This window comes from Mangrovibacterium sp., assembly GCF_041596335.1.
GTDB lineage: Bacteria > Bacteroidota > Bacteroidia > Bacteroidales > Prolixibacteraceae > Mangrovibacterium.
This window is the reverse complement of sequence record NZ_JBFHIT010000021.1, coordinates 1-57671: the sequence shown is the minus strand read 5'-3', so window position 1 is coordinate 57671 and position 57671 is coordinate 1. Positions and strand designations below refer to the sequence as shown.

The following is a 57671-nucleotide window of genomic DNA, read 5'->3' as shown; positions in this document are numbered from 1 at the left end:
TGAAAAGCAATTGGTTGGAAGTAGAAGTGTTTTTAATAGTATCAACAGAAGATAACGCATAATATTAGTATGGCTCAGGAAGATGTTTTTAAGAAGCTTGTTGCTCATTGTAAGGAGTATGGCTACGTGTTTCAGTCGAGTGAAATTTACGACGGACTTGGAGCGGTTTACGATTACGGGCAGAATGGTGTAGAACTGAAAAATAACATTAAAAAGTATTGGTGGGACAGCATGGTGCTGTTGCACGAAAATGTGGTGGGAATTGATTCGGCCATTTTTATGCACCCAACCATCTGGAAGGCATCGGGCCATGTGGATGCTTTTAATGATCCGTTGATTGATAATAAGGACTCGAAAAAGCGCTATCGTGCTGATGTTCTGATTGAAGAACAGTTGGCTAAGTACGAGGAGAAAATGAATAAAGAGGTGGAGAAAGCCCAAAAGCGTTTTGGCGATTCCTTCGACGAACAGCAGTTTCGTGAAACTAATCCCCGCGTAATGGCCAATCAGGAAAAATGGGACAATCTCCACAAACGTTTTTCCGATGCTTTAAATGCCAGCGATCTGGCCGGACTAAAGCAGATTATCGAAGATGAAGGAATTGTTTGCCCGATCAGTGGAAGTCGTAACTGGACCGATGTGCGTCAGTTCAACCTGATGTTCTCGACCGAAATGGGTTCAACCGCCGACGGAGCTCAAAAAATATATCTGCGCCCTGAAACAGCGCAAGGCATTTTTGTGAACTACCTGAACGTTCAAAAGACTGGTCGCATGAAAATTCCGTTTGGCATTGCCCAGATTGGGAAAGCTTTCAGGAATGAGATTGTTGCCCGTCAGTTTATTTTCCGCATGCGGGAGTTTGAACAGATGGAGATGCAGTTTTTTGTAAAACCGGGAACAGAGTTGGATTGGTTCGACAAATGGAAGGAAATGCGAATCAATTGGCACCGTGCTCTGGGATTTGGTGACGAAAATTATCGTTTCCACATACACGAGAAATTGGCTCACTACGCCAACGCCGCAGTTGATGTGGAGTACAAATTCCCATTTGGTTTTAAAGAAGTTGAAGGAATTCACTCGCGGACCGATTTTGACTTGTCTCAGCATCAGCAGTTTTCCGGCAAGAAAATTCAGTATTTCGATCCTGAGCTTGGTGAGTCTTACGTGCCATACGTGGTTGAAACATCGATTGGTGTCGACCGGATGTTCCTGCAGGTTGTAGCCGCTTCGTATTGTGAAGAAGAAGTTGAGTCGTCAAACGGACAAAAAGACACGCGCGTGGTGATGAAGTTGCCAGCGGTATTGGCTCCGATAAAACTGGCCGTTATGCCCCTGATTAAGAAAGATGGACTGCCGGAGAAAGCCCGTGAAATTATTGATGACCTGAAATTTGATTTCAATTGTCAATATGACGAGAAAGACAGTATCGGCAAACGATACCGCCGTCAGGATGCAATTGGTACTCCTTTCTGTGTTACGGTTGACCACCAGACTTTGGAAGACCAGACCGTGACGATCCGGTATCGTGATACGATGCAACAAGATCGGATTGCGATTTCAGCCTTGCGTAGCATGTTGGCAGAGGAAATCAGTTTTAAAAAGCTTTTCGCTAAGTTGAAATAGGTTTAAATTGACATATTTTTCTAAAAAGCTCCCTTGTGGAGCTTTTTTTATGCCGTTTAGCGAATTGTTGCTTTCAAATCGTAAGTTCCTTTTATAGCGCCAGGTATTTAGCTCTGTTTTAAGTTTTTTTTAAAAAAAGATAAATTCGGGGTGGCCTTCTATGTGGCATTAAATGAGTGTGTTAGGATCGTTTGCCAACGTAGATATGCTAAACGACATATAGGTTACGGTTTATAACACAACGTTGAGTTTATTGATGTTTTTATGCGTTTATTGATTGATTTGCTGATAAAATACGTCCTAAAGTCAGAATTGCTTTCAAATTGAAAGTTGATGGTTGTTAACAATATAAAAGCATGCGTTTTGTCATCTTTTTGAGTCGTTGTTGACGCTACATTTGCTGCCGTTATCATAAACAATTTAAAAATAGATGACATGAAAGCAAATCAAATCATTTTTACAGTAATTTTTGTTCTGAGTTCAGTTTTAGGTGCTAATTTATATGCGTCCTCACTCGGAGCGTTCAATGATACGTTTAAAATCTCGGCCGATGCAACAGCTGTTTCAAGCAAAAACGTAGCCAAGTCGTGGAATATCGTTTATGGCGATTCAAATCGTCCGGTTCGGGTGTTTCTTAAACAAACTAAATCGGGAGATGAGTACATCGTTCGCTGTGGTTATTTCGAAGTGAAATATGTGAATGGTTCAAAAGGTTTTGGCGTTCGTGAAATTCACGGATCAGACCAAACGGTACCCGCCGATTTGAACTACAAAGTTTTAAATTCAATCAAGTTAAATAGTCAAAAGATCATTAGCGGAAGTAAAATTGAAGATGCGCAGGTATTAGAAATGATTGCCAGTTTCTTGCCTGAATTGGTCAACGACGAATTTAAAAATATCTTGAATTAATTATTAAACACATCAATTCTAGGCCGTCTTGTCCCCACAAGACGGCTTTTTTATTTTTTAGCTGATGCTTTCTTTTAAAAGCGGATGATAGTCACCTTTTAAGCCAATTGGTTTTGCATTCCTGATTTGGTGCGTTAAAATGATGCATGGTTTGGCAACTTCGGCCCTGAATCCCTTTCCGTTAAGAATGTGTTGGTACGAGATTGTATGCAGATTGGTGAAGCCCTCGCTGAATTCAATTTCATCGCCTTCAACCAAGATTGAGCGGTAAGTGCGCATACCCTTTAGTTTCACATTTGTTGGAATATCGTTGTAGTCGAGACTCAAATACCAGCGAACGCGCGCCTGCTTTAGTTGAAGAAAACCAGCAGCTTTGTTGTCGTCGTATGCGTGTACAATGCTGTTTTCAACTTCGCCGAAAATCCACGAGAGCATATCGAAAAAATGGATGCCAATATTTGTCGCAACGCCGCCCGAGCGGTTTTTATCACCTTTCCAGCTTTCGTAATACCACTTTCCGCGCGAGGTGATGTAGGTCAGGTCGATGTCGTAGATTTTATCTTTCGGGCCCGATTTAATTTTCTCTCGCAGTGCGATAATTGTTTCGTGTAAACGAAGTTGAAGGATGTTAAATACCTGTTTGCCACTTTGTTCCATCGCTTTTTCAACTGCTTCAAGTTCATCGGGAAAAAGCACGAGCGGTTTTTCGCAAATGGCGTCGGTGCCGGCGTGTAAGGCCGATTGAATATGTGCTGCGTGCAAATAGTTTGGAGAGCAAACGCTTGTGAAATCAAACTGATGTTCGCTCAGATACTCTTCAAACTTTTGGAAGTCGAGAAAAAATTCAGCCTCCGGAAAGAAGCTGTCCATCCGACCCATCACATCAAATTGATCAGTTGCGGCGGTTATTTGATTTCCTGTTTCTTTGATGGCACGCATATGTCGCTCGGCGATAAAACCAGCGGCGCCGATGAGGGCAAAATTTTTCATATTAAAGTTTGTATACTTTTTCGGAAGGTTCCGCAATTGCGTTTCTTAAATCAACAATCAGTTGAGCGTTTTTAATAATAAAGTCGGTGTCGAATGCATCATGATTGGTGCTGATAACAACACAGTCCATTTGTTGGAGTGCCTCAACGGTTAAATCAGAAGATGATAGTTTTAGTCCGTCCTCTGTTTCGATATTGGCTACAAATGGGTCGTGATAGAATAACTCACCACCTTTTTTAACAACTTCGTCAATCATTTTTAATGCCGGCGACTCACGCGAATCATCGATATTGGGTTTGTAGGCAACTCCTAAAAACATGATTTTGCTGCCGTTGATTGCTTTTTTGTGCCGGTTTAGTGCCGAAGTTATTTTTATTGTCATTCGGTGAGCCATCATGTTATTGATGTGTCCGGCGGTGTTGATCATGCTAAGGTCGAAACCAAACTTTTTAGCGATGTGCTCCAGGTAAAACGGATCGAGCGGAATGCAATGTCCGCCAATTCCGGGACCGGGGTAAAAAGCCTGAAAGCCATATGGTTTAGTCTTGGCGGCATCAATCACTTCCCAGATGTTGATATCCATTTTGCCACAGAGCAGCGCCAGTTCGTTTATCAGACTGATGTTGACGAGTCGGTACGTGTTTTCCAGAATTTTAACCATTTCGGCTACTCGTGGCGAACTCACCGTGTGGATAACGTCGATGGCTTTTTGATAAACGGCCTGGCCGATTTCCAGCCCGTCGTCGGTTAAAGCTCCCAGCACTTTGGGTGTATTTCTGGTGCCGAACTGTTTGTTGCCCGGATCGACCCGTTCCGGCGAAAAGGCCAGCCAAAAGTCATGGCCATGTTTCAACCCCGATTTTTCTTCCAGAATAGGTAGAATGAAATGTTCGGTTGTCGTGGGGTAGGTTGTACTTTCTAGACAAACAAAAGTTCCGGGTTTCATGTGTTGGCCAATGGCTTCGCACGATGCCTGTATGTAGCTCATGTCGGGCTTCTTGAAAATATCCAACGGCGTGGGAACACAGATCAAAATCGCGTCGCATTCGGCGAGTTTTTTGAAATTGGTTGTCGTCTTAAGCTTACCATTGGCAACAACTTGTTTCAAGTCGTCGTCTTTCACATCGGAAATGTAGTTTTGTCCGGCATTCACCATGGCGGCTTTTTCTTCCGATTTTTCGAATCCCAAAACCGAAATGCCTGCCGAGGCAAAGCTTACAGCAAGCGGCAAACCCACATACCCTAGTCCGATAACCCCGACCAGTTCGGACGATTGTGCCACTTTCAGCAAGAAATTTTCTTTTAAACTCATGATTCTATTCGTTCAAGTTGGTCGTTCACCAATTTATATTGTTCGCCGGTGTCCGGACATGTTAAGCTTTCGTTGAGTATGGCTCCCGATCGGCTGACCCATCCTTTTTGTGTTGCCGGAACCCCAACCATCAGCGCATAAGGCTTGACATTTTTTGTGATAACTGCGCCGGCGCCAATTAGTGCATATTCGCCAACGGTAACGCCGCATACCAAGGTGGCATTGGCTCCGATTGAAGCACCTTTTTTAACCCGTGTTTCGCGGTATTCCGTTTTACGTTCGACAAACGAACGCGGATTGACAACATTTGTGAAAACACAGCTGGGACCGCAAAAAACATCATCTTCAAGAATCACCGAGTCGTAAACGCTGACATTATTTTGGATTTTCACCCGCTTGCCAACCACGGCTTTTCCTCCGATATAAACATTTTGGCCAAGCACGCAGTCGTTCCCGATCCGGGCGCCACTCATTACGTGACAGAAGTGCCATATTTTTGTGCCGTCGCCAATGTTGGCACCTTCGTCAACAAAGGCTGATGGGTGTGTGAAATAATTAGGCTTCATGGGTGAAATAATCGGTTATCGTTTGCGCTACGTATCGAATTTCTTCTTCAGTTAAAAATGCGTGCATTGGCAGAGAAAGAACGGTGTCGGCTAAAAGAGACGATACTTCAAAGGTTTCGCCGGGATCAAAAAGATCGCCAAAAGCTTCCTGATAAGGTAGCGGAACAGGATAATGGACTGCCGTTGGAATTCCTTTTTCCTGCAAGTATTGCCGAACAGCATCCCGATCGGCCAGGCCAATTGTAAACTGCGCCCAAACACTTTCCCTGTTTTCGCAAACTTCAGGTAGAAGAAGCTCTGCAGGCAGTAGTTGTTGGTAGAGTTGAGCCCATTTTTTCCGGGCTGCAAGCTCCTCGTCCAGATGCTTCAGCTTAACCCGTAAAACAGCAGCTTGGATGGTATCCAGCCGTCCGTTTATGCCGATGACTTTGTGTTGATATCGCGCTACTTGTCCATGATTTCGAAGTACTCGTATCTTTTCGGCCAGATCGTCATTATTGGTGAAAATAGCACCTCCATCGCCATAGCACCCAAGCGGTTTTGCCGGAAAAAAACTGGTTGTAGCCAAATGGGTCATCGAGCAGGATTTCTTTCCGAAATAGCTCGCTCCAAACGACTGGGCGCCATCTTCAATCACCCACAAGCCATACTTTTTTGCCAAAGCGTTTATCGGGTCGAAGTCGGCACATTGGCCAAACATCGAGACCGGTAAAATTGCTTTGGTGCGAGCGGTTATTTTTTCTTCAATCCGATCCACCGCAATGTTGAAGTCGACTGCCGAGATGTCAACAAATACGGGAGTTCCGCTAAGCAGGCGGATCATGCTGGCTGTGGCGATAAAACTGAATGCCGGACAAATCACTTCTTCGCCCGGTTGCAGGTCAAGGGCCATCAGCGCAAGAAGCAAGGCGTCGGTCCCGGAGCTGCAGGTGAGGGCATGTTTCACCCCTACATAGTTGGCAAGCTCTTCTTCCAACAGACCAATTTCTTCGCCATGTATAAAAGCCGTTTTTTGAATCACCGACTGGATGGCCGGGTCTATCTCACTTTGATAGGCGTTGTATTGTTTTTTGAGGTCGCAAAATTCCATGCTGTTAACGAATAAGATTACAAAAATAACGGAATTCGTGAAAGATACCTGTTGACGGTCGGATTATTCAGAATGGGAATGGACTTTGGAGCCAGCTGTTCGAAAAAACAAAGCTTAATTGAATTGACTGAGGGAAGTTGCGAAACAATATTATTTTTGTTGGTTGGTTACCCAAAATGAAGAAAGTTTTAATTATCACCTACTATTGGCCTCCAAGCGGAGGTGCCGGTGTTCAGCGATGGCTGAAGTTTAGCAAGTACCTTCCGGAGTTTGGTGTTCAGCCTGTTGTTTTAACGGTTGATGCAGTACAGGCAAGTTATGCGCAAACCGACAGCAGTTTAGTGAAAGAAGTACCTGAATCGATCGAAGTTCATCGTACCGATACGTTCGAGCTGTATAACCTGTATAAGAAGTTGTCGGGTAAAAAGGAGATTCCTTATGGCGGCTTCGCCAATGAAGGGAAGGAAACCGGTATGCAGAAGCTGGCGAAGGCAATCAGGGGGAATTTTTTCATTCCCGATCCGCGAAAAGGTTGGAATCGATATGCCTATCGCAAGGCTGTTGAGTTGATTCGCGAAAATGGTATTGAAACGGTGATCACGACAAGTCCGCCACATTCGACCCAATTAATCGGTTTAAAACTGAAAAAGAAACTTGGAGTGCGGTGGATTGCCGATATGCGCGATCCATGGACGGATATTTATTATTATAAAGAGCTTTATCATACTGCCTTGGCCCGACGAATTGATCGGTTGTTGGAGTTGAAAGTGCTCCGAAATGCGGATCAAATTGTTACGGTGAGCGAAGATATGAAGCGCATTTTCAACGACAAGTTATCCGGAAGCGAGTCTGAATCGAAGTTTATGGTGATACCGAATGGTTACGATGAAGAAGACTTTGCGCAACACGTAGATGCCGAAAAAGAGAAGTATGTGATTACCTACACCGGAACCATTTCCGAAGCGTATGATATTGATGGGTTTTTGGAGGCGTTGGTTGCATTGCCATCTGACTTGCAGAACAGGCTTTTACTGCGTTTTGTTGGAAAGGTGCCGGCAACAATTACCGCTAAAGTCGAGCGTAAATGCCCTTCTCTTCAGACCGAATTGGTTGGCTATGTCGACCACCGAAAGTCGGTTAACTATCTGCTAAAATCATCAATGCAGCTTTTGGTTATTCCCAAAGTTGAAAACAATAAAGGCATTATCACCGGAAAGTTTTTCGAATACCTTGCATCGGGTAACCCGGTTTTGGCAATTGGTCCGGCTAACGGCGATTTAGATCAGTTGATTCGCGAAACGGGGTGTGGAAAGCTGTTTGAATACGACGATGTAGCTGCGATGCTGCAGTTTCTGACGTTGAGTATGTCGGGTGAGCAGATTGCAGCAAGCAAAGAAAAGGCGCAGGCTTATTCGAGGCGCGAGTTGACCAGGTTGTTAGTTGAAAAACTAATCCGCTAGCCGATGAATATCTTACTCATAACTCAATTGTTTCCTGCCGATTCTGCCGCCCGATATAGTTCGGGTGCTTTGCGCGAGTTTGCACTTGAATGGGAGAAAGCGGGTCATTGCGTTCAGGTAATTCGGCCTCATTTTGCCTACGAAAAAGAGCCTTTCCGGGAGAAGCCATTCATCATTGGGCGTAATATTCAGGTCGAATTTATTCAGCCTAAACGCGTTCCTCTGGTCAAATGGACCTTTTACAGCTACGCGAAATTGCGAAAGAAACTTCAGTTTGCACCCGATGTGGTGGTCTGCCACTTGTATAATTCTTATTTTACCTTTAGCGGCTTGGCGAGACAGTTGAAAGTCCCTTTTGTTATCGGTATTCATATGTCGGATATCAAAATCGCTAAGAACTGGTTTCACCGGTTTCATCAGCAAATGGTATTTCGTCAGGCCAGTGGTTTCGCCTGTCGTTCACAATCATACGAAAAGCAATTCAGTGAGATTTTCCCGTCTCATGCCGACAAAACATTTCTGGCTCAATCGGGTATTCCTCCCGACTATTTGAAAATGAAGACAACTTCCGAAGATTCTCCGATCACCCGGATTATCACCGTTAGTCGGTTGGAAAAAAGAAAGCAAATTGATCGGGTGATTCGCGCATTAAAGGAGCTGTCGGTTGAATCGGATTGGCATTACACCATTGTTGGTGAAGGTGGCGAGAAAGACGAGCTAAAGCGATTGACAAACGAGCTGGATTTGAATGAGCATGTTCATTTTGCAGGGGCGTTACCGAGAGCCGAGGTTATGGAGCAACTGCAACAACATGAGGTGTTTGTATTGCCTAGCTATCAGGAAACGTTTGGGTTGGTTTACCTTGAAGCGATGGCTGCCGGTTGCCTTGTAATTGGTTCGAGGAACGAAGGTATCGATGGGATTATTCAGGATGGGGAAAATGGGTTTTTATGTGATGCTGCCATTCAGGAATCTATTCAGGCAAAACTTATGGAGGCAATCAGTCTGGATGCCGATGGACGAAAGCGGATTCATCAACGGGCCGAGCAAACGATTGAAAACTTTACCTTGGAAAATAAGGCAAACGAATATCTAAATCACCTGAAAAAGCTGGTCGATCGAAGCTCGGCGGTTTCGTAGTGAATTGGCAGTTGGTAGGGAGGCTGTAGTTTTGAAGCTTCATGAAATAACGAATGATTTAAAAGCAAACAGAATGAATAAAGTGAAAGTATTTCGGTTTCAGAAAACAAAAGAATTTATGAGCCGATATGTGGACAAGAATTTGGAGATTCTCGATTTGGGAACGCCGAATAGCATGGCAGATTTCTTAAAAGAAGAAGGATTTCGTTTGACAAGTGCTTTTGGATTCGACTTCGATCTGGAACCTGATGAGATCAATAAATATGATTACGATGTGCTAACCGCCTTTGAAGTCATGGAACATTTGGTGAGCCCTTTCCCGTTGCTTCAAAAAACAAAAGCGAAAAAAGCGGTGGTCACCGTACCTCTGAAACTATGGTTTGCCAAAGCCTATCGCAATCCTGTCGATCCTTACGATCAGCATTATCACGAATTTGAAAGTTGGCAGCTTGATATGCTTTTAGAGAAAGCCGGCTGGAAAATTATCGCCCGGGAAAAGTGGGTTCCTCCTTTTACGCCAGGTGGAGTTCGTTCCATTCTTCGGGCCGTAACGCCTCGGTTTTATGCCGTTTATGCCGAACGAATTTAATCTGTTTTAGCTTTTTTTTTGATGCAGCGATCTGGCTTATTTCTTGGGGTGTTTGATTTTGGAAAACGCTAAATCGAGAACACTCTTAATTTCGGTTGAAACAGGTGCAAAATAGAAAAAGCACAGCGATGCCAGGCTGATTGCCGTTCCACGGATGGCAATATCCAGAACGAGCGAAAACTGCGGGATCAGGCTGATGGAATAGTACAGGAGAACATAAAAGAGCGGGATTGTCACAAATTTCAGATTGAAAGGTTGCATCTTAAATTTGCCGAACAGAAATAAGTATCGCATCAAATTGTTTAGGAACAATCCTCCGGCAATTGCCATTGCTGCCCCAACGATTCCCCAGATTGGGATGAGTAGAAATAACAAGCTGAGAACAATGACCAATAAAATGCCAACAAACCAAAAGGCAACCCGATAGTACTTCGAGAATGCGATGATTTGAGCATTCGCTCCGGTAAGCATGTCGAACAAATAGGCAATGCCAACAAAGAAAATTACCCATTTCGATTGCTGATAGTCGGGTCCGAGTATCTCCAGAATATTGTCAATGTTGGCCCAAATTCCCAAAAAGAGAAAGCCGCCAATGATAAATTGATTCAGACAACTTTTGTAGTAGATTCCGCGGATGCTATTCAGGTCATTTTTTGCCCAGGCATCCGCAATCAATGTTCCCGATATTTTCAGGAGTGGCCGCGAAGGGATAATCACAAGCGTGCCAAAATAAAAGGCAATGGTGTAAACACCGGTTTTGTCCAAATCCAACATCTGGTTGATGATAATTTTATCCAGGTTGAAAATAATCATCGATCCCAAGCCTGAGATAATCGAGAATAGTCCAACATCGACCATTTCCCGTCGAAACTCTTTGGTTACAAAACCATGGGGCAAGTTGAGGCTAAGCTCTTTTCGCTGTTGCAGGAGTACGGTGATAATTATTCCTTTCAAGCTAACAGCGATTGCAAAAGCCCAGATGAGTTGCGCTACAGACAGCCATCCCAGAGCAAACAAGAGCGTGGTGCCAAATAGCAGGAAACGCTGCAGAAATTCTTGGAGGAAGATTCCGGGTAGCGCATCGTAAAGAACTTTATTATAGGTGTCGAGCTGAATGAAAAGCATGGTGAAGAAGGTGATCGGAATCAGCAAATAAACGTGCTCTGAAAAAAGCCTGGACTTTTCCTGATTGTTTTCGATAATCCAAGGCGAGAACAAAAAGAAAAACACCAGGAAAAGACTAAATCCGATCAGGATAATGAGTAAGGCAATGGCCGAAAAACCATGGTGTTTGGTTCTCGGATCTCTGAAATGTGGGAAAAGGCGCGAGGTAATCCCCGGAAATCCCAACAGGCTAATTTGCCCGAATAGTGTCGAGTAGGAAATTAGCAAGCCAAACAATCCAACTAGCTCGGTGGTCAGGAACTTCGGGTATAAAAACGAAGTGGTCACAAAGGCAATAAGTACACCGATATAGGACCAGATGCTTCCTTTAATTGATTGCTTTATGATAATCCCCATTTTTGTCCGATTCCGTAATTATTTCTTTACTTTTGCTTCCATTGAAAAAAATGAAATCCACTTATTGAATGATGACAAAGATAAAAGGCAATCGCAATATTCTCGTTACAATCGCAATTATTCTCTTTTTCGTATTGCTGTCGTTGGTTTATTTCGCTCCTCAATTACAAGGTAAAAAGTTATTGGCTTCCGATCAGGTAAACTTTCAGGGGATGGCCAAAGAAATTGGCGACTACCGGGCCGAAACCGGCGAAGAGGCGCTCTGGACAAACAGTATGTTTGGAGGAATGCCCGCGTATCTTATTTCGGTTAAATTTAGTGGTGAGCTGTTGGGTAAAATACAGTCGGCGTTTTTCTCGGTGTTGCCAAGGCCTGCAGGATACCTGGCCTTGGGCTTTATTTGTTTCTTTGTCATGTGTATGTTACTGGGGGTAAATCCCTGGATTGCAGCGGCCGGAAGCATTATGTATGGGATGGCAACTTATTTCTTTGTTTTAACTCAGTCGGGGCATTTTACCAAAGTGCACACATTAATGTATATGCCTCTTGTGGTTGGAGGGGTGGTAAGCGCTCTTCGCGACAAACCGTTTGTTGGAGCGTTGGTTACCGCGGCAGGCCTTTCGTGGATGCTTAGTGCGAACCACCCGCAGATGACCTATTATGCCGGAATAATGGTGCTGATTATCGGGCTAACTTATTTAATATTCGCAATCCGGGAAAAAACGGTGCCACAATTCCTAAAAGCAACGGCCTTGTTGGTTGTGGCTTTGGTGTTGGCGGTTGGAACCAATTTCGGTCGTTTGTATACCGTTTATGAATATGGGCAATATTCAACGCGTGGAAAATCAGAGTTGAAAGTCGATGAGGAGAACCAAACAGCGGGACTTGATAAAAATTATATTCTGGATTACAGTTACGATCTGGGCGAAGCGATGACTGCCTTCATTCCACGTTTTAAAGGTGGAGGCATGAGCGAACCGCTGGGCGAGAAATCTGAAGTTTATTCCTTCCTCGAAAAAAATCAAGGGAAAACTGCCGCGAAACAAATGACCCAGGCGCTGCCTATGTACTGGGGGACTCAGCCTATTTCTGCAGCGCCATTCTACTACGGAGCTGTTGTTTTCTTCCTGTTCGTTTTTGGTTTATTTGTGGTGAAGGGGAAAGACAAATGGTGGATTTTGGCCGTGTTTGTCATTTCATTTCTGCTCTCGCTGGGTAAAAATTTCAACCTGTTGGCTCAGTTCATGATCGACTACTTTCCCGGCTACAATAAGTTCCGGGATGTGAAAAATATCATCGTCATTCAGCATTTTTCAATGGCGTTACTCGCAGTGCTGGCTATTCGCGAATTGGTTTTGGCGCGGCTGGTAAAAGCAGAGCTGTTGAAGTCGCTGAGGTATACCTGGTATATTCTGGGTGGACTTACTTTGTTGTTTGTCCTTCTGCCGGGTATTGCAGGTGATTTTCGAAGTCCGACGGATGCACGCCTGGCACAATCCGGATGGCCCGAGCAGTTGTTGAGCGCACTTCGCGATGATCGGCGTTCAATTTTGCGAATGGATGCTTTAAAGGCCTTTGTATTCGTGACTCTTTCAGCCGGGGTGATTTGGTTATACCTGCAGCAAAAAATAAAGGCTGGCTATGCCCTTGCTTTGTGGGTTGTTCTTCTGCTTGTCGACCTCTGGCCGGTGAATAAAAAATACATGAATGATTCCAGTTTTGTAGCCAATTCGAAAGTTGAGAAACCATATGTGCCAACAAAAGCGGATCAGGAAATCATAAAGGATACCGATCCGGATTTTAGGGTGTTGAATTTAACTGTGAGTCCGTTTCAGGATGCCTCAACTTCCTATTTTCACATGTCGCTGGGCGGATATCATGGCGCTAAAATGGAACGCTATCAGGAATTGTTCGATCACCAGTTGTATCCTGAAATGCGCCGATTGATAGGTGGTTTTCAGAACCCCGCTTCGCTCGACTCGGTGCTCGGCTCGCTTGATGTGATCAATATGCTAAACACCCGCTATTTTATTTATGACCCCAATAGTGCGCCTTTGCAGAACCACCACGCATTGGGCAATGCCTGGTTTGTCAACGATGTTAGATTGGTTGAAGATGCCAATGAGGAGATTGGGGCTTTAGCTGATTTCGACGCGGCAGATGAGGCGATCGTCGATGAGCGTTTCGCGGATCAACTTAAGGATGTTTCCCTGGGCACGGGCCGAAGTTCGCAGATCCGACTGCAGACGTATCAGCCCAACTATTTGAAATATAAGGCAACTGTTTCCGGTGGTTCTGGTTTGGCAGTGTTCTCCGAGATTTATTATCCCAAAGGCTGGAATGCTTATCTTGATGGACAAAAAGTGGAATATCTGCGGGCAAATTACGTTTTGCGCGCGATGGCTGTTCCTGAAGGAGAGCACGTGGTGGAGTTTAAGTTTGAGCCGACTTCCTATTTTGTCGGGAATAAAATATCAATGGCTAGTTCTTTCATCCTGATTCTGTTGGCTGCGGGGCTTATTTTTGTTGAATGGAAAAGAAAATCGAAGCATGAGCAAAAAACGTCCGACAAAGCTTAGGCGCCGGGTTACCCGATCATACCTGACGGCAACAATTAGCATTACCCTGATTTTGTTTTTAATCGGGCTCATGTCGTTGTTGGTGCTCAATGCCGGTCGCTTGTCAGACTATGTGAGGGAGCATGTTGGATTTACCCTGATTTTGCAAGACAATATTCGCGATGCGGAGATTCTTCGTTTGGAGAAAATGTTGCGTGCTACGCCTTTTGTAAAATCAACCCATTTTGTCAATAAAGAAGATGCAGCCGCCACTTTGGCGGAAGAGCTGGGGGAGGATTTTGTTGACTTTCTCGGCTTCAATCCGCTCTTTTCGTCGATCGATGTTAAGCTTTATGCCAACTATATGGAGCAGGATAGCCTTCTTGTTTTGGAGCAACGGTTTCTTGAGTATCCTCAAATTAAAGAGGTGTATTATCAGCGCGATTTAGTTCGGATTATTAACGGAAACGTTCGAAGGATTAGTTTCCTGCTTCTTGTTTTTGTGCTGTTGCTGCTTTTTATTTTCACCGCGTTAATCAACAACACCATTCGGATTTCGATCTATAGCCAGCGATTTGTCATTAATACGATGAAATTGGTTGGTGCAACCCGTTCTTTCATCCGGTGGCCATTTATTTTGAAGAGCGTTGCTTATGGCCTTATAGGTGGAATAATCGCAAACTTGACGATTCTTTTGTTAATTTATTCTTATCAAAAAGATTTTCAGTCAATTTTAGATTTTCATCAATTGCAAACGATAAGCCTAACATTTCTAATAGTTCTGGGCTTTGGAGCGCTTATTTCCGGTTTTTCAACTTATTTTGCAGTCAATAAATTTCTGCGACTGCAGTTTGATGAACTGTTTTATTAACTAAATTTGATTTCATTCAGTACAAGATTATGGCGAATACAGACAAACGTGAGACAAACGGGCAATTTGCCCTTGGGAAAGAAAATTATCGGCTTTTGCTGATTGGATTTGCAATTATTGTAATTGGATTCATTTTAATGGTCGGCGGGAAAAGTGAAGACCCGACAGTTTTCAATCCCGAAGTGTTTAGCTTCAGACGCATTACGCTGGCGCCAATTGTGGTTCTTTTCGGATTTCTGTTCGAGATTTACGCCATTATGAAAAAGCCTTCACAGAACTAGACAGAGGCTAATTAATTTCGAATATTATCAATAGGGGTGTCGCAAGCAGCCCTTTTTATTTTTCTTCCGCATGAATTTAATCCAAACAATTATAATCGCTTTTGTTGAGGGGCTAACCGAGTTTCTGCCGGTTTCGTCTACCGGACATATGATTATCGCCCAGAATATGTTGGGGGTCGAGAGCACCGAATTCGTGAAAGCATTTACGATCATCATTCAGTTGGGGGCAATCATGTCGGTCATTGTTTTGTATTGGGATCGCTTTTTTAAAATCAATGCCAACGCGATTTTTGATTTGGATGAGATGAAAGGAAAATCGGTGTTCCAAAAAATTGGAATCGCCGTAAAAAACCTGATTCGTAAATACGATTTCTATTGGAAGCTGTTTATTGCTTTTATTCCGGCTGCGATTATTGGTCTCACATTTATTAAGCAAATTGATAGTCTTCTGGAAGACGTTTTTGTGGTGGCGATAATGCTGGTGTTAGGGGGCATTTTAATGTTGTTTGTCGATCGGCTTTTTGCCCGGCATGACCCGGACCAGTCTATCAGTACGCGAAAAGCGTTTTTTATCGGTTTATCCCAATGCGTGGCTATGATTCCCGGAGTGTCGCGTTCGATGGCAACAATCGTTGGTGGAATGAGCCAGCGATTGACTCGAAAAACAGCTGCGGAGTTTTCGTTTTTCTTAGCCGTTCCCACCATGTTTGCTGCAACAGCGTATAAATTATTGGCTTTATTCCTTGAGCCCGGTGGCCTCGATATTATAAAAGAGAATCTGCTTGTATTGCTAATTGGTAATGTCGTGGCGTTTGTTGTTGCCATGTTGGCCATCAAATTCTTTATCGAATTTGTATCGCGCTACGGATTCATGGCTTTTGGCATCTATCGGATTGTTGTCGGAGGTATCATTATTGCCCTGTCTCTGGCTGGTTATAACCTCGAGTTCGTTTAGTGATTTCTCTTTGGTCGAACTGTCCTTTTTTTTGGTCGAAAGAAGCCCCCTCCGGCAGTGTATTCCCCCAAGTTATCCGTTTTTTGTATTGGGTTGAATGTTGCCTGATTACGTTTTTATGTGGATCAAAAAAGTGGATTGCCAGATCTGACAGTCGACTTTGATCGTCTGTTATTTCAACCTAAAAGCTTTTTGAATAGACAGCAAATGTAGCAAAGCGAGTAAAACTCATTTATTTTGCCGCTTATTGGCTGATTGTCGGCTTATTTGCTATTTTTGCAGGCTGAAAAATTTGACCGTGTCAAGTTTTTGATGATTTGATAATTAAAGAACACTTCATGGGCGGGGAACCCAAAAAATACGATTTTCAACAAGGCGAAATTTTATTGTTTGACAAGGAGTTGGAATGGACTTCTTTCGATTTGGTTAAAAAGGTGCGGAACCGATTGACCAAGGCAATAGGTGTGAAGAAGCTAAAAGTAGGTCATGCCGGAACTCTTGATCCCAAAGCATCAGGACTCATGATTTTATGTACCGGTAAGGCAACTAAAAAAATTGAGAGTCTGCAGGCTGAGGTTAAAGAGTACGTTGCAACAATGAAGCTCGGAGCTACTACGCCCTCGTTCGATTTGGAGACTGAAGAGGATGCTTTTTTTCCGACAGATCACATCAATCTGGCTGTTATTACACAAGCACTGGAAAATTTTATGGGAGAACAGTTACAGGTTCCACCATTATTTAGTGCTGTGAAGATTGACGGAAAACGGGCCTATGAGCATGCGCGAAAGGGAGAAGAAGTGAAACTAAACGCCAAGCTAATTCGTTTTTATGAGTTAGAGGTGTTAAGCTTTAATGGAGTCGAGCTAACCATTCGGGTGGTGTGCAGTAAAGGTACTTACATCCGATCGCTGGCACGCGATTTAGGGCAAGCACTGAATAGTGGTGCTTATTTAATCGGGTTGCGGCGGACTAAAATTGGTGACTACCAGGTAAGTGAGGCTATGACTATCGATTATTTTTTAGAAAATTTGAATCTTTTTGTAACAAATTAAGAAATGCCCCGTAGAAGGTAGCTCTGGTTTTAAGTGGACTCTTGTCGTCCCAAATCCAGCGTTATAACAATGAAAAATTCAGAAATCAGATACGTATGAAGTTATCCAAGTTTAAGTTTAAATTACCGGAAGAGTTAATCGCATTGCACCCGTCAAATAACCGTGATGAGTCTAGACTGATGGTGGTTGACCGGAAAACCAAAAAAATTGAACACAAATTATTTAAAGACGTTACCGATTATTTCGATGATCAGGATGTGATGGTCTTTAACGACACCAAAGTTTTTCCTGCCCGTTTGTACGGCAACAAAGAAAAGACCGGTGCTGAGATTGAAGTGTTTTTGCTTCGCGAGCTAAACCGCGAACAGCGTTTGTGGGATGTTCTGGTTGATCCGGCACGTAAAATCCGGATTGGTAATAAGCTGTATTTTGGAGAAGATGATTTGTTGGTTGCCGAAGTGATTGACAATACAACATCGAGAGGTCGGACGTTGCGTTTTCTGTTTGATGGCCCATACGATGAGTTCAAGCAAACCCTTTACAGTCTTGGTGAAACTCCGCTTCCTAAGTTTATTCAGCGCTCTGTGACGCCCGAAGATAAAGATCGTTACCAGACAATTTTTGCCAAACACGAGGGAGCAGTAGCTGCACCTACAGCCGGACTGCATTTTAGTCGCGAGCTGATGAAGCGTCTGGAAATTATCGGGGTAGATTTCTCGTTTGTTACCCTGCACGTTGGTCTCGGAAACTTCCGCAGTGTGGATGTAGAAGATCTGACCAAACATAAAATGGATTCGGAACAAATTTGGATTACTGATGAGGCCTGCGATATCGTAAATCGGGCAAAAACAAATAAAAGGAATGTTTGCGCTGTTGGAACAACTGTGATGCGGACACTGGAAAGTTCAGTGTCGACTCAGGGACATTTGAAACCATTTGAAGGATGGACAAATAAATTTATTTTCCCTCCGTATGAATTTAGTGTTGCTAACCGGATGATTACGAACTTCCACTTGCCTTTGTCGACCTTGTTGATGATGGTGGCCGCTTTTGGTGGATACGATCTGGTTATGGATGCCTATCAAAAGGCTATTAAAGAGGGTTACCGCTTCGGTACCTATGGCGATGCGATGTTGATTTTGTAAGAAAAAAATAGATATAGTGAAGGCTGTCTTTGTGGACGGCCTTTCTTTTTGGTGCCTATCGATGGCAACCGTATTGAATTATTATCTTTGCACGAAACAACAGAAATGACTACAGGACCTCGCGTAATAATCTATACTGATGGTGCAGCCAAAGGAAATCCTGGCCCGGGTGGCTACGGCGTTGTGTTAATGTCGGGTCAGCATCGGAAGGAGCTTTCCGAGGGTTTCGAACTCACAACGAATAACCGAATGGAGTTGCTGGCCGTTATCGTCGGACTGGAAACGCTTAAAGTTGAAAACAGTCAGGTGACAATCTATTCCGACTCAAAATATGTGGTTGACGCTGTCGAAAAACGATGGGTGTGGGATTGGGTGAAAAAACGCTTTAAAGGAAAGAAGAACGCAGATCTTTGGACGCGTTTCCTGTCAATCTACCCGAAACATCAGGTGCGTTTTGTCTGGGTGAAGGGACATGCCAATATCCCCGAAAATGAACGGTGTGACACTTTGGCTGTTGAGGCGGCGCTAGCTCCCGGCCTAAAGAAGGACTTCGGTTATTTGCAGGCACTCAAGGAGCAATAGCCCTTCTGTTTCTGGTTTTACACGAGAACTAATTTGTACATTTGCACCCCCAAAAAAGCAGAATAATCCATGAATACACTATATCAACTGGGAATTTCGTTGTACCGAATTATGGCAGGTTTGTTAGCGCCGTTTAATACGAAAGCCGCTCTTTTCCATCGTGGACAAAAAGAGGTTTTCAATTATCTTGGTGGATTTTTCCCGGGTAGTAATAAAGTGATCTGGGTTCATTGTGCCTCGTTGGGCGAGTTTGAGCAGGGGCGACCACTCATCGAATTGATGCGAAAACAGCATCCGGAGTATAAAGTGCTACTAACATTTTTCTCGCCTTCGGGCTACGAAGTTCGTAAAAATTACGAGCAGGCCGATTATATCTGCTATTTGCCGGTTGATACAAAAGCTAATGTGAAACGCTTTCTTGATTTGGTTAAGCCGGAGATGGCCTTTTTTGTAAAATACGAGTTTTGGAAGAACTACTTCGAAGAGCTTTCTGATCGGTCGGTGCCGGTTTATCTGGTTTCAGCTATTTTTCGACCCAGTCAGTTGTTCTTTAAAAAAGGACTGCGTGCAAACTGGTATCGAAAAGTATTACAGTCAGTTACTCACTTTTTTGTGCAGAATAAGCAATCCGGAGATCTGCTTGGTCAGTTCGGGTTTTCTAATTATACCATCACCGGCGATACGCGTTTCGACCGGGTGGCTGAAATTGCAGGCAGTAGAAAGGAATTGCCGCTCGTTGAGCAATTTAAAGGCGATGCACGCTTGCTGGTTGTCGGAAGTTCGTGGCAACCCGACGAAGAGCTTTTGGTAGAGTATATGACCGGGAACAAGCAAGTGAAAGTTGTTTTTGCGCCTCACGAGGTGAAGGACTCGAACATTAAACGATTAATGAATCTGATTCCGGGTGGTGCGATTCGGTATACACAGGCTGAAGGAGCCGATCTGGAAAAATCACGTGTTTTAATTGTTGACTGCATGGGCGTTTTGTCGAGTGTATACCGCTACGCGGATGTAGCATACATTGGCGGAGGATTCGGTGTTGGTATTCACAATACGCTCGAAGCGGCAATCTACAATATCCCTGTTTTGTTTGGCCCAAATTATCTCCGATTTCAGGAGGCTGTTGAGCTCGTAAACCGAGGTTTGGCTTTTCCGGTCGATCGACCTGAGGTTGTTCGGCTGAAGTTGGAGGAGTTAATGTCGCAGCCCGAACTGTTGTCTAAAATTGCCGATGGTTGCCGCCGGTTCATGGAGGAGAACCTGGGAGCTACGCAACAGATTATGCAAAAAGTTTTTAACAATTAGGTATTTCTTATACTTGATTTTGCTTCGTTTCTGGCGAGTTCAGATTACGGCGTAAAAGCTTCATTTCCTGCTAACTTTCGTTGGCTGTTGTTCGCAATAAAATTTGTTTTTGGTAAACAATTCTTAGTTATCAAAAGGGTAAGTGATAGTAGGACAGCTTGTTAACTAGTCAAAGTTGATAACTTTGTATCCTTTTTGAAAATAAAGTATTCTTTTTTTTTAAATCCTATGGTATATTGCATGTAGCAATTCCGAAGAGGAATAGGCTGGTTTCTCTCTTCTTAAACAACCAGTTACGAATTAACCGTTTTTAATTATTTTGGTGTATGGCTTTTAAAAATGTGGTAGCTACGCCTCAAGTGGGCAAAGAGACATTTTCTCAGGACGAAGCGTTTCAGGAAACCTTCAAGTATTTTAATAGCGATGATTTAGCCGCCCGGGTGTGGGTGAATAAATACGCGTTAAAAGATTCCTATGGAAATATCTACGAAAAAACACCGGACGATATGCATAAACGCTTGGCGAAAGAAATTGCCCGGGTGGAAAAAAAGTATGAAAATCCGATGGATGAGCAGCAAATTTATCAGCTGTTGAAAGACTTTAAGTTTATTGTTCCGCAAGGTGGTCCGATGACCGGTATCGGTAATGATTATCAGATTGCCTCCCTTTCCAATTGCTTTGTTGTTGGAAACGAAGGTAACTCTGATTCCTATGGAGGAATCATGAAAATCGACCAGGAGCAAGTGCAGTTAATGAAACGCCGTGGCGGTGTTGGGCACGATCTGTCTCATATTCGCCCTAAAGGTTCGCCTGTGAAGAACTCGGCATTGACATCAACCGGTATTGTTCCTTTTATGGAGCGCTACTCTAATTCAACACGCGAAGTAGCACAGGATGGTCGCCGCGGAGCATTAATGCTTTCTGTTTCAATTAAGCATCCGGATTCAGAAAAATTTATCGATGCCAAGCTTGAGCAAGGAAAAGTTACCGGAGCTAACGTGTCGGTAAAGATCCACGACGATTTTATGAAGTCGGTTGAGTCGGGTGTGCCATACACTCAGCAATATCCAATTGATGCAGCGACTCCGACCTACTCAAAAGAAATTAATGCCAATGGATTGTGGAGTAAAATAGTTCACAATGCATGGAAATCAGCCGAACCTGGAATCCTGTTCTGGGATACGATTATTAAAGAATCAGTACCGGATTGCTACGCCGATTTGGGATATAAAACCGTGTCGACAAACCCTTGTGGTGAAATTCCGCTTTGCCCCTACGATAGTTGTCGTTTGTTAGCATTGAACTTGTATTCATACGTCGAAAATCCTTTTACTAAGGAAGCAAAGTTCAACTTCGACTTGTTTAAGGAGCATGTTGCTTACGCCCAACGGATGATGGACGATATTATCGACTTGGAGTTGGAAAAAATTGATGCGATTATCGAAAAAGTAGATGCCGATCCGGAGGAAGACGAAATTAAATACACCGAACGTCGCTTGTGGGAAAAAATTCAAACCAAAGCTCGCGAAGGACGCCGCACCGGAGTTGGAATAACAGCAGAAGGCGATATGCTCGCGGCACTGGGATTGCGCTATGGAGCCGAAGAAGCAACAGATTTTAGCGAAGAGATTCATAAAACGCTGGCTATTGAGGCTTATCGTTCATCGGTTGGCATGGCCAAAGAAAGGGGAGCGTTCAAAATTTACGATTCTGAACGGGAGAAAAATAACCCAATGATTAATCGCATTCGCAAAGAAGATGAAGGTCTCTACCAGGATATGGTGAAATATGGCCGTCGGAATATTGCTCTGTTAACAATCGCACCAACGGGAACGACCAGTTTGATGACACAAACAACATCGGGAATTGAGCCCGTGTTTATGCCGGTTTACAAGCGCCGTCGTAAAGTAAATCCAAACGATAAAAATGTTCGTGTCGACTTTGTTGATGAGGTCGGTGACAGCTGGGAAGAATACATTGTATTCCATCATAAGTTCGTCACCTGGATGAAGGCGAACGGTATCGATACAACGAAAAACTACTCGGAAAAAGAGCTGGATGAAATCGTTAAACAGTCGCCGTATTATAAAGCAACTTCAAACGATGTCGATTGGCTTAACAAAGTTCGCATGCAGGGGCGTATTCAGAAATGGGTTGACCACTCCATAAGTGTTACAATTAACCTGCCTGCCGATGTTGAAGAAGAATTGGTTGGAAAGCTGTATTTCGAAGCATGGAGAAGCGGATGTAAAGGAGTGACGGTTTATCGTGACGGATCGCGTTCCGGTGTACTTATTTCGAATAAGAAGGCAGACAGTGCAGAGGATGGAAGCTCTTTCTTTCCGACTAAACGTCCGGAAGAGTTGGATGCTGAAGTAGTTCGTTTTCAGAATAATAAAGAGAAGTGGGTCGCTTTCATCGGTTTGATTGATGATCAGCCATACGAGATCTTTACCGGTTTGCAGGATGATGAAGATGGAATTTTGCTTCCTCGTTCGGTAACCGTTGGGAAAATTATTAAAAACCGCGATGAAGACGGAAACTCACGTTACGATTTTCAGTACGAAAACAAGCGGGGATACAAAACGACCATCGAAGGTTTATCCTACAAGTTTAATCCGGTGTTCTGGAACTATGCGAAATTGATTTCCGGTATCCTGCGTCATGGTATGCCAATTCACAAAGTAGTGAATACTGTAACCAGTTTACAATTGGATAATGATACCATTAATAGCTGGAAAGCAGGCGTTGCGCGGGCACTGAAGAAATACATTCCGAACGGTACAATTGCCGATGGCGCTACCTGCGGCGAATGTGGTTCGAAGAATGTAATCTATCAGGAAGGATGTTTAACATGTCCGGACTGTGGTTCATCGAAATGCGGATAATTCATTGAAGAAGATACCTATACAAAAAATGAGGCTGACCAATTGGTCAGCCTCATTTTTTATTATATCGACTATTTCTTAGTATTGTCAAATGGGCGACAAGCTAGTTGCCCATGTTAATTTGGCTGTTTATCTTGTCGTTTTTCGCTTGGTCGGGTAGTACCAGCGAGTAGATCATTGCTTCAACCTGGCGCAGATAATTTCGTTTGTCGAAGCGTGGCGCGTATACAAAGCCTTCCGCAACAATAATTCGGTTATTCGATGCATCCAGAACAGCAATGCTAACAAAAGGACCTCCCATAAAATCGTTTTCTACTCTCCAGAGTCCCCGCATTTCTGCAGCGTAATTGTTCTTGTACTGGAAAATATTTAGGGTTGGTTTAATTCGATGTTCCGTTGTCATGTAACTTCCTTTTGTCGGACCATCAATATAAATTTTCATCACCGAATCGCGCTTAGCCAGGAGATAAGAGCTCGTGAAAGTGCTATCCGATGTGTAAGGAAATGAATATACCGCGACACCTTGCATGATCTCAGGAGTGTCGTAGCGCATCCATGTAAAACCAGGGCCTTGGTTGGCTACTTTAAAGCCGACCGGTACCGTGAGTTTTACGTTGAGGTGTTTTCGCAATGGCTCTACAGCGCTTTTTTCGTCATAATTGGCATAGTTTCCGATCAGGCGCTCACGTTCTGCATTAAGCATGTATGCGACAATTTTGTCTGAATTTTCATTGAAAACCCGGATCAAGTCGTCGCCCGATTGAGCCGAAATGTTGACCACAGCTTGCGGCCAGGCCCAGATGTCCTTTTTAAATTCAACTTTAGCCGATTCAACAGTCGGTGATATGCGAACATTTAAGATGTTCCGACTGGTTTTAAAAATATCTGTAAAAGCCGCAGGCGGAACACTGATCAAATCAAAAATGGGTTCTTCCTGGGGAAGTGAAATTTGTGGTTGTGCCAGTGTTTTTCTGATCGCTTCGCCAATGTTGCTGTTCCAGCTTTCTTTGGGAATCACCACCACAAGTTCACCGGCTTTCCCGGTTACCTTTCTCCTCAATTTAGTATCGTCGCGACACGAACTAAGAACTAAGCTCAAACTAATGAATGCTAGAAAAATAAGGCTGATGCGTTTCATGATGCTGATTTTTCGGATGTGTATGGTCTTGTACAAAAATCTTACCAGAGTGCTTGCTGTAGATGAATATAATGTAAAAAAAATCCCGCCAGTTGATTGACGGGAGTCGCATATATCTGATCGTGCTTATTTGTTTTCTTTCGAGGTCTTCGAATCTGCATCGTCTTCGTCTTCCGAAGTCGCTTTTTTGAATTCTTTCATTCCTTTTCCGAGACCTTTCATAAGCTCCGGAATTTTCCGACCTCCGAACATAAGCAGAACAACTGCCAAAATGATGATGATTTCGGGAGTCCCGATAAATCCGGCAATAATAAATGAAAGCATAGCTTATAAATTTAATGGTTTATACAAAATTAGGAAAAATATAATTCCTTCTTAGTTAAATAGTTTAATAATATCGTTGGCGTTAGCGAATAGCACTAAGGCCAGCAGGACAATCATTCCCGTAATTTGAGCATATTCCAGAAATTTTTCGGCTGGTTTTCTGCCGGTCACTATCTCGTATAGAAGAAAGGTAACGTGTCCGCCATCAAGCGCCGGAATAGGCAGCAGGTTCATTACGCCAAGAATGATCGACAGGAAAGCCGTCATGTTCCAAAAGGCGTACCAATCCCAGGCTCCCGGGAATATGTTCCCAATGGAAATGAATCCTCCCAATGATTCGTAAGCTTTCGTCTTAGGCGAAAAGATGAGTTTAAACTGCTTCAGGTAGTCGTTTACAGTGTTTACACCTCGCTTGATGCCGGCCGGAATTGATTCGACAAAGCTGTATTTGATCGTTTTTGTGACCAGAAAAGCTGTTGCCTCCGAATTAAATTCAGGGTAAAATCCTAAGGTTCCCTCAGGCGAAACAGTCGCGTTTATCGTTACAGGTTCGTTGTTGCGTAAGACCTCGATCGTTACAGCTGTTTCTTTGTTAGCTTGCAGAAAGCTGGTGAACTGGTCATAAAATTCGAAGGTTTGCCCGTTTGACGACACGAAATAATCTCCGTCTTCCAGGCCTGCCAGATCGGCCGGTGAATCCTTCTTAACCTTTCCTACCGATACTTCAAATGGCATCCGGGGGCGCACTTCAACCTTCCCTTTAATCAATGGGACAAAATGATCGTCGGTAATGGTTACCTCTGTCTGTTGTCCATCGCGTAATACTTGAATGCTGTGTGCTTTGTCGAGTACGATTGTAGGGAGTATTTTGTTGAAATTCTCAATATACTCTCCGTCAACCGATAGGATTTTGTCCCCGTTCTTCAGACCGATTTCCTCACCGGCGCTATTCACCATAATGCCGTACTTCGCACTTTCTGTTGGTAAATATTCTGTACCCCAGGCATACAAAATTCCGATGTAAATAATGAATGCCAGAATGAAGTTCATTAACACGCCACCGATCATGATCAGCAAGCGTTGGTAAGCTTTTTTCGAGCGGAATTCATAGGGTTGAGGTTCTTGAGCCAAAGCATCTTTATCCATCGACTCGTCAATCATTCCCGATATTTTCACGTAGCCACCCAGTGGTAGCCAGCCAACTCCGTATTCGGTGTCGCCTTTTTTAATTTTGAACAATGAAAACCAAGGATCGAAAAACAGGTAAAATTTTTCAACTCTTGTTTTAAAAAGGCGGGCAAACGCAAAGTGTCCGAACTCATGAAGAATCACTAGCAATGAGAGACTCAGGATTAGCTGGGCAGCTTTTATCAATACTTGTTCCATGTGTTTTTTAGTGTGTTTTTAAACTTCGATTTTTAATTAGTGAAGTTGTTAACAATCGTGTTTCCTTGTCGGTTTGAATATAATCGTTCAAATCCGGATTTTTTATAAAAGCAATTTTCTGCATGCTTTCTTCAATAATGTCAGGCATGTCGACAAAACGTATTTTTTCGCGAAGCAAGGCCTGTACCACAACTTCGTTGGCTGCATTCAGAATGCAGGGCATATTGCCTGCCTGCGCAAGGGCCTCGAAAGCCAGTGCAAGATTACGAAAAATTTTCGTATCGGGCTGTTCGAACGTTAGTTTTGGGTACTTCATGAAGTCGAAACGCTCAAAATCAGATGGTAGTCGCTTCGGGAAGTTCATGGCGTATTGAATCGGAAGTTTCATATCCGGCAAACCCATCTGTGCTTTCATGGAGCCGTCGCGGAATTGCACCAGCGAGTGAACAATGCTTTGCGGATGAATAACGACATCGATTTGGTCGGCTTTCAGATCGAATAGCCATTTGGCTTCAATCACTTCAAACCCTTTGTTCATCATGCTGGCTGAGTCGATTGTGATTTTAGCTCCCATCTCCCAGTTCGGATGTTTTAGCGCATCAGCCGTTGTTACTTTTTGCAATTGTTCCAGGCTGTACCCACGAAACGGGCCACCGGAAGCGGTGAGGTAGATTTTTTCGATCTCGTTCATATGCTCACCGGCCAGGCATTGAAAAATAGCTGAATGTTCCGAGTCGACCGGGTAGATATTTACTTTGTTTTCAATCGCCTCGCGGGTAATGATCTCGCCCGCAACAACCAATGTTTCTTTGTTGGCCAGAGCAATGTCTTTTCCAGCTCGTATCGCCTTTAGTGTTGGCAGCAATCCGGAGTAGCCTACCATTGCAGTCAGCACCATATCAATGGAGTCCATCTGCACAACTTGCTCCAAGGCATCTTTGCCGGCATAAATCTTTATGTCTTCGTCTTTTAATGCATCACTTAAAATCTCGTAGCGGCATTCATTGGCGACAACTACTGCGTTGGGCTTGAATTTTTTACTTTGTTCAATCAGTAAGTCTATATTGTTGTTGGCAGTTAGCACTTCAACTTCAAAGTGATCAGGATTTTGCTCAATCACTTCCAAAGCCTGTGTGCCAATAGATCCGGTCGATCCAAGGATCGCAATTCGTTTTTTCATTCTTCAGGCTTAAAAATCTATATATTCTTCCGGGTTTAGCGGTGTTCCTCTGTGCCACAGTTCGAAGTGCAGATGGGGGCCGGTGGTTAACTCGCCGGTATTTCCCATTAAAGCAATAGCTTCGCCGGCTTTAACCAGGTCGCCAACTTTTTTCAGTAGCTCCGAATTGTGTTTGTATACCGATAGCAGATTGTTGTTGTGTTGCAGATATAGTACGTTGCCCGTTTCAACGGTCCATCCGGAAAAAACAACAGTTCCATCCAATATGGCAGAGATGCGGGAATTCGGAAGTCCAACGACATCGACAGCATAGTGGTTGATGTCTTTGTTGAAATTTTGAGTGATCATTCCCTTCAACGGTCGGAAGAAATGGATGTTTGCCAGGCTGGTTGAGCTTTTCTGCTGATCACCGGCCGACAGGTCTAACTGCTCTTCCAGCAAATGCTGTTCAAAAATGGAATCGTGATTGTACGACTGCATATTGAGTTCAACGGGATGAAAGCTGGTGTCGATATTCGAAATCTGATCTTCCGGAACCTCTCCGTTCAGCAACGTTTTGATGGTTTTGAAATAATTGTCGCGAAGCATAAGCTGAGCCTCCAGCGAATCAACCATCATCGCGTTTTTCACCATCAAATTGCGAACATCTCCTGACGGATATCCGGGGATAAATTCCTTTAGGGGCGTGAGTGCAATCATTAAAACGGTTAGGAAAACCAAGAGTACACCACCTAACCCGAAAATCAGGAAAACATTGATTCTGGTCAGCTTGGTACTCCAAACTGTCTGAAACGAAGTGTCGTTATAGATGATTAACCGGTAACGGTTTTTTAGTTTCTCTAAGATTTTCTTTTTTTTCTTTTCCTTCATGCGCCCGATTTGGATGGTCAAAATTAACCAAATTAGGCAGATACACTACTTAGTGACGATGAAATTAATACTTTTTAACGAAGGCAAATAAATAAAAAAACAGAGCGATGTTTGGATATTGAAAAACTTGTTCTATATTTGCATCCGCATTCGGGAAGGTAACCAACGGATGTTCGTTCAAAACAAGACAAAAAACATTCAAAATATATTGCGGGGTGGAGCAGTTGGTAGCTCGTTGGGCTCATAACCCAAAGGTCGCACGTTCGAGTCGTGTCCCCGCTACTACCAAAGGAGAATCAAGAAATTGATTCTCCTTTTTTTGTTTTCCCCTATTTGCATTTAAAATTGAAGTGATCCTTTGGGGATCAAGCGGAAAATCTGGGGGATTTTGGTTTTAGGCATAAATTTTAGCTAGTCTAAAAAGGAAGAAAGTTTTGTCGCTTTGGGTTAATTCAGACAGTAATATTCAAATAGCTGAAAAGCTGAATATCAGTCAAACGACCGTGCGAACACATTTGAAAAATATTCATGAAAAATTTGGAGCTGGCAGCCAAATCCAGATGATGACTTATGCCTGCAAGGAGAATCTGCTTAATGGTCAGTTCAGCCCGGTTTGTCCGAATTGCCGTTCGTATTGTTTTTTATCCAACACTTAACCTCGTGTCGTCACCGGTTGAACCTCGCGACTGTAGCGGCGGGCAACAATGCTGATGTAGAAGAGCTGAAAGGCATGGTAAATCATCACCGGAACCAGAAAGAGACTTCCTAAGGTACTTCCTGCAAATAGAACACCCACCATAACTGAGCCATGAACCAACGATTTTTTCGAAGCGCAAAATAAAACTGTAATTCGGTCTTCGCGGTTGAACCGGAGCAGCCCGATTAGCATTTTGGTACCTTCAAAAACCAGAAAAAAGAGTGCGATAACACAAGCCGAGAGTAGGAGCAGCGAATGCATGGGGATGCTACTGAAAATGCCGTTCAGGAACGAATCGCTGAAACTGCGGTAAACGATGGCCAGAATAACCGATTTGTCGAATAAACTGATGCGGCTTTTGTGGCGGTTTGCCCAGGCGCCCCAAAAGCGGTGCATGAACAATCCCAACGCGACGGGTATTAAAATCTGGATAACCAAATCGCGGACAACCTCTCCAAAGGCAATTGCTTCGGTTTGTTGATCGAGGAAAAGTCCCATCCAGGCGGGTGTTAGCAGAATGCCCATTACGCCGGAGATGCTGGCGTTAAATATGGCACTGGGGAGGTTGCCCCCCGCAATAGATACCATGACCACCGACGAGGATACTGTGCTGGGTAAGGCAGCCAGAAAAAAAACAGCCAACCAAAGGATTTCCTGTTCTGTTCCCTTAAACAAAGGGTAGAAAAGCAGAAGTAGAGCCGGAAAAACAAGAAAAGTAATACCCTGAATAATCAGATGCAGTTTCCAGTTGCTGAGGTCGTTTTTCAATTTTTCCGGACTTAGCTTCAATCCATAAAAGAAAAACAGCAATGCAATGCCACCTTTAATAATTACCCGCAACTCAATCAGGCTGCCTTCGCTCCCGATCCCCGGGAGAAGCTTGGCCAGCAAAATCATTAACAGGATACCTGAAATGAATCCGTCGGGTAAAAACCGTTTTACAGATGTGGGAATGTTCATAGTTTAAAAAAATGATGCTCCAAAGATGGGGAATTTCGAAGGAACAGGATCTATCGAATCCATGTTTTGGCGACTCATTTTGACAATCAGTTTAAATAAATGGGAGATGTTAATCGGATTCGGAGGCTTTTGATACTTTTTCAGAATCAACTCAAAAAAATGTTTTCCGAGAGGTTACCTTTTCCAATTTAACAGGATTTATCGATAGTTTATTTAACCGGACAATAGTTTAGTAATACAAAGGCGTCTTTTTATAGTTATGGCCTCACTGTAATTCAATTTTGGTTTTCGAACTTCAATACAAGGAACAATGAAAAAACAATTATTCTTGGTTAAAATTCTAGAGTTCACACAAGGAGCCCATAGCAGTCTGTTTAAGCAGCAAGGCTACTATTTCAACATGTGGCAAAAGCAAATACCCAAAAACAACATGACCTTTGAGGTTTTTTAAAACCTCAAAGGTCTAAAGAATACTTAACACCCTTAAAAAGAGCAAAGTGAAGCTACTCCAACAAATCAACTTAATTGAGCGGATTGACCAACTAATCCGCATGCGAGCAACCGGCAACCCGAAAGAATTGGCCGAGCGCCTGGAACTATCACAAGCCACTGTTTTTCGCCTAATCGACGTAATCAAGGAACTGGGGGCACCGGTAGAATACAACCTCAGCTACCAAAGTTATGTGTATGTTGAGGACGTCAATTTTCAATGCGGCTTCTTTTTGACTGATTTAAACCAGGACGAAGTCAGGGAAATAAACGGCGGCTTTAAAAATTTGGTTCAGCTCACGATTTTTTAGAAAAAAATCCGCCACTCTCAAAATTTGAGAGTGGGTCTCCGTAATTTAGTTCACAAGTTAAGTGCACAAAACTTAGGCGGAACCCGAAAAGCCTTAAACAGAGAAGGTTGATTTTAAATTTTTGATTTATGAAAGAATTGGATAAGAGTGAACTAAAATGCATTGATGGAGGGGATTTTTCATGGCGAGCTTATATATTGGGAGCATTCATTGGAGCAATGTCTGAATCGGGTTGGTATGCCAATGAGCAAATTGAGGCTGCTGGTTATACAGCATATAAAAACGCATAAATAGGTCAATATGAAAGAATTAACAAAAGAAGAGGCTATTGGCTGTGATGGCGGATTAATAATGTGGTCGCTAATAGGTGCAGCTGTCGCAATAGCTGATTGCGTAGAAGCTGCAATAAATAATCCGGATTCGTTTGAAGATGGGTTTAATTCAGTGTATTCACACTAGTTTAGTGAGTTGGCGTGGAGCAAAATGTTCCACGCAACTTTTAAAACTTTTAAAAGCATGGAAAAAGGTGTATCGAGAAAGGAGAAAGGATGGCAAAGGGTATTGTTGATAATGATACCTTTTCTTGTTGTAAGTGGTACTTTTGAGTTAATTGGAGCTTGGCTGATTGATTCCCCGATATGGGTCGAATCTAATTTAAGTGATTGGCAGAGGTTGGTGGTAACAACAATGGGAATGATAGGAACCATTGTTGTTGTTATTCTTTTTAGTCGATTCGTTGATCGGGCGAATTTTGAGGCGTATAAATTTGAGAGGGAGGTAGTGTTTAAAGAATGGCTCTTTTCAGGGATTTTGCTATTTCTGTGTTTTAGTGGTGGATATGTTGTGGTGCTCGAATTGGATCAACTCGAATTTGTTTCGTTGTATTTCGATGGAATGGGGTTTGTCCAGACTGTTGTTTTATTCTTCGTTGTTGCCATTGGTGAAGAGGTTTTCTGCAGAGCATATATTCTTAAAAACTTAGCCGAATCTTTCGGGATGATCAATGGTCTCATTTTTTCCTCTTTGATATTTTGTGCACTTCATGCTTTTAATCCGGGAGTAACTTGGGTTGGTGTTATGAATATCTTTTTAGCGGGTATCTTTTTAGGGCTGGCCTATCTCATTCGAGAGAATGTATGGCTCCCAATTTCGATCCATTTTTTTTGGAATCTAATACAATGTCATTTCGGATTCTTGGTTAGTGGAATGGATTCATACTCGTTAGTTCAAAATAAGATAGATGATGCTTCAATTTGGAATGGTGGAGACTTTGGCTTTGAAGGTTCATTACTTTGTACGTTGCTTCAAGTTATCCTGATTGGAGTCTTTGGATTGCTAGTTAAAAAAAATAAATTCCCAGATGGTGCGGGTCTGTGCCCCGTGTCTTGTTTAGAAAAACGATAGTTTATCTTATTAGGTAAGGCCCCGGATACAAATCGTTGGCAGCGTGGATCAATTTTGGTTCCTTTTAATGAGACGATTACAAATATTAAGAAACGCATATGTTGAAAATAAGAAAAGGTGACTTCGTGTTATTCCTGTGGGGATGCTTGATATCGGTTTTTTCTTTTCTCCTGGTATTTCTTATGGAGTATTCTCACGAGGTTTATATTGTAAATATTAATGTCACATTGTTTTCTCTTCTTCAAGCCTTTGCATATTGTCTATCTGTTGCCATAATTGAAGAATTTCTTTTTAGGTATCTATTTCTTAAGAAGTGGATCGTCAATAAAACCAGACGGTTTGATAAGCGTGTTGTCTATCTCGGTTTGGGAAGTTCATTATTGTTTGGCTTTCTACATCTTAATCTGGATGAATTTCCTTTCATGCAAATAAATATCGCTTTAAGTGGCGTATCCCTGTTCTTTGCCACTTATGTATTCAGGTCGTTGGGCGTCGCTTTTGGGATGCATTTTTCGTGGAACTTTATTCAAGGGGTAATTTTTCCATTTGAAGGCAGTGGTTCTAATTTGGATAGCTTATTTGTATTTCGCGACACCTCATTGAATCTTTTACCCGAAGCAAGTCGCCTTCATTTTCTGACATTTTTCGTAGAGATTATTCTGATTTTGGGATTGTGGTGGAATGCGAGAGAACAATTGAAAAAGTCAGGCGCGTGAATTCTGAAAGTCAATTCAAGAGTGCCGAATTGGGGGCGTAGTATCCTGTTTTCAGTAACGTTTTTCGTTTATTTGGTTATTTCTGACGCAATCGGAATGCTACTTGTTAGCACAACTTTCGATTTCAACCCTCCGTTTAGCGAAATTAAAATGGGCACCTATAAACTTGGATCAGCTCACGATTTTTTAGAAAAAAATCCGCCACTCTCAAATTTTGAGAGTGGGTCTCCGTAATTTAGTTCACAAGTTAAGTGCACAAAACTTAGGCGAAACCCGAAAAGCCTTAAATAGAGTAGGTTGATTTTTAAAATTTTTGATTTATGAAAGAATTGGATAAAAAAGAACTTTCGAAGGTAGAAGGAGGCATTTTAGGTTTAGTTGTCGCATACGCATTACAAGCTACCTTAGTAGCGGGTTTGGTTGCAGGTGTTTTGGGATCCTTTGAGGCTGGTTATAATGCAGTGAGGGAGGAGTAGACTATGGAAAGTTTTGATAAAATAGAAGGTTTAACCTTTTTAACTAAAAAAGAGTTAACCCGAACTGAAGGTGGTTTTTTTGCCGCTATTCTGGTTGCTGCTGAGATTTATTTGGTAGTATGTGGTTTAGCTAGTGCCGCTGGCGCTGCTACTGCATATATTCAAAATCAACTTGATTAACTAACCTTGAATAGGTATTTTTTTAACTTTATGGCAGTATGAAAAGTTTTCTACTGCCATTTCTACATTTCTTTAAAAATTAAATCATGAAAACATTCAAGAGTTACGTTAAGTTGTTGTTTGCGGCTTTAGGTTTTACCATCTTAATCATTTCCCTGTTTTCCATTTTTATAACAATAGTCGATTCTGACAAGTTTATGATTTCTCATATAACTGGCATGATAGCTTCTATGCTATTTAAATCAAAATTATTCTTTATTTGTTTTATTGCGATTTCAGTGGCGTTGATCTTGCTTAAAAGATTGAATATAATAAACGATAGTCATGCTAATTGACAGGATGGAACTCCGCCCGGATGCTCATCCACGACATAACATTAGATAATACATGGCAAGTGGGCATGTGTTGAAAAAGAGAACACGCGATTTGGCTCTATTCTCTTTGGGAGGCCTAAAGTCGAAGTTTCTGTCCATCTAAGAGTATTGTGGAAAAACTGTTGTGCAGTAGGCTATTATTTCTCCACCTCATTTTAATAGTCGGGTTTTACTCACAATCCAAGGATATAATACTTCACTTCTGTCATGCATAACCTTGGTGCCTGAAAAAATATTGGATCGATTTAGCAAATTCGTGTAACGAACAGCGATCTTGTTCGTCGTATTGACAACGATGCGATGATAGCAGGTAGTTGGTATTCCAAGTTACCATCCTCAAAACGTAATTCACACCAAAAATTCGGTGGTTCATCGAAATAGTCCTGTAAATAGGTGAGGGAATCATCAACTTTGAACACAGAAAACAGAAACACAAAACAAACAAGCCATGATTAAACTGAACTCTATTCACAAATCGTACGAGATGGGAAGCAGCAAACTACATGTTTTGAAGGGCATCGATCTGGACATCCATCAAGGCGAATTTGTTTCCATCATGGGGTCGTCGGGCTCCGGCAAGTCAACCCTCTTAAATATTTTAGGCATTCTCGACAACTACGACCAGGGAACGTATCATCTGGGGGGGCAGCTAATTTCGAATATGAGCGAGAAAAAAGCTGCGCAATTGCGCAATGAAATGGTCGGTTTTGTGTTTCAGTCCTTCAACTTAATCTCGTTTAAGAATGCAATGGAGAATGTTGCTCTTCCGCTTTATTACAAAGGGGTGAGCCGCAAAAAACGAAACATGATGGCGATGGAATATTTAGATCGTCTGGGATTGAAGCCTTGGGCGGAGCATATGCCCAATGAAATGTCGGGAGGGCAAAAACAGCGGGTGGCCATTGCCCGCGCTTTAATTGGCAAGCCGCAGGTTATTTTGGCCGATGAGCCGACTGGCGCGCTCGACAGCACAACTTCGTACGAAGTGATGGATATTCTGAAGGACATTAACCATGACGGAATTACGGTGATTATTGTCACCCACGAGCACGATATTGCAGCCATGACCCAAAAGATTGTGCGCCTGAAAGACGGCCTGATCGACGAGGTGATCTATAACGGAGAGTTGGACGATTTCCGCCATCAATATTCAAAGAACCTTCAATCTGTTTAAGCCAAAAATTATGTTCGACATTGATAAATGGCAGGAAATTTTCGCCACCATTAAAAAAAATAAAATGCGCACCTTTTTAACCGGATTCTCGGTTGCCTGGGGGATTTTTATGCTGATGATTTTGCTGGGATCGGGAAATGGATTGAGCAATGGTGTAGCCAATAATTTTATGAGCGATGCGGTGAATGCCATGTGGATCTGGACTGGCGAAACAACTGTTCCGTATCAGGGATTAAAGTCAGGCCGCCCCATTCAGTTTCATAACGACGATTACGGGATTCTGGATAATATGGCCGGTGTTGAAACTGTTTCGGGACGCTATTTTATGGGAAATACCCGCTACAGCTACGGAAAGGAATCGGGAGAATATACGACGGTGACTTGCCATCCGGAGTTGAATGATGTTGACCAGAATGTGATGCTCGAAGGGCGATACATTAACGATATGGATATTCGCGAACGTCGGAAAGTGGTGGTGATTGGGAAGGATATTCGCGAGGCGCTGTTTAAAGATAAGCCTGCTTTGGGCGAATATGTAAAAGTTAACAGTGTACCGTTTAGAGTCGTGGGGGTTTGTGTTGAGCCCGAATCGACCCGGAACCGCGATGCCTATATGCCGGTAACAACGGCGCAGGTTGTCTTTAACGGATCGAACCGGCTGCATAATTTCGCACTTACAATAAACGGACAAACGCTGGAGGAAAGTCAGCAAATTGAAGAACAAATAAGGAACACCTTTGCCCGTAAGTTGCGTTTCGATGCCAGCGATGAAAGCGCCATAGGGATGTATAACAAACTGGAAAATTACATCCAGACCATGCGTATTTTTCAAGCCATTAAAATATTTATCTGGATCATTGGCATTGGAACGCTCATTGCCGGAATTGTTGGGGTTAGCAATATTATGCTGATTGTGGTGAAGGAACGAACCAAAGAAATCGGGATTCGCAAGGCCATTGGGGCAAGTCCGTCGTCGGTGATTGGCCTGGTTTTATTGGAGTCGATTCTGATAACAACTGTTGCCGGTTATATTGGCTTAGTGTTGGGAACCGGGCTGATGGAGCTTGTAAACTACCTGATGATGCAGTCGGCACCTGCTGCAGGCGACCAGAACCAGACCTTGTTTTTAAATCCAACAGTCGATTTCGGAGTGGCGGTTGCCTCAACGGTTCTGTTAATTGTAGCCGGAACAATAGCCGGATACATTCCTGCCAAGCGGGCAGCTAGTATAAAACCCATCGCCGCTCTGCGTGACGAATAACCCTGTTAAAACCAAAAACCATGTTCGATCTTGATCTTTGGAAAGAAATAATTAGTGCGCTGAAACAAAATCGAATGCGCAGTTTCATGACCGCCTTTGGGGTATTCTGGGGAATCTTCATGCTCATTATCATGTCGGGAGCCGGTCGTGCCTTGCAAAATGGGGTGCTCGAAGGGGTGAAATCCTTTGCTACGAATTCGGCTTTTTTCTGGACCGAACGAACCAGTGTTCCGTATGAAGGCTTTCAGCGGGGGCGCCGCTGGGACTACGACAATCAGGATATTGAATACATCCGGCAGAATGTGCGCGAGGTGGAGTTCCTTTCTCCCCGGTTGTTTGGCTGGCAGCAAAATGGCGATAACACAATTCGTGGCGAACGAACCGGAGCATTCAATATTTACGGAGACTATCCCGATTATTTCAAAATTGACGGCTGGACACCCGTGAAAGGGCGCCTGATGAACGAAATTGATGTGCGTGAAAAACGAAAGGTTTGTGTGATCGGCGAGCGGGTTGTTGAGGTGATGTTCGCCAAGGATGAAGATCCGATAGGCCAATACCTGAAAATTAGTGGTGTTTATTTTCAGGTTGTAGGCGTCATCCACCCCGAAACAAAAATTAATATCGGAGGCGGTAAAAAAGAGGAGACGATTATTATGCCGTTTACAACCATGCAAACAGCATACAACTATGGTAATGTCATTCACTTTTTCTCGGTTACCGCCAAAGAAGGCTATCTGGTCAGCGATCTGCAGGAGAAATTGAAAAGCCTGCTGAAAGAACGCCACAAAATAGCTCCCGACGATATGCAGGCGGTAGGCTCGTTTAATATTGAAGCCGAATTTATCAAGTTCGACGCCTTGTTCACCGGCATTCAGGTGCTCACCTGGATTGTGGGAATCGGAACTCTGTTTGCCGGAATTATTGGTGTGAGCAACATAATGCTGGTCATCATTAAAGAGCGAACACAGGAAATTGGCATTCAGCGTGCACTTGGCGCTACTCCCGGAGTGATTATTACTCACATTGTTGCCGAAAGTGTTTTCCTAACTGTAATGGCCGGTTATGTTGGGTTGTCGCTCGGCGTTGGCCTGCTCGAACTGCTGGGGATGGCTCTCGAAGCCGGTGGCGAAGAGTTGTTTTTCCGTAATCCGCAGGTCGATCTAACGATGGCTCTGTCTGCTTTAGCCGTTTTGGTTATTTCAGGCATGTTTGCCGGCCTCATTCCTGCAAAACGGGCGATCAGCATTAAACCAATCGATGCGCTGCGAGACGAAGGCTAGATTGTAACAAAAGTCGGATCAACGTATCGTTTTGTGCGAATAAGCGATGCACAAGAATAACAGAAAACAATAAAAACCAGAACAAATGAAAAAAGTATTTCGAATTTTAGGAATTGTGCTGATCGTGGCCGTATTTGGCGGAACGATTTTCTTCCTGTACACCAAGTCGAAAAAGCAACCGGATATGTTTGAAAATAAGGCACCTTTTGTGTCGAACGTCATTAAGAAAACTGTAGCGACCGGATCGGTTGTTCCCCGGCAGGAAATTGAAATTAAACCGCAGATTTCCGGCATTATTGACAAATTGTACGTTGAGGCCGGCGACTTTGTAAAAAAGGAACAGGTGATTGCCCGCATCAAAATTATTCCGGATATGGTGACTCTGAACTCTGCCGAATCGCGCCTGAACCGTGCCCGGATTAATTTTGAAGATGCTAAAATTGATTTCGATCGCCAACAGAAATTGTTCGATACCGAGGTGATTTCGTACAGCGATTACATGAAGTCGAAAGTGAGCTACGATTCGGCTAAGGAAGAATTGAGCGCTGCCGAAAATAACCTGGAACTAGTGAAAAACGGTGTGCTGAAGAAAGCGGAAACAGCCACCAATACGCTGGTTCGTTCTACAATTGACGGGATGGTGCTCGATGTGCCCATCAAAGTCGGTAACTCGGTCATTCAGTCAAACACGTTTAACGACGGAACCACCATTGCAACGGTTGCCGATATGCAGGACATGATTTTTGAAGGTAAGGTAGATGAAACCGAAGTGGGGAAAATAAAAGTGGGTATGCCGATTGAGCTTGAAATTGGTGCCATTGAGAAAGATAAATTTGAGGCCATACTGGAATACATTGCGCCGAAAGGGAAAGAGGAGAACGGCGCCATTCAGTTTGAAATAAAAGCGGATGTGAACCTGAAGGACGACCAGTTTATCAGAGCCGGTTACAGCGCGAATGCGAACATTGTACTGGAACGGAAAGACAGTGTGATGGTTATTCCGGAAGGGATGCTGAAGTTTGAAAACGACTCGGCTTACGTAGAAGTTTTGACCAATGTGGAAGAAAACAGCTACGAAAAACGGAAGGTGCAAACCGGTCTCTCCGACGGTATTAATATCGAAATTGTTGAAGGTCTGACCAAAGACGATCAGGTAAAAGGGGATAAAATTGACCCGAAGAAAGAAAAGAAAGTCGATAACCAGAGCTAATGAATGAGTACCAATATTGGTTGAAATGCGACTGTTTTCAGATTATTTAACTTTTCACACAAAATAGTCGACCCGGTGGCTCGTTTAATTGGAAGCCAGACCTGCTCAAACAACCGATATCGGATTGAATCATTAATTTAGCGCATCAAAAATAAGTTCAATATGAAACTCACGAAACAATTAATTCTTGCTGTAATTGTGTTGATTGCCGGGGCCGCGCAAGCTCAGGAAAGCTGGGACTTGCAGAAATGTATTGACTATGCTCTGGAAAATAACATTCAGGTAAAACAGCAGCAAATAAATGCAGATTACTATGGCAACGAGTTAAAGCAAGCCCGGAATAACCGGTTGCCAAGCTTGAGCAGCAGTTTTTCAAACAGTTTTAGTTTTGGCCGGTCGCAACAAGCTGATGGAACCTATGATAATTTCAACTCGAATTCGACCCAGGGAGGCCTGAATGCCAGTATGGTACTGTGGAATGGCTTTCAACTTACTAATTCAATTGCCAGAGCAAACTTTTCGTTACAGGCTCGCCTTCAGGATTTGCAGAAAGCCAAGGACGATCTCATGCTGTATATTGCAGCGGCCTACCTCGAGATTCTGTTTTCCGATGAACTGATTCAGGTAGCCAAGGAGCAGGAAGAGGTTACTAAACTGCAAGTCGACCGAACCAGTAAGCTGGTTAAAGCTGGCAGTTTGGCGAAGGGTAGTTTGTTGGAGATTGAGGCGCAATTGGCCAACGAAGAGTTGAACTTGGTTGAGGCTGAAAATAGACAGCAACTGGCGTATCTTAATTTATACCAAATGCTGGAGTTGCCATCAACCCAAAGTTTCAAGATCGCGAAACCCATCTTGCCGGTATTAACAGCTAACCGTTCGGTGCTAAACTCGATGGAGGTGTTCAAAAATGCTGTTCAGTTTCGTCCGGAAGTAAAAAGCGCCCAGTTCGATTTGCAGGCGGCACAAAAAACCGTAGCCATTGCCAGGGGGCAGCTGTATCCATCGTTAGACCTTGGCGGAAGCTATTCAAACTGGTACAATAATAAATATCCATACGACTTCAGTACCCAGTTTAAAAACAATGAAAGTTATGGCTTCGGAGTGAGTATGAGTGTGCCAATTTTCGGAAAATTTCAAACCCGCACTCAAATCAACAATGCTAAACTCGACGTCATGAGTAAAGAGCTGGATGTACAGAATACCAAAAATGTATTGCGGAAGGATATTGAACAAGCCTACACCAATGCTGTGGCAGCCTTGAAAAAATATATGGCCAGTTCGAAAGCGGTCGAATCAATGCAGGAAGCCTTTCGCTACACCGAAGAAAAATTTAATGTGGGAATGCTGAATTCTGTTGAATACAACCAAGCCAAAAATCGATTGACTTCGGCTCAAAGCGATTTGGCTCAGGCGAAATACGATTACATCTTCCGCACCAAAATCCTCGATTTTTACAACGGAGTTCCTGTTGAATTATAGAAATACATCGATAAACAAATGGCCGGGCAGCAATGTCCGGCCATTTGTTTATCGAAGATAGTCCAAGAGTGTGCTGTCAACCGGCAGTTTCAGGCTTTGCCTAATCCGGTTTAAGTCGCCGATTACCGCTGTGTTTGTTTTTGAATGATAGCTGGTGAATGCCTCTTTTTTGTTCTCTCTGAAACATTCAAACCAAACCATATCGTAGAAGGTCGAATCTTTCAATGCCTCGAAGTATCGAATGTCGGCCGAGTCGATCTTCTGATCCTGAAGGATTTTGAACAAGATGCCGGATTTTGCATTAAGCTCGAACGAACAATTTCTGACTGTTTTTTCGGCATGCCGCAGGCTGTCTAAAAAGATCTGACAGTTGATCGGTTTAAAATCCTGGCCATCGCGGATGCGTGCTTCGGCAATCATTTCCTCCACCAATGGCAACTCATCGTCGCGCAATACCGAATCGTTGAGCAGAGCGCCCAGCGAGTAGTCGAGGTAGTCGGTGAAGAATCGAATGTCTTCAATCTGGTCGCCAGCCAACAGGCTGAATAGATTTTTTAAATGAAATTCGGCATTGGTTTGAGCTTGGTCTAATATGTTTTTGCGGGTTGCCTGTGCCGTTAGTTTATCCAGGCAGAGTTGCTTCACGCGCTTGGTCCACTCCGGGTCGTTTTTCACCTTTCGCTCAACAATCACAAACTCAAATCCTTCCACACCTTCTTCCGGAATAAACCACGGATTGATTGTTGCAACCAGTATTTCGGGTTGCAACCCGATAAAGATGGCGCGTTTATGCAGCCCGTCGTAGATGAAATTTTTCTCGGTGAATGAGCCAAAATCAAATCCGGCTTTCACCCATCCACGTCCAAGAATCACCAGTCTGCGTTTCTTTGCAAGCTTGGTCTGTAGTTTTTTGGTGCTGTAACGAAAATTTTCCTGGATTTCGGCAGTGCTGATGGAATGCAAATCTTCACGAAGTCGATCTTTGCGCTCAAGACCCAGATCGCGAATTAACTTTTTGGTATCATCGTTGCTGAGTTTTTTGTTGATCTCACGCCGGGTATAGTTTCTGTTTTTCAATTTTTCGTTGATAAAATAGGCGTAAAAATCGAAAAGGCTATCTGCCAGTAGATCTTCATATTCGTCGGAAAAGGCCGGGTAAATATCGTTGCGTTTGATTTTTCGTGCAGCAATTGAATCGATCGCATCCACAAAATCATCATGCAGGGCATCAATCTGGTAGTTGAAACTATCAATTTCATTGAGAGCTTCGCGGGTAAGTAATTCATCGAGTGAGCCGATTACTTCTCCGTAATATTCAGCCGTAATCAGCTGGCCAATTTCCTTAATACTTTGCACCTGAATTGGCGTGTTTTTCAAGGTTCGTTTAGTGGGAGCGAGCAATTCAAATGGGTCGAAATACGAAAAAGCGGCAACAGCGGCCACGACCAATACGATCTGAAAAATCAGACTGGCTGTAGCGGATATGGATTTAAGGAATCCCATCAGTCGGTTATTTTCAGGTTGACTTTCTGAATGAACTTTCCGGAATCGGAGAAGCTGATGTAGATTTCGCGGTAGCCCATATTTTTAAGCAGGGTTTCCAACATTTTTCGGGTATTTGTTTCGGTCTGCTCCCTGATGCCCATGTGCTGAAGGTTTTCGCGAATATCGAGTTCAGCTTTTCGGTAGTAGAACTCCTGATCAATCACATCAATTCGGTTGAAAATGTCGTCATCGGTGAGGATCGGATCAATCCGGAAGCTGTCGAACGGAAAGCTGAAATCGAGCACTTCAACGGCCGGCAGTTTAATTTCAATCGTCCGATGGTCAATTTGGATGTCATTTTTCTTCAGTTTGGTCAGGTCTACGCCTGTTTTCACAACGGCTTGTGTGTAGGCAACAAACTCGGCATTGCTCACATTAATAATACCGAACACCCGCCGGCTTTTACCACCAATCACAATCTTATCGATGACAGTTTCGGTGGTTGCCAGTTTGGCGGTACTCTGTATTTTACTGACCACCATGTGGCGCTTGTTTCGTTCGCACGAACTGAGAGCCAAAAGGATCATGAGTAAATATGTGAGTTTTAGGTGACTCATAATTATTGCACCGCTTTCGGATTGTCAAAGTCGTCGCTTCCGGTTGATAGGTCTTCCGGGTTCAGTAAGGTGGTTTGTTTCAGTTCATTCTTTTTTATGCTGGCGGCTTGTGTAACTGGCGATAGCGGCGCATCTCCCGACGGTTTCGGGTTTTGGGTTGAACTGTTTTCAGGCGTCTGTTCATTTCCGGGAGGGCCAATTGTTCGCCTGCTTTTGTAGCCAATGCTTTCCAGCGCTTTATTTCCAAAGTAGAATGCGATCATCATAAGGAAAGCGGTTTTGAAGAAATCGAAATTATCGACCAAGAAAGTGTTTGCTTTGATACTCGAATCAAACCCTAATGAAGCGATTGCCAGCGCAATGCCGCAGATCAGAAGTGTTAGCGCAATTGTTCCGCGCACCGTTCCCGGCGGTAGTCCCAGCGTTTGACCGGCATTCGGATTTTCGGTCGGCTCGTCGGTTTGCCCTTCCGGAACATACATTCTGCGTTCTCTTATTTCAGCCCAATCCTGATTGGTCAACCCCATGTTGATATTGTAAAAATAGATGGCCCATGCGTAGTATGCGATCAAAATGCCAATCCACAACAGCATCAGTCCCATTGCGCACATGCTATAGAAATGTTTGATAGAATCAGGTCCTTCCATGCCAAGGCACCAGAGTTTGATCAAAATTGTAATCAGTGCCACAAGTATCAGAAATTCAACTAAAATCATACATCCAAGGAAGATGTAGTTCAGTTTCTTTTTGTTCACGATACTTTTTTCAATTCGATTATCTGTCGTCATGATGCTGGGTTTAATTTGTTGATCCAGTGTTCGTCGAGTATCATTATCCGATAAGCCGTTCCGGTTGCCATCTCATCGTTAATAAACTTATAAAGTCGTTTAAAGGTGAGTAGTGAATTGGTCAACTCCGCGTGCTTCCATTGGCCTTGAACGCTGTCGGAAACCAGAATGCCGCCCGAAGAGGTATGCTGGTGGTTTCCGCCCTGATGAATGTACACCGAAGGGTAGCCCGGAACCTGCTGTACTTGCAGATGTGTGCTAAACCAATCGGGGTATTGGGTTTTATATTTTTGGGTCATTTCATCGGTGGATGAACTGAGTCGAATCGGGTAAGTTCCGGCAGGAATACGGGTTTCAGTTGGATTGTTAACCCGTTTGCCACTGTCTTCGAGGGTGTAGCAATAAAACTGATTGTTGATGAAAAGCAGGCCGAGTGTTGTGTCTCCATCGTCCGAAATCCGGATCATTTTTAAGGTAGTTCCTACGAAGTTGTCCGGAATGGCTGGCGTCTCCGATTGCTTGTTTTCCTGTCTTTCGTCATAGTACAGCTGATCTTTTAGGTAGGCTACCAGAGTCTGAGATCCTTTCACGATCAGACCGCTCAGCCCAACCAGCCAAATCCAGACGTCAGTCAGCATTTCTGGTTTACTTACAAACAGTATAACCAGAAAACATAGCCCGGCAACGATGATGAGTAAAAGAAAACGTTTCATGCTTATTGTTTCGTTTCAATGTAACCTTTGCTTACCCAGCCGGTAATTTTTGTTTCAACCCGGTACCAACCATTCTTTTCTTCCAGTACGGTTACTTCGGTTCCGGTTTTCAGGGGCTGCGCTACTTTCTTTGCTTCAATCGATGGATCCTGTCGGATGTTCAAAAGATCGGCATTCACTACTTTGCCTTCCATAGCCAACTGAATTGGTTCATCGGTTCGGTTCTGGAACAGCAACATGGATCTGAACTTATCCAACGGAAAGGCAGGCCCCGGGTCGGTTTTACGGCCTGGTGCAATCTCCTCGTGCCCAAGTATGCTGGAGATTGAGTAGGCCGGAGATTTTATCAACAGGTCGCAAACCTGTCGGCAGGCTTCAATCTGCTCAGGTGTGTATGTGTGCCACCAGGTTGGGTGACTTTCGTTTCGGTGCACGGCCAGTAAAGCATCGTTTTGTTGGTACTTTTTCCCAAACCAAGCCTGAAATTCCGTGCCCACTTTTTCAAGTCGACCGGCATTGTCGAGCTCTATGCCAATGGAGTACCGGTTAAAAAAGGTTCGGCCGGCATATTGGCTTTCTCCAGCATGCCATGCCACGGTGTTAAAATCGACCAGTTGGTAGATTTCGCCATTGCGCCCGATAATCAGGTGGGCTGACGCTTTAATGTCGTCTTTGCGAAGGTATTCCGCCGATGAGAGCGCATCGCGGCCTGCAGTATAGTGGATAATGATTGTATCGGGCATGCCGGGCGTGAATTTGTCGAAGTTCTTGGGGCAATTCATCGGGATAACCCGGTCGCCGGCGAGTTTGTGGTTTACCAGAGCTAATTCATTCATGAGGTATTGCAATTAGGTTTCTGTTGGAAAATCCGAAAATTTACTGAACGTAAAGTGCTGTTGGTGACCAAAGTTAACCTATTGCAGAACCAAAGTCAATTAGTATGAAGACTATTTTGTCTTTTGTTCGAAAAGTATCGGGGCCTCTAAATAACAAAGGGCCGTCCCTTCATGGAACAGCCCTTCGGTAGCTTATCGTGAATGTGTTAAATAACTTTCAACTCTTTTCCTACTTTAATAAATGCAGCAACGGCCCGGTCGACTTGTTCGGCAGTGTGGGCTGCCGACAGCTGAACGCGGATCCGGGCTTTTCCTTTTGGGACAACCGGATATACAAACCCAATCACGTAGATGCCTTCTTTTAGCAGCATGTCGGCGAATTTCACAGCCAGTGGCGCGTCATACAACATCACCGGAACAATGGCCGTTTCACCTTTCACCAGGTCGAAACCGGCAGTTTCCATTTTGCTGCGGAAATGGTTGGCGTTTTTCATGGTTTTATGCTGAAGGTCGGACGAGCTGGTAAGCATGTCCAGTACTTTTAAAGTGGCGCCAACAGTGGCCGGAGCCAGTGTGTTGGAGAATAAATAGGGCCGTGAGCGTTGGCGCAATAGCTCGATAATTTCTTTGCGCCCTGATGTGCATCCACCGTTTCCACCGCCCAGTGCTTTGCCAAAAGTGGTTGTAATGATGTCGATTTTACCCAGCAACCCAAAATGTTCGGCGGTACCTCGTCCGGTATCACCAATATAGCCCGAGGCATGCGAGTCGTCAACCATCACCAGCGCATCGTATTTATCACATAGGGCGACAATTTCCGGCAGTTTGCACAAATCGCCATCCATGGAGAACACCCCATCAGTGACAACAATCCGGTATTTGGCCGGTTGCGCATCTTTCAGGCATTGCTCCAATTCTTCCATGTTAGAATGTTTGTACCGGAAGCGCTGTGCTTTGCACAAACGGACCCCATCGATGATGGAAGCATGGTTTAGCTCGTCGGAAATAATAGCTGAATCGTCGCCTAGCAAAGGTTCAAAAACGCCTCCGTTAGCGTCAAATGCTGCGCAATACAGAATGGTGTCTTCTGTTCCCAGAAACTCCGATGTCTTCTGTTCCAGTTCTTTGTGTATGGCTTGCGTGCCACAAATAAACCGAACCGACGACAAGCCAAAACCCCAGTCATTCATGATCTCCTGAGCTGCTTTTACCACATCCGGGTGGTTGGCCAGACCCAGGTAATTGTTAGCGCAAAAATTCAACACTTCTTGTTGGTTTCCAACTTTAATGTTCGAACTCTGTGATGAGGTGATGATTCGCTCTGTTTTGTATAAACCCTGTGCTTTCAATTCTTCCAGGGTATTCTGAAGGTCTTGTTTTATTTTTCCGTACATGGTCAGAAGTTTTTTTGATTCTTACAAAATTACAGCAATGAGTGCTTTAAAAAGGTGATAAATGGCATTTAACCAACCCCTTGGTCAGGAAGTGGTACGGCTACAATCCTAATTTTAACTGATCGTCGAGCAAACGGAAGGTCAATCGGTGGTGTGGTGAAACCCCGATTTGAGCAATGGCTTTTCGGTGAGCCTGGGTTGGATAGCCTTTGTTTCGATCCCAAGCGTAGTCGGGAAATTGATTGTGTAGCGCGTTCATTATATCGTCGCGGTAAGTTTTGGCCAAAATAGATGCGGCAGCAATCGGCAACAGTTTGCCATCGCCTTTTACAACACAGGTATGTGGAATGTTGGGGTAAGCCTTAAATCGGTTGCCGTCGATCAGTAAATGTTCGGGTTTTGTTTTCAGTTGATCAACAGCCCGGTGCATGGCCAAAAAGGAAGCGTTGAGAATATTGATTTCGTCGATTTCGGTATGACTGACGATACCGACGGCAAAAGCGAGCGCTTCTTGTTCAATGACTGGGCGCAGAAGGTAACGCTGTTTTTCGCTCAGTTTTTTCGAGTCGTTCAACAATTCGTTCTTAAAATTAGCTGGCAGAATAACGGCAGCAGCTACTACAGGTCCGGCCAGACAACCCCTTCCGGCTTCGTCGCAGCCGGCTTCAACGCGTCCTTCTTCCAGGAATAATTGCAGTTTATTTATCATCATTAAATTTCAAATCAAGTATTCAGGCAAATCTGAATGCTTCCCCAAAGCATTTCGGCGGTTTTGTCCCAAGTGAATTTTTGTTGCTGTTTTTGTCCTTTTTCAATTAGACTTTGCCTCAGGCTTTCTTCTTCTGCAATGCGGATCATGGCGTCTCTAATTTGTGATATGGCAAAAGGATCGGCGTAAAGTACTGCATGGCCGCCAACCTCGGGTAGCGAGGTGGTGTTCGAGCAAATAACCGGAATTCCGGCACTCATTCCTTCAATCACCGGGATGCCAAATCCTTCGAAGAATGGCACAAAGGTTAGCGCCAATGCGGCGCCTAAAACCTGATGCAGATCCTTGGTGCTCAAGCGGCCGGTAAAAACAACATCTTTGCGGTAGCGCATTCCCTCGTATGTTTTTACAATATCATCGGTCTTAAACATGGCATCGCCGGTGATAATTAGCTTTGTAGGACGTTCGGTGGCTGTTCGGTACGCGTCGAAAGCACGGAGCAGTCCACAAATATTTTTGCGGGGATGCAGTGAGCCGATATACAAGAAATAGGGCAGTCCGTCGGAATATTTGGCTTTCGTTTCTGTTTGTTGGTCGCTGTTGGTTGGTGTGTACAATTGGTTGACACCGTTGTAGACCACGTCGATATTTTCAGCTTTTACATTATAAAGGCGAACAATATCTTCTTTTGAGTAATAGGAGACAGTTGCAATGCGGGCAGCCCGGCGGGCAAATTTTGGGAAAAAATAGTTGTAATAGCTTGCGTAAATACGAGGCAAGTCGTTCGGACGATGGGCAAAATTAATGTCGTGAATAACAGCCAATTGCTTTACCCGGGTGCTTAACGACAAGTAGCCATCGGGCGACAGGAACAGATCGGCTTTGTATTTGCGCAGGATTCGCGGAATTTGAACTTCAAACCAAATATACCAGAGCAATGGATGGCGGGCTTGTGGCGATACCACAACTGGCGTAATATTATTGGAAAAGATAAATTCTTCGTCGTATGGACGATCAAAAATAAAGATGAACTGGTGTTCTGGATGATTTCGGGTGATACGCTGCAACGTTTCACGGGTGAACCAACCGATACCTTCCAACTTTCCTTTTAATAAAAACCGGGTGTTTACTGCAATTATCATGCGATGCCGCTTACAATAGATTTGTTCAAATGTACAAAGTCTGGCCAATTTTTTTTTACATTTAGCCAATTATGTCGATCGAAATATCTATTGCCCTGATTTCTTCGGTGGTGCATTTTCGCATCCAGTGTTGAGGGAAACAAGAATCGATCGGTGACCCTAATTTGCTAAAGAAAGAAACGCCTTGAAGCGAAAATTTTTTACCAATTTACTACTGTTGCTGGCTTTAAATTTGCTCATAAAGCCATTTTGGATTTTTGGGATTGATCGCACGGTACAAAACATGCTGGGAGCCGGTGACTATGGGCTTTATTTTTCGCTGTTCAATTTTTCGCTGGTATTGAATATTTTTCTCGATTTAGGACTGACGAATTTTAATAATCGGGCGATTGCCCGGTATCGCCAACTGCTTCCTAAATATCTGAGTTATTTGGTTAGCCTGAAATTTTTACTGGCGCTCTTCTATGGCGTTGTGTGCGCGGTTGTTGCAATAGTCATTGGGTACGATCAGCGTCAAATTCACTTGTTGTTGTTCCTGGCAGGAAATCAGTTTCTGCTTTCGTTTACACTTTACCTTCGTTCCAATATTAGTGCGTTGCACTATTTCCGCACCGACAGTTTGTTGTCGGTTTTGGATCGAAGCCTAATGATTATTCTCTGTTCGACTTTGCTGTTTACCAACTGGTTTGGTGGCTACTTTTCGGTCGAGTGGTTTGTTTATGCGCAAACGCTGGCTTACCTGACAACTGCTTTCGTTGCGTTTATGCTGGTGCTGAACTATTCGGGTGGTTTTCGGTTGAAGTTCAACTATCCGGTGGATTTGTTCTTTCTAAAAAAGAGTTTTCCGTTTGCTTTGCTCATTCTTTTTATGTCGGTTTATAGCCGGATCGATTCGGTTTTGATTGAGCGACTGCTGCCCATAAATGGAAAGGAACAAGCCGGAATCTACGCTCAGGCTTTTCGATTGTTGGATGCAGCTGCAATTTTTGGGCTGTTGTTCGCCGGTTTACTTCTACCCATTTTTGCCCGAATGTTGAAACAAAAAAAGGATGTTTCGCAGATGGTTCGGTTTTCGTTTGAACTAATCATGGTTCCGTCGTTGTTGATTGCCATTGCGGCAAATTTTTACGCCGGCGAAATCATGAATTTGTTGTATCACGAACATACATTTGAATCGGCCGGGCTTTTGTCTATACTAATCGTTTGTTTGCCCGGTATTTCAACAACTTATATCATTGGAACTTTACTGACAGCCAATGGAAATCTGAAATCGTTGAATCGAATGGCGTTCTTTTTTGTGCTTGTGAATGTTGGGTTGAATGTGCTTTTTATTCCTCGGTTTCAGGCCGAAGGGGCAGCATGGATTGCCTTATGTACTCAGCTCGGAATTGCTGGTGTACAGCTTGTTCTGGCTTGGTTTTATTTTGAATTTCGCGTTAATTACCTGCTGATTCTGCGTTTGCTCAGTTTTTGTTTATTCAGTCTGGTTGCCGGCAAAATAAGTTTGTACATCGAAAACTGGATCTTTGGTTTTTCGTTTCTTATTTTGTGTTCGATGATTTTTGCTGCCTCAATTAGGCTGGTTAACCTGCAAGCTTTGATAGAAATAATAAACGACAAAAACCGATGACACCTTATACTCCAGACGATTTTATTGATAAGCCCGAATTTGAACTCCTTCAGGTGATTGATCATCGTCGGATTAAAACGTTTATTTATGATCAGCTTCGTGAACCAACCAGGCTGATGCGAATCTATGGTATCTATCAGGTTTTGATGATTTTGCTGGTTGGTTTTCTGGTAGGAAGGGCTTTTATATTGGCGCTGGACGATGAATTTGAACCTTTGTTGTACGTTGGGGGTGCCCTAATTTTCGCTTCGACTGTTTTAGTGGTTATGCACGAACTGATCCATGCTCTGGCTTATTGGATGAATGGGGTGAGGAAATTGAAGGCAGGTGCAGTGTGGCGAAAATTCATATTCTATGTTGCCGCCGACAGGCAGGTGGTTGATGCATTGGTTTTTTTGCGGGTCGCATTGGCTCCTTTTGTCCTTGTGAAACTAATTTGCATTATTGGTGTTCTCTGGTTTTGGAGTCTGCCGGTGTGCTATTTTTTTGGGAGCATAATGTGTATTCATTCCCTTTTTTGCGCCGGTGATATGGCAATGCTGGATTTTTACCAGAAACACAGAGGAAAGGAAATCTTCAACTTCGATGACCTGAAACAAGGCAAAACTTTTTTTTATTTCAGTAAAAAGTGATAATAAATTACATTACAAACTGTATTTTAGGGCTCATAAATTATGGAGAATAATAGCAAATCATTCGGTACAGCGCCGGTATTTTTTACGGCAATTTCTACCATTCTGGGGGCAATTCTATTTTTGCGTTTTGGATTTGGTGTTGGAACATTGGGTTTCTGGGGGGTCATTCTAATTATATTGGTTGGTCATTTAGTGACTATTCCCACAGCTCTGGCGATTTCGGAGCTGGCTACCAACAAACGGGTTGAAGGCGGAGGTGAATATTTTATTATCTCCCGCTCGTTTGGATTAAATATTGGGGCAACCATCGGTATTGCACTGTACTTATCCCAAGCCATTAGTGTCGCTTTCTATGTAATTGCGTTCACCGAGTCGTTCGAGCAGCTTTTCAATATCGCCAAATTTCATTACGGATGGGATCTGCCCCGGCAGGTGGTGAGTTTGCCGGCCATGGGAATACTTTCTGTGTTGATTTTAACCAACGGTGCTAACCTGGGAGTTAAAACCCTTTATATCATTGTTGGCATATTGGCCGTGTCGCTCATCTTGTTTTTTGCCGGAACAACTGATTATGCTGATGTTTCTACCTTCAGTCTGTTTGACGCAGAGTTCCGCAACATGGACCAGTTCTTTTTCATATTTGCCATTATATTCCCCGCTTTTACAGGAATGACTGCAGGCGTTGGCTTGTCGGGCGACCTGAAAAATCCGTCTAAATCAATTCCCATTGGAACTACATTAGCGACAGTTGTGGGAATGATTGTCTATGTTTTTGTTTCGTGGAAACTGGCTTCTTCCGCAAGCGAAGCGGATCTGTTGGGGCGTCAACTAATTATGTCCGACATATCTGTTGCCGGAAATATCGCCATTCCCATCGGTCTTGCAGCGTCAACTATTTCATCGGCTATTGGCTCCATTTTGGTTGCACCGCGAACGCTTCAGGCTTTGTCGGTCGATCAGTCCTTTCCCGGAAGACGGATGAACAGGTATTTGAAAGCAAACGATAAAAAAGGGGAACCATTGAATGCCACTTTAGTAACTGTTGTGATTGCCTTTGTTTTTGTAGCCCTCGGAAACGTGAACATTGTAGCCCGTATTATTTCCATGTTTTTTATGGTTACCTACGGATCTCTTTGTTTAATTTCTTTTCTGAATCATTTCGGGTCGTCACCTTCCTATCGTCCTTCGTTCCGTTCACGATGGTATTTTTCGCTGGTTGGGTTTGTAACATCGGTTTATGTGATGTTTAAGATTGATGGCTTGTATGCTTTGGTCGCGTTAAGTTCGATGACCGGAATTTATTTTCTTGTTGATCATTATCACAAAAATCGAAAAGGACTGGAAATTATATTTACAAATAGTATTTTCCAATTGAACCGGGCGATGCAGGTATTCCTGCAAAAATCACGCAAACGAAATGCGTTTAAAGAGTGGAGGCCAAGTTCAATCTGTATTAGTGAGCGCAGCTTTGATCGTAAACAGGCTTTCCGGCTGCAAAACTGGCTGGCTTATAAGTATGGCTTTGGAACGTATATTCACCTGATGGAAGGCTACTTTTCGAAAGCAACAAACCTTGAAGCACAAAAAAATCTGGCCACACTGATTGGTCAATTCGATCGGATTGAAAGTCATGTGTATGTCGACACCATTATATCGCCTTCGTTTACATCGGCCATAGCGCAAGCAATTCAATTGCCCGGCATTGCGGGAATGGAGAATAATATGCTGATTTTCGACAACGATGTTGAAGATTCAGTCAGTCTGGAACGGATTATCGATAACTACGCCTTGGTGAATGCCGGTGATTTTGATGTTCTGATACTGCGCACCGGGAAAAAGAAGATTGATACCCGAAACGATATTCATGTTTGGCTTCAGCGAAATGATGAACACAACGCGAATTTGATGATCTTATTGGGTTTTATTATCGGCGCGCATCCGGATTGGAAGAAAACAAATATCAAAATCTTTGAAGTGTCGAAACCCGAAGAAATTGAAGAAAGCAAAGTTGAATTGCAGGAGTTGATTACAAAAGGCCGTTTGCCAATTACCCTAAAAAATATCGAGATTTTAAAGGAGGAGCCAGGTGTCAGTATTCGTCAAATGATCAACCAACGTTCAATCGAAGCAGGACTGGTGATTACCGGTTTCCGAGGCGACTATCTCAAACACGAAGGGCGTAAAATATTCGAAGGCTTTGATAGCAATGCCATACTGTTTGTGAATAGCCACGACGAGAAGGCAATTGAGTAGGTCGTATAAGCAGAGGTGAATCTACATTAGGTCCTTTGCAAAACGGCTGGTGAAAAAATAACGCGGTTCGTTTGCCTTAATCTCATGAATTTTGTTGCACGATCAATGAATCGTAGCTTTTTCTTTGGGAATTGAGGTAATCTGCGGTACAGCTGGAAATTACTGAATTCGTTGTTTTCGAATGCATCCCTAATCGTAATTCATAAAAAAAACGATCTCTTGGTTCTCAACCTCGCAGTTAGTGCTGAAATAGTTTCAATGGCAAAAAATTAGTTCTACTTTCGTTCCCAATTTAGTTTTCTCGCATCGCCGTATTTAGTTGCAAAGAAGCTAAAAGGGCACTGGTATTTCATTGTTTATCCTTCTGGAAATGATCAGGCTGTGTTCGGGTGTATATTGCTCCCCAAATTGATTAAGAGTAGAAAAGAAATTGAAATGATATGATTGAAAAGTACTTAACGCAAACAACTTATAGCGATTTTGAAGATTTTAAAGCCAATTACAAGTTAGTTATTCCCGAAGATTTCAATTTTGCTTATGATGTAGTTGATGGTTGGGCTGAAAAAGCTCCAAACAAAAGGGCCTTACTTTGGACAAACGACCAGGGAGAGAGCCGCAGCTATACCTTTAGTGAGTTAAAGGAGATCACTGACCGTACCGCTGGCTATTTTTCCTCTCTCGGAATTCAAAAAGGCGACATGGTTATGGCGATCCTGAAACGTCGCGCTGAGTTTTGGTTTACCATTATCGCGTTGCATAAAATTGGAGCCGTCATTATACCGGCCACACATCTATTAACGTCGAAGGATATTATTTACCGAGCCAACGCTGCGGATATTAAAGCAATTATTTGCGATGGCGACAACGCCATTATTAGTCACGTAGATAAGGCGATGCCGGAATCTCCATCGGTTGAGAAATTAATTTCTATCGGACCGGATATTCCGGAAGGATGGGAAGATTTTCAAGCTGGAATCCAAAATTCGGAGCCTTTTCAGCGTCCGGTTGAACCGACTAAAAACAGCGATCCGATCATTGTTAGTTTTACCTCGGGAACAACTGGCGACCCCAAAATGGTTATGCTGGATAGTGTTTATCCGTTGGCACATATTGTTACCGCCAAATATTGGCATAACCTGCACGAGGATAGCATTCACCTGACTATTGCCGATACCGGCTGGCTAAAGGCTGTTTGGGGTAAATTGTACGGGCAATGGCTGGTTGGTGCTACCGTTTTTGTATATGATCACGAAAAATTTACCCCTTCTGCGATATTAGAGGTTCTTTCAAAATACAAGGTCACGTCACTCTGTGCACCGCCAACGATTTTTCGCTTTTTAATTCGGGAAGATCTGACTACGTATGATCTGTCGGCGCTCGAGTGGTGCACCATTGCCGGTGAAGCGTTAAATCCGGAAGTTTACCAGAAGTTTTACAGCCAAACCGGCATCAAATTGCGCGAAGGCTACGGACAAAGTGAAACAACCCTGACGATATTTACTTCTCCTTGGGTTGAACCGAAACCCGGCTCGATGGGATTGCCCAATCCGCACTACGATATCGATTTGCTGACACCTGACGGGCATTCGGCCAAAGCAGGGGAGCAGGGCCAAATTGTTATCCGCTATGATAAAGATTATCCATCCGGACTGTTTAACGGTTACTACAGAAATCAAAAGCTCACCGATGACGCGATGTCGGAAGGAATCTATTACACAGGAGATCTGGCCTGGAAAGACGAAGATGGCTATTTCTGGTTTGTGGGAAGGGCTGACGATGTAATTAAAAGCTCAGGATACCGAATTGGGCCTTTCGAAGTAGAAAGCGCACTAATGACCCACCCTGATGTTGTGGAGTGCGCTATAACAGGTATTCCTCATGATATCCGCGGGCAGATTGTGAAGGCGACTGTCGTATTGGCGTTGGATTGCAAGCATAAGGCTGGCGATGATTTGGTGAAAGAGTTACAGGATCATGTTAAAGGAGTAACTGCTCCGTATAAATATCCTCGTGTGATCGAATTTGTTGATGACTTGCCAAAAACGATCAGCGGCAAAATCCGCCGTGTCGAGATCCGGGATCGGGATATGAATTAAAGTAATACTGCGGGTCAGCGTTTAAGGAGTTTTTGACCCGCGGTTTGTTCCTCCAAAACTACAAAAGGCCTGTTGTCCAAAATCCATCTGTATCCCACCTACTTCCGGAGTCAACTTTTGGCGTTCAGCTTTTAACTGGTCGAATTCTTGATTTCGGGGATGATAGCCTAGGCAACCGTCAACCCGACTGGCCGGGATTTAGTTGGTTCTCCTTTGGTGAATGGCGCATTGAAAAAAACAAGGGCGATCTGAACGATTGTTCCTTTCTGAAAACTGTTGAGTGAACTAAAGCAGACGGAATTATTGACGTTCTCAGTCAATCGGATGTTTGAATGCGGCTTTCGGAGGTGATTTGGGGCCGATTTCAAGTTGAAGTGTTCGAATGTCTGCTTCAGAATGGAGATAATTTTGCCCATCGTATTGTTAAATTTTCCCACCCTTTGAAACTGGAGATAGATTCTTAATTTTATCATCTATTTTAACCCATGGCAGGTCACTATCATTGGCTTCCCATTCATAAAACCTAAAAAAACATGAAGTGTGTAACTAAAAGAGCCGTGTCGGCAGGGATTCCATTTGTGCTGCTGTTTGCCGGCTCTTTCGTGAGCAAAGCAGCCGATATGAATAAGCATAACCGGCCAAACATCGTTTGGATTGTTTCTGAAGATAATTCGAAACACTATCTGAAACACTGGGACGAAAACGGGGTCGAAACGCCCAATATTGAATCGCTGGCTGAAGGTGGGCTAACTTTTGTGAATGCCTTTTCGAACGCCCCGGTGTGTAGTGCGGCGCGCTCCACAATTATTACTTCGTGTTACGGACCACGACTGGCATCGCATTATCATCGTAAAATCAAGCAATGCCCTATGCCGGAAGGGATGGAGATGTTTCCTTCTTTCATGAGAAAAGCTGGGTACTATACCACCAACTGTTCAAAAGAGGACTACAACCTGCAAAAGGCTGACAATGTCTGGGACGAATCCAGCAAGACGGCAAGCTGGCGCAATAGGGCTGAAGGGCAGCCTTTCTTTCATGTAAAAAATATTGAGACGACCCATGAATCTCGCATGCATTTTTCAGAGGAAATCTATAAAACCCACAAAACAGTAGTGAGTCCCGAAACTGTTTTTGTGCAGCCAAACCATCCTCAAACCGATCTGTTCCGATACTCCAATGCGTACTATCGCGACCAGATCAGCAAAATGGACAAGGAGGTCGGACAGGTTGTTGAACAGTTGCGAAAAGACGGATTGCTGGAAAATACCTTTGTTTTTTATTACAGCGATCATGGTGGTGTTTTGCCCGGAAGCAAGGGTTATCTGGCCGAAGTAGGACTGGAGGTGCCAATGGTAGTCAGAATCCCGGAAGCTTATCGTAAGCAGATCGATTTCGCTCCTGGTTCATCTACCTCCGGATTCGTCAGTTTTGTTGATCTGGGGCCAACTGTTTTAAATCTGGCTGGGATAGAAATACCGACGTACATGGATGGAAAGGCTTTTTTGGGCACGAATGTTAAAGCAAAAGAACTCGCTCAACGAGACGAAACCTTCGGCTATGCCAACCGCTTCGACGAGAAATACGACATGGTGCGCACCTATCGGAAAGGAAATTTTAAATACGAGCGAAACTATATGCCTTTCAATATGGATGGCTTGATGAACAACTACCGCTATGAGCAGTTGGCGTATCAGGAATGGAAAACACTTTTCGATGGAGGACAGCTAAACAAGGAGCAATCTTATTTCTATGAAGAAAAACAACCGGAGGCACTTTATGATCTGGAAACTGATCCCTATGAAATGAACAATCTGGCCAATAATCCAGAATATGCTAAAATACTTAATCGTATGCGTAATCGGCTGGTAGAATGGGAACTGGGCCAGCCTGATCTTTCCTTCTTTCCGGAATTTTATATTTTGAATGAAGGCTGCAACGACCTGGCTAAATTCGGGCAGGATAATAAGCTTCGCATTGCCAAATACATCGAAGTTGCCGACCTGATGCTGAGCAAATATTCGGATGTAAAAGTGAAAATAGCGTCAGCGCTTGAATCGTCAGATGAGTGGGAGAGATACTGGGGACTGATTGTTTGCAGCAGCTTTAAAGGCGAGGCTGCAGAGCAGAAAGAAAAAGCAGAAGCGATGGCAGTTTCCGATCCGGTACTGATAAACCGGGTTCGGGCAGCCGAGTTTTTGGCACTGGCTTTTAATCAATCTCCCGTGCAAAATATCCAAAAGGCTTTATATGAAACTTCCGATCCGGTTGAAGCCCTTCTGATGCTCAACTCGGTGGTTTTGTTGCGCGATCATTACACGAAATATCAGTTCGATATTGATTCGAGTAAGCTAAAAAGCACGGTTCTTGATGATGGACATGTGGTGCGAAGGTTGGAATACCTCGGAGTACTTGCAGCGAAATAGTTGGAAATAGCTGTATTTTATTTCTGTCAGCAGAACCATTCGTTCGGTATAGATCCGCTTTCCTTACGGGAGGCGGTTTTTTTTGTGCTTTTGTTAGTATCAAAACAAAAAAGAGCTACAATTTGTGATTGTAACTCTCTGTATTTCAGTGGAGAATATCGGAATCGAACCGATGACCTTTTGACTGCCAGTCAAACGCTCTAGCCAACTGAGCTAATCCCCCAATAATTTTTGTCCGGCAAATATAGTAATATTTTTAAAACTGCAAGTGGAGCATGCTTTTTTGGTTTGATTTTTGTTTTTGAGCGTCCAGATCACCCCGATTCAAACCCTAAATTTTTAAAGCTATGAAAACAAAAAAGTCTCCAAATGCTGATTTGGAAAGTAAGCGATCTTTGTTTTTTGCACTAGGTCTCGTTCTTTCCCTCGGAATGGTTCTGGCAGCCTTCAGTTTTAAAAGTCCTGTTGATGCGATACCTGATATTGGGAGAGTCGATTGGGATACACCGGAAGAAGTTTTTATTCCCAGAACCAAGCCAGAAGAGTCAAAGCCAATTTCTCCGGTGCTTACAATCAATGAGATTGTGCTAAATTTGGACGAAGGAGCCGAGGAGTTGGACTTCAGTGGTTATACCGATGAGATTAACTTAGGTGAGGCGATTGCTCTCAATCCCCTTCTGTCTGAGCGTTCTCCAGAGGCGGAGGAAGTTCCGCTAGTCGATTTTGCAGAGTACATGCCTGAATTTCCGGGAGGGATGCCTTCGTTGCTTCGTTTCGTATCGAGAAGCATTAAGTATCCGGAAATAGCCAAGCAAAATGGGGTTCAGGGCAAAATATTTGTCCGCTTTGTCGTCAACACCGACGGAAGCATTTCCGATGCTTTTGTGCTCAGACCACTCGATCCGTCATTGGATAAGGAAGCCATTCGCGTCGTTACGAGCATGCCGCGCTGGAAGCCGGGAAGTCAAAACGGGAAACCTGTTCGGGTTAATTTTACAATCCCCATAAACTTCGTTTTACAATAGAAATAACGATTAAAAAAGAAATCGATAGAGGCACGATATTTTGCAGGGGCGATCTATTGCTTTTGAAGATTATTTTCTATCTTTAGCCCCTCAAAGTAAAAATGTTTCTATCACAGAATAAACTTCTAAAACTGAATTATGGAATTGAAGAAATCACCAAAAGCTGATCTTGAGAG

The 57671-nt window shown here is 43.5% G+C and carries 53 protein-coding genes and 2 tRNA genes; 35 read left to right on the top strand and 20 right to left on the bottom strand.

All coding sequences use genetic code 11. The features are described from left to right. Positions 1-69: 69 nt before the first annotated feature. Positions 70-1623 (top strand): glycine--tRNA ligase, encoded by a 1554-nt coding sequence (locus ABZD21_RS09370; RefSeq protein ID WP_372774672.1) that lies wholly within the window; start codon positions 70-72, stop codon positions 1621-1623. A gap of 435 nt (positions 1624-2058) precedes the next feature. Beyond that, positions 2059-2532, top strand: coding sequence for a hypothetical protein (locus ABZD21_RS09365; RefSeq protein ID WP_372774670.1), 474 nt, complete (start codon positions 2059-2061; stop codon positions 2530-2532). Between the two features lie 57 nt (positions 2533-2589). Here the strand turns inward: ABZD21_RS09365 and ABZD21_RS09360 are convergent, their stop codons facing one another. From ABZD21_RS09360 to ABZD21_RS09345, 4 genes are read right to left on the bottom strand one after another with little or no spacing between them, the layout of a single operon-like run. Then, positions 2590-3522, bottom strand: coding sequence for a Gfo/Idh/MocA family oxidoreductase (locus ABZD21_RS09360; protein ID WP_372774668.1), 933 nt, complete (start codon positions 3520-3522; stop codon positions 2590-2592). Between the two features lies 1 nt (position 3523). After that, a complete protein-coding gene (locus ABZD21_RS09355; RefSeq protein WP_372774667.1) occupies positions 3524-4834 on the bottom strand; it encodes a nucleotide sugar dehydrogenase in 1311 nt (436 codons plus the stop codon). Next, complete coding sequence (locus tag ABZD21_RS09350; protein WP_372774665.1) at positions 4831-5400, bottom strand: DapH/DapD/GlmU-related protein; 570 nt, start codon at positions 5398-5400, stop codon at positions 4831-4833. The genes ABZD21_RS09355 and ABZD21_RS09350 overlap by 4 nt, the downstream gene beginning before the upstream one ends. Continuing rightward, complete coding sequence (locus ABZD21_RS09345) at positions 5390-6490, bottom strand: DegT/DnrJ/EryC1/StrS family aminotransferase (protein ID WP_372774663.1); 1101 nt, start codon at positions 6488-6490, stop codon at positions 5390-5392. Before ABZD21_RS09345 ends, ABZD21_RS09350 begins: the two co-directional genes overlap by 11 nt. Before the next feature lie 176 nt (positions 6491-6666). On the opposite strand from ABZD21_RS09345, the gene ABZD21_RS09340 reads away from it, so the two are divergent. The 3 genes from ABZD21_RS09340 (at position 6667) to ABZD21_RS09330 (ending at position 9679) form a co-directional block, all read left to right on the top strand. After that, positions 6667-7950, top strand: a complete 1284-nt coding sequence (locus tag ABZD21_RS09340; protein ID WP_372774661.1) for a glycosyltransferase family 4 protein — start codon at positions 6667-6669, stop codon at positions 7948-7950. A 3-nt stretch (positions 7951-7953) separates the two neighbouring features. After that, positions 7954-9090: a glycosyltransferase gene (locus tag ABZD21_RS09335; RefSeq protein ID WP_372774659.1), complete on the top strand. Its 1137-nt coding sequence runs from the start codon at positions 7954-7956 to the stop codon at positions 9088-9090. Positions 9091-9163: 73 nt separating this feature from the next. Beyond that, the gene (locus ABZD21_RS09330) at positions 9164-9679 is read left to right on the top strand and encodes a methyltransferase domain-containing protein (protein ID WP_372774657.1); all 516 of its coding nucleotides are present in this window, start codon (positions 9164-9166) and stop codon (positions 9677-9679) included. Positions 9680-9715: 36 nt separating this feature from the next. Here ABZD21_RS09330 and ABZD21_RS09325 read toward each other — a convergent pair whose 3' ends face one another. After that, positions 9716-11200, bottom strand: a complete 1485-nt coding sequence (locus ABZD21_RS09325) for a lipopolysaccharide biosynthesis protein (protein WP_372774655.1) — start codon at positions 11198-11200, stop codon at positions 9716-9718. 68 nt (positions 11201-11268) lie between these two features. Between ABZD21_RS09325 and ABZD21_RS09320 the strand changes: the two genes are divergently transcribed. The 9 genes from ABZD21_RS09320 (at position 11269) to ABZD21_RS09280 (ending at position 22837) form a co-directional block, all read left to right on the top strand. Beyond that, entirely contained in the window at positions 11269-13779 is a 2511-nt protein-coding gene (locus tag ABZD21_RS09320; RefSeq protein ID WP_372774653.1) for a YfhO family protein, read from the top strand. After that, positions 13751-14629, top strand: a complete 879-nt coding sequence (locus ABZD21_RS09315; RefSeq protein ID WP_372774652.1) for a cell division protein FtsX — start codon at positions 13751-13753, stop codon at positions 14627-14629. The genes ABZD21_RS09320 and ABZD21_RS09315 overlap by 29 nt, the downstream gene beginning before the upstream one ends. A gap of 29 nt (positions 14630-14658) precedes the next feature. Further along, complete coding sequence (locus tag ABZD21_RS09310; protein ID WP_372774651.1) at positions 14659-14910, top strand: DUF3098 domain-containing protein; 252 nt, start codon at positions 14659-14661, stop codon at positions 14908-14910. 70 nt (positions 14911-14980) lie between these two features. Further along, a complete protein-coding gene (locus ABZD21_RS09305; RefSeq protein ID WP_372774649.1) occupies positions 14981-15865 on the top strand; it encodes an undecaprenyl-diphosphate phosphatase in 885 nt (294 codons plus the stop codon). A gap of 338 nt (positions 15866-16203) precedes the next feature. Beyond that, a complete protein-coding gene (gene truB, locus ABZD21_RS09300; RefSeq protein WP_372774647.1) occupies positions 16204-16917 on the top strand; it encodes a tRNA pseudouridine(55) synthase TruB in 714 nt (237 codons plus the stop codon). 95 nt (positions 16918-17012) lie between these two features. Continuing rightward, entirely contained in the window at positions 17013-18062 is a 1050-nt protein-coding gene (gene queA, locus ABZD21_RS09295; protein ID WP_372774646.1) for a tRNA preQ1(34) S-adenosylmethionine ribosyltransferase-isomerase QueA, read from the top strand. A gap of 105 nt (positions 18063-18167) precedes the next feature. After that, positions 18168-18644 carry a ribonuclease HI gene (rnhA, locus tag ABZD21_RS09290; RefSeq protein WP_372774644.1) on the top strand — a complete coding sequence of 159 codons (477 nt, stop codon included), beginning with the start codon at positions 18168-18170 and terminating at the stop codon, positions 18642-18644. A 69-nt stretch (positions 18645-18713) separates the two neighbouring features. Continuing rightward, a complete protein-coding gene (locus tag ABZD21_RS09285; RefSeq protein WP_372774643.1) occupies positions 18714-19949 on the top strand; it encodes a 3-deoxy-D-manno-octulosonic acid transferase in 1236 nt (411 codons plus the stop codon). A 326-nt stretch (positions 19950-20275) separates the two neighbouring features. Beyond that, positions 20276-22837 carry an adenosylcobalamin-dependent ribonucleoside-diphosphate reductase gene (locus ABZD21_RS09280; protein ID WP_372774641.1) on the top strand — a complete coding sequence of 854 codons (2562 nt, stop codon included), beginning with the start codon at positions 20276-20278 and terminating at the stop codon, positions 22835-22837. 103 nt (positions 22838-22940) lie between these two features. On the opposite strand, the gene ABZD21_RS09275 is transcribed toward ABZD21_RS09280, so the two are convergent. The 5 genes from ABZD21_RS09275 to ABZD21_RS09255 all read right to left on the bottom strand — a co-directional run bounded on the left by ABZD21_RS09275 (position 22941) and on the right by ABZD21_RS09255 (position 27735). After that, the gene (locus ABZD21_RS09275; RefSeq protein ID WP_372774639.1) at positions 22941-23975 is read right to left on the bottom strand and encodes a DUF4837 family protein; all 1035 of its coding nucleotides are present in this window, start codon (positions 23973-23975) and stop codon (positions 22941-22943) included. A gap of 126 nt (positions 23976-24101) precedes the next feature. Then, positions 24102-24299 carry a twin-arginine translocase TatA/TatE family subunit gene (locus ABZD21_RS09270; protein ID WP_372774637.1) on the bottom strand — a complete coding sequence of 66 codons (198 nt, stop codon included), beginning with the start codon at positions 24297-24299 and terminating at the stop codon, positions 24102-24104. A 51-nt stretch (positions 24300-24350) separates the two neighbouring features. After that, complete coding sequence (gene rseP, locus ABZD21_RS09265; RefSeq protein ID WP_372774636.1) at positions 24351-25685, bottom strand: RIP metalloprotease RseP; 1335 nt, start codon at positions 25683-25685, stop codon at positions 24351-24353. Between the two features lie 7 nt (positions 25686-25692). Further along, the gene (locus ABZD21_RS09260; RefSeq protein WP_372774634.1) at positions 25693-26865 is read right to left on the bottom strand and encodes a 1-deoxy-D-xylulose-5-phosphate reductoisomerase; all 1173 of its coding nucleotides are present in this window, start codon (positions 26863-26865) and stop codon (positions 25693-25695) included. Positions 26866-26874: 9 nt separating this feature from the next. Next, positions 26875-27735, bottom strand: coding sequence for a M23 family metallopeptidase (locus ABZD21_RS09255; protein ID WP_372774632.1), 861 nt, complete (start codon positions 27733-27735; stop codon positions 26875-26877). Positions 27736-27944: 209 nt separating this feature from the next. Between ABZD21_RS09255 and ABZD21_RS09250 the strand changes: the two genes are divergently transcribed. Both ABZD21_RS09250 and ABZD21_RS09245 read left to right on the top strand, forming a co-directional pair. Then, positions 27945-28017: transfer RNA gene (locus tag ABZD21_RS09250), tRNA-Met, on the top strand. A gap of 152 nt (positions 28018-28169) precedes the next feature. Further along, the gene (locus ABZD21_RS09245; protein WP_372774630.1) at positions 28170-28391 is read left to right on the top strand and encodes a response regulator transcription factor; all 222 of its coding nucleotides are present in this window, start codon (positions 28170-28172) and stop codon (positions 28389-28391) included. On the opposite strand, the gene ABZD21_RS09240 is transcribed toward ABZD21_RS09245, so the two are convergent. Then, positions 28388-29392, bottom strand: coding sequence for a bile acid:sodium symporter family protein (locus ABZD21_RS09240; RefSeq protein WP_372774629.1), 1005 nt, complete (start codon positions 29390-29392; stop codon positions 28388-28390). The genes ABZD21_RS09245 and ABZD21_RS09240 overlap by 4 nt on opposite strands. Before the next feature lie 310 nt (positions 29393-29702). On the opposite strand from ABZD21_RS09240, the gene ABZD21_RS09235 reads away from it, so the two are divergent. From ABZD21_RS09235 to ABZD21_RS09175, 13 genes are all read left to right on the top strand, one after another. Further along, positions 29703-29843, top strand: coding sequence for a hypothetical protein (locus ABZD21_RS09235; RefSeq protein WP_372774627.1), 141 nt, complete (start codon positions 29703-29705; stop codon positions 29841-29843). Positions 29844-29889: 46 nt separating this feature from the next. Next, the gene (locus tag ABZD21_RS09230) at positions 29890-30192 is read left to right on the top strand and encodes a hypothetical protein (RefSeq protein ID WP_372774625.1); all 303 of its coding nucleotides are present in this window, start codon (positions 29890-29892) and stop codon (positions 30190-30192) included. Between the two features lie 128 nt (positions 30193-30320). Beyond that, complete coding sequence (locus tag ABZD21_RS09225) at positions 30321-30482, top strand: bacteriocin (protein WP_372774623.1); 162 nt, start codon at positions 30321-30323, stop codon at positions 30480-30482. Between the two features lie 10 nt (positions 30483-30492). Continuing rightward, entirely contained in the window at positions 30493-30651 is a 159-nt protein-coding gene (locus ABZD21_RS09220) for a hypothetical protein (RefSeq protein WP_372774622.1), read from the top strand. A gap of 57 nt (positions 30652-30708) precedes the next feature. Continuing rightward, a complete protein-coding gene (locus ABZD21_RS09215) occupies positions 30709-31596 on the top strand; it encodes a lysostaphin resistance A-like protein (RefSeq protein ID WP_372774621.1) in 888 nt (295 codons plus the stop codon). A 98-nt stretch (positions 31597-31694) separates the two neighbouring features. Beyond that, positions 31695-32312: a CPBP family intramembrane glutamic endopeptidase gene (locus ABZD21_RS09210; RefSeq protein ID WP_372774620.1), complete on the top strand. Its 618-nt coding sequence runs from the start codon at positions 31695-31697 to the stop codon at positions 32310-32312. A gap of 320 nt (positions 32313-32632) precedes the next feature. Continuing rightward, positions 32633-32788, top strand: coding sequence for a class IIb bacteriocin, lactobin A/cerein 7B family (locus ABZD21_RS09205; RefSeq protein WP_372774619.1), 156 nt, complete (start codon positions 32633-32635; stop codon positions 32786-32788). A gap of 3 nt (positions 32789-32791) precedes the next feature. Next, positions 32792-32968, top strand: a complete 177-nt coding sequence (locus ABZD21_RS09200; RefSeq protein WP_372774617.1) for a hypothetical protein — start codon at positions 32792-32794, stop codon at positions 32966-32968. Between the two features lie 822 nt (positions 32969-33790). Further along, a complete protein-coding gene (locus tag ABZD21_RS09195; RefSeq protein WP_372774615.1) occupies positions 33791-34516 on the top strand; it encodes an ABC transporter ATP-binding protein in 726 nt (241 codons plus the stop codon). A gap of 10 nt (positions 34517-34526) precedes the next feature. After that, positions 34527-35777: an ABC transporter permease gene (locus ABZD21_RS09190; RefSeq protein ID WP_372774613.1), complete on the top strand. Its 1251-nt coding sequence runs from the start codon at positions 34527-34529 to the stop codon at positions 35775-35777. 20 nt (positions 35778-35797) lie between these two features. Then, the gene (locus ABZD21_RS09185) at positions 35798-37060 is read left to right on the top strand and encodes an ABC transporter permease (RefSeq protein ID WP_372774611.1); all 1263 of its coding nucleotides are present in this window, start codon (positions 35798-35800) and stop codon (positions 37058-37060) included. Positions 37061-37145: 85 nt separating this feature from the next. Next, a complete protein-coding gene (locus tag ABZD21_RS09180) occupies positions 37146-38270 on the top strand; it encodes an efflux RND transporter periplasmic adaptor subunit (RefSeq protein WP_372774609.1) in 1125 nt (374 codons plus the stop codon). Between the two features lie 162 nt (positions 38271-38432). Continuing rightward, a complete protein-coding gene (locus tag ABZD21_RS09175; protein WP_372774607.1) occupies positions 38433-39749 on the top strand; it encodes a TolC family protein in 1317 nt (438 codons plus the stop codon). Positions 39750-39797: 48 nt separating this feature from the next. Here the strand turns inward: ABZD21_RS09175 and ABZD21_RS09170 are convergent, their stop codons facing one another. The 8 genes from ABZD21_RS09170 to ABZD21_RS09135 all read right to left on the bottom strand — a co-directional run bounded on the left by ABZD21_RS09170 (position 39798) and on the right by ABZD21_RS09135 (position 47433). After that, the gene (locus ABZD21_RS09170; protein WP_372774605.1) at positions 39798-41252 is read right to left on the bottom strand and encodes a hypothetical protein; all 1455 of its coding nucleotides are present in this window, start codon (positions 41250-41252) and stop codon (positions 39798-39800) included. Beyond that, positions 41252-41851, bottom strand: a complete 600-nt coding sequence (locus ABZD21_RS09165) for a DUF4230 domain-containing protein (RefSeq protein WP_372774603.1) — start codon at positions 41849-41851, stop codon at positions 41252-41254. The genes ABZD21_RS09170 and ABZD21_RS09165 overlap by 1 nt, the downstream gene beginning before the upstream one ends. 2 nt (positions 41852-41853) lie before the next feature. Further along, entirely contained in the window at positions 41854-42639 is a 786-nt protein-coding gene (locus tag ABZD21_RS09160; protein ID WP_372774601.1) for a hypothetical protein, read from the bottom strand. Then, complete coding sequence (locus tag ABZD21_RS09155; protein ID WP_372774599.1) at positions 42636-43352, bottom strand: DUF5675 family protein; 717 nt, start codon at positions 43350-43352, stop codon at positions 42636-42638. Before ABZD21_RS09155 ends, ABZD21_RS09160 begins: the two co-directional genes overlap by 4 nt. Positions 43353-43354: 2 nt before the next feature. Next, positions 43355-44188 (bottom strand): N-acetylmuramoyl-L-alanine amidase, encoded by an 834-nt coding sequence (locus ABZD21_RS09150; RefSeq protein WP_372774597.1) that lies wholly within the window; start codon positions 44186-44188, stop codon positions 43355-43357. 206 nt (positions 44189-44394) lie between these two features. Further along, positions 44395-45582 (bottom strand): glycine C-acetyltransferase, encoded by a 1188-nt coding sequence (kbl, locus tag ABZD21_RS09145; protein ID WP_372774595.1) that lies wholly within the window; start codon positions 45580-45582, stop codon positions 44395-44397. Between the two features lie 100 nt (positions 45583-45682). Further along, complete coding sequence (locus tag ABZD21_RS09140) at positions 45683-46294, bottom strand: ribonuclease HII (protein WP_372774593.1); 612 nt, start codon at positions 46292-46294, stop codon at positions 45683-45685. An 11-nt stretch (positions 46295-46305) separates the two neighbouring features. Next, positions 46306-47433 (bottom strand): glycosyltransferase family 4 protein, encoded by a 1128-nt coding sequence (locus ABZD21_RS09135; RefSeq protein WP_372774591.1) that lies wholly within the window; start codon positions 47431-47433, stop codon positions 46306-46308. Between the two features lie 184 nt (positions 47434-47617). On the opposite strand from ABZD21_RS09135, the gene ABZD21_RS09130 reads away from it, so the two are divergent. The 5 genes from ABZD21_RS09130 to ABZD21_RS09110 all read left to right on the top strand — a co-directional run bounded on the left by ABZD21_RS09130 (position 47618) and on the right by ABZD21_RS09110 (position 56470). Then, entirely contained in the window at positions 47618-49063 is a 1446-nt protein-coding gene (locus ABZD21_RS09130; protein ID WP_372774589.1) for an oligosaccharide flippase family protein, read from the top strand. Next, the gene (locus ABZD21_RS09125; RefSeq protein ID WP_372774587.1) at positions 49060-49695 is read left to right on the top strand and encodes a DUF3267 domain-containing protein; all 636 of its coding nucleotides are present in this window, start codon (positions 49060-49062) and stop codon (positions 49693-49695) included. Before ABZD21_RS09130 ends, ABZD21_RS09125 begins: the two co-directional genes overlap by 4 nt. Before the next feature lie 42 nt (positions 49696-49737). After that, positions 49738-51951, top strand: a complete 2214-nt coding sequence (locus ABZD21_RS09120) for an amino acid permease (RefSeq protein WP_372774586.1) — start codon at positions 49738-49740, stop codon at positions 51949-51951. Between the two features lie 440 nt (positions 51952-52391). Continuing rightward, complete coding sequence (locus ABZD21_RS09115) at positions 52392-54047, top strand: AMP-binding protein (protein WP_372774584.1); 1656 nt, start codon at positions 52392-52394, stop codon at positions 54045-54047. A gap of 533 nt (positions 54048-54580) precedes the next feature. Next, positions 54581-56470 (top strand): sulfatase, encoded by a 1890-nt coding sequence (locus tag ABZD21_RS09110; protein WP_372774582.1) that lies wholly within the window; start codon positions 54581-54583, stop codon positions 56468-56470. Between the two features lie 149 nt (positions 56471-56619). Here the strand turns inward: ABZD21_RS09110 and ABZD21_RS09105 are convergent. Further along, positions 56620-56693, bottom strand: a tRNA-Ala gene (locus ABZD21_RS09105). A 124-nt stretch (positions 56694-56817) separates the two neighbouring features. Between ABZD21_RS09105 and ABZD21_RS09100 the strand changes: the two genes are divergently transcribed. Continuing rightward, entirely contained in the window at positions 56818-57495 is a 678-nt protein-coding gene (locus ABZD21_RS09100) for an energy transducer TonB (protein WP_372774580.1), read from the top strand. The last annotated feature ends 176 nt before the right edge of the window (positions 57496-57671 follow it).

Bases quoted from the DNA above. Each gene is read 5' to 3' on its own strand.
- ABZD21_RS09370 (WP_372774672.1), top strand. From the start codon at position 70: ATGGCTCAGGAAGATGTTTTTAAGAAGCTTGTTGCTCATTGTAAGGAG.
- ABZD21_RS09365 (WP_372774670.1), top strand. From the start codon at position 2,059: ATGAAAGCAAATCAAATCATTTTTACAGTAATTTTTGTTCTGAGTTCA.
- ABZD21_RS09360 (WP_372774668.1), bottom strand. From the start codon at position 3,522: ATGAAAAATTTTGCCCTCATCGGCGCCGCTGGTTTTATCGCCGAGCGA.
- ABZD21_RS09355 (WP_372774667.1), bottom strand. From the start codon at position 4,834: ATGAGTTTAAAAGAAAATTTCTTGCTGAAAGTGGCACAATCGTCCGAA.
- ABZD21_RS09350 (WP_372774665.1), bottom strand. From the start codon at position 5,400: ATGAAGCCTAATTATTTCACACACCCATCAGCCTTTGTTGACGAAGGT.
- ABZD21_RS09345 (WP_372774663.1), bottom strand. From the start codon at position 6,490: ATGGAATTTTGCGACCTCAAAAAACAATACAACGCCTATCAAAGTGAG.
- ABZD21_RS09340 (WP_372774661.1), top strand. From the start codon at position 6,667: ATGAAGAAAGTTTTAATTATCACCTACTATTGGCCTCCAAGCGGAGGT.
- ABZD21_RS09335 (WP_372774659.1), top strand. From the start codon at position 7,954: ATGAATATCTTACTCATAACTCAATTGTTTCCTGCCGATTCTGCCGCC.
- ABZD21_RS09330 (WP_372774657.1), top strand. From the start codon at position 9,164: ATGAATAAAGTGAAAGTATTTCGGTTTCAGAAAACAAAAGAATTTATG.
- ABZD21_RS09325 (WP_372774655.1), bottom strand. From the start codon at position 11,200: ATGGGGATTATCATAAAGCAATCAATTAAAGGAAGCATCTGGTCCTAT.
- ABZD21_RS09320 (WP_372774653.1), top strand. From the start codon at position 11,269: ATGATGACAAAGATAAAAGGCAATCGCAATATTCTCGTTACAATCGCA.
- ABZD21_RS09315 (WP_372774652.1), top strand. From the start codon at position 13,751: ATGAGCAAAAAACGTCCGACAAAGCTTAGGCGCCGGGTTACCCGATCA.
- ABZD21_RS09310 (WP_372774651.1), top strand. From the start codon at position 14,659: ATGGCGAATACAGACAAACGTGAGACAAACGGGCAATTTGCCCTTGGG.
- ABZD21_RS09305 (WP_372774649.1), top strand. From the start codon at position 14,981: ATGAATTTAATCCAAACAATTATAATCGCTTTTGTTGAGGGGCTAACC.
- truB (WP_372774647.1), top strand. From the start codon at position 16,204: ATGGGCGGGGAACCCAAAAAATACGATTTTCAACAAGGCGAAATTTTA.
- queA (WP_372774646.1), top strand. From the start codon at position 17,013: ATGAAGTTATCCAAGTTTAAGTTTAAATTACCGGAAGAGTTAATCGCA.
- rnhA (WP_372774644.1), top strand. From the start codon at position 18,168: ATGACTACAGGACCTCGCGTAATAATCTATACTGATGGTGCAGCCAAA.
- ABZD21_RS09285 (WP_372774643.1), top strand. From the start codon at position 18,714: ATGAATACACTATATCAACTGGGAATTTCGTTGTACCGAATTATGGCA.
- ABZD21_RS09280 (WP_372774641.1), top strand. From the start codon at position 20,276: ATGGCTTTTAAAAATGTGGTAGCTACGCCTCAAGTGGGCAAAGAGACA.
- ABZD21_RS09275 (WP_372774639.1), bottom strand. From the start codon at position 23,975: ATGAAACGCATCAGCCTTATTTTTCTAGCATTCATTAGTTTGAGCTTA.
- ABZD21_RS09270 (WP_372774637.1), bottom strand. From the start codon at position 24,299: ATGCTTTCATTTATTATTGCCGGATTTATCGGGACTCCCGAAATCATC.
- rseP (WP_372774636.1), bottom strand. From the start codon at position 25,685: ATGGAACAAGTATTGATAAAAGCTGCCCAGCTAATCCTGAGTCTCTCA.
- ABZD21_RS09260 (WP_372774634.1), bottom strand. From the start codon at position 26,865: ATGAAAAAACGAATTGCGATCCTTGGATCGACCGGATCTATTGGCACA.
- ABZD21_RS09255 (WP_372774632.1), bottom strand. From the start codon at position 27,735: ATGAAGGAAAAGAAAAAAAAGAAAATCTTAGAGAAACTAAAAAACCGT.
- ABZD21_RS09240 (WP_372774629.1), bottom strand. From the start codon at position 29,392: ATGAACATTCCCACATCTGTAAAACGGTTTTTACCCGACGGATTCATT.
- ABZD21_RS09235 (WP_372774627.1), top strand. From the start codon at position 29,703: ATGAAAAAACAATTATTCTTGGTTAAAATTCTAGAGTTCACACAAGGA.
- ABZD21_RS09225 (WP_372774623.1), top strand. From the start codon at position 30,321: ATGAAAGAATTGGATAAGAGTGAACTAAAATGCATTGATGGAGGGGAT.
- ABZD21_RS09220 (WP_372774622.1), top strand. From the start codon at position 30,493: ATGAAAGAATTAACAAAAGAAGAGGCTATTGGCTGTGATGGCGGATTA.
- ABZD21_RS09215 (WP_372774621.1), top strand. From the start codon at position 30,709: ATGGAAAAAGGTGTATCGAGAAAGGAGAAAGGATGGCAAAGGGTATTG.
- ABZD21_RS09210 (WP_372774620.1), top strand. From the start codon at position 31,695: ATGTTGAAAATAAGAAAAGGTGACTTCGTGTTATTCCTGTGGGGATGC.
- ABZD21_RS09205 (WP_372774619.1), top strand. From the start codon at position 32,633: ATGAAAGAATTGGATAAAAAAGAACTTTCGAAGGTAGAAGGAGGCATT.
- ABZD21_RS09200 (WP_372774617.1), top strand. From the start codon at position 32,792: ATGGAAAGTTTTGATAAAATAGAAGGTTTAACCTTTTTAACTAAAAAA.
- ABZD21_RS09195 (WP_372774615.1), top strand. From the start codon at position 33,791: ATGATTAAACTGAACTCTATTCACAAATCGTACGAGATGGGAAGCAGC.
- ABZD21_RS09190 (WP_372774613.1), top strand. From the start codon at position 34,527: ATGTTCGACATTGATAAATGGCAGGAAATTTTCGCCACCATTAAAAAA.
- ABZD21_RS09185 (WP_372774611.1), top strand. From the start codon at position 35,798: ATGTTCGATCTTGATCTTTGGAAAGAAATAATTAGTGCGCTGAAACAA.
- ABZD21_RS09180 (WP_372774609.1), top strand. From the start codon at position 37,146: ATGAAAAAAGTATTTCGAATTTTAGGAATTGTGCTGATCGTGGCCGTA.
- ABZD21_RS09175 (WP_372774607.1), top strand. From the start codon at position 38,433: ATGAAACTCACGAAACAATTAATTCTTGCTGTAATTGTGTTGATTGCC.
- ABZD21_RS09170 (WP_372774605.1), bottom strand. From the start codon at position 41,252: ATGGGATTCCTTAAATCCATATCCGCTACAGCCAGTCTGATTTTTCAG.
- ABZD21_RS09165 (WP_372774603.1), bottom strand. From the start codon at position 41,851: ATGAGTCACCTAAAACTCACATATTTACTCATGATCCTTTTGGCTCTC.
- ABZD21_RS09160 (WP_372774601.1), bottom strand. From the start codon at position 42,639: ATGACGACAGATAATCGAATTGAAAAAAGTATCGTGAACAAAAAGAAA.
- ABZD21_RS09155 (WP_372774599.1), bottom strand. From the start codon at position 43,352: ATGAAACGTTTTCTTTTACTCATCATCGTTGCCGGGCTATGTTTTCTG.
- ABZD21_RS09150 (WP_372774597.1), bottom strand. From the start codon at position 44,188: ATGAATGAATTAGCTCTGGTAAACCACAAACTCGCCGGCGACCGGGTT.
- kbl (WP_372774595.1), bottom strand. From the start codon at position 45,582: ATGTACGGAAAAATAAAACAAGACCTTCAGAATACCCTGGAAGAATTG.
- ABZD21_RS09140 (WP_372774593.1), bottom strand. From the start codon at position 46,294: ATGATGATAAATAAACTGCAATTATTCCTGGAAGAAGGACGCGTTGAA.
- ABZD21_RS09135 (WP_372774591.1), bottom strand. From the start codon at position 47,433: ATGATAATTGCAGTAAACACCCGGTTTTTATTAAAAGGAAAGTTGGAA.
- ABZD21_RS09125 (WP_372774587.1), top strand. From the start codon at position 49,060: ATGACACCTTATACTCCAGACGATTTTATTGATAAGCCCGAATTTGAA.
- ABZD21_RS09120 (WP_372774586.1), top strand. From the start codon at position 49,738: ATGGAGAATAATAGCAAATCATTCGGTACAGCGCCGGTATTTTTTACG.
- ABZD21_RS09115 (WP_372774584.1), top strand. From the start codon at position 52,392: ATGATTGAAAAGTACTTAACGCAAACAACTTATAGCGATTTTGAAGAT.
- ABZD21_RS09110 (WP_372774582.1), top strand. From the start codon at position 54,581: ATGAAGTGTGTAACTAAAAGAGCCGTGTCGGCAGGGATTCCATTTGTG.
- ABZD21_RS09100 (WP_372774580.1), top strand. From the start codon at position 56,818: ATGAAAACAAAAAAGTCTCCAAATGCTGATTTGGAAAGTAAGCGATCT.